This is a genomic window from Streptomyces sp. NPDC001100 (assembly GCF_053598575.1).
Genome location: NZ_JBSFKO010000032.1, coordinates 1 through 55,773, shown reverse-complemented (window position 1 = coordinate 55,773; position 55,773 = coordinate 1). Strand labels below are relative to the sequence as shown.

At 70.5% G+C, this 55,773-nt stretch carries 53 protein-coding genes (1 of these 53 only partly in view); 42 read left to right on the top strand and 11 right to left on the bottom strand.

The features are described 5' to 3' along the window. Both ACWDEW_RS35475 and ACWDEW_RS35470 read right to left on the bottom strand, forming a co-directional pair. Positions 1–2,103, bottom strand: partial view of a glycoside hydrolase domain-containing protein gene (locus tag ACWDEW_RS35475; RefSeq protein WP_450518453.1) — the 5' portion only. 132 nt of this gene lie to the left of the window's left edge; the window shows 2,103 of its 2,235 coding nt (coding positions 1–2,103); its start codon is at positions 2,101–2,103; its stop codon lies beyond the left edge, outside the window. 337 nt (positions 2,104–2,440) lie between these two features. After that, on the bottom strand, positions 2,441–2,860 hold the full coding sequence (locus ACWDEW_RS35470; protein WP_450518452.1) for a hypothetical protein: 420 nt from the start codon (positions 2,858–2,860) through the stop codon (positions 2,441–2,443). A gap of 1,174 nt (positions 2,861–4,034) precedes the next feature. Between ACWDEW_RS35470 and aroC the strand changes: the two genes are divergently transcribed. The 7 genes from aroC to nusB all read left to right on the top strand — a co-directional run bounded on the left by aroC (position 4,035) and on the right by nusB (position 10,114). After that, positions 4,035–5,219 carry a chorismate synthase gene (gene aroC / locus ACWDEW_RS35465; RefSeq protein WP_450518450.1) on the top strand — a complete coding sequence of 395 codons (1,185 nt, stop codon included), beginning with the start codon at positions 4,035–4,037 and terminating at the stop codon, positions 5,217–5,219. Further along, positions 5,216–5,734 (top strand): shikimate kinase, encoded by a 519-nt coding sequence (locus tag ACWDEW_RS35460; protein WP_450518449.1) that lies wholly within the window; start codon positions 5,216–5,218, stop codon positions 5,732–5,734. Before aroC ends, ACWDEW_RS35460 begins: the two co-directional genes overlap by 4 nt. Continuing rightward, positions 5,731–6,822 (top strand): 3-dehydroquinate synthase, encoded by a 1,092-nt coding sequence (aroB, locus tag ACWDEW_RS35455; RefSeq protein ID WP_450518447.1) that lies wholly within the window; start codon positions 5,731–5,733, stop codon positions 6,820–6,822. Before ACWDEW_RS35460 ends, aroB begins: the two co-directional genes overlap by 4 nt. 166 nt (positions 6,823–6,988) lie before the next feature. Then, positions 6,989–7,801 (top strand): Pro-rich N-terminal domain-containing protein, encoded by an 813-nt coding sequence (locus ACWDEW_RS35450; protein WP_450518445.1) that lies wholly within the window; start codon positions 6,989–6,991, stop codon positions 7,799–7,801. A 142-nt stretch (positions 7,802–7,943) separates the two neighbouring features. Next, positions 7,944–9,050 carry an aminopeptidase P family protein gene (locus ACWDEW_RS35445; protein WP_450518443.1) on the top strand — a complete coding sequence of 369 codons (1,107 nt, stop codon included), beginning with the start codon at positions 7,944–7,946 and terminating at the stop codon, positions 9,048–9,050. Positions 9,051–9,110: 60 nt separating this feature from the next. Further along, complete coding sequence (gene efp, locus ACWDEW_RS35440; RefSeq protein ID WP_019066394.1) at positions 9,111–9,677, top strand: elongation factor P; 567 nt, start codon at positions 9,111–9,113, stop codon at positions 9,675–9,677. A gap of 2 nt (positions 9,678–9,679) precedes the next feature. After that, a complete protein-coding gene (nusB, locus tag ACWDEW_RS35435; RefSeq protein WP_019066395.1) occupies positions 9,680–10,114 on the top strand; it encodes a transcription antitermination factor NusB in 435 nt (144 codons plus the stop codon). Between the two features lie 167 nt (positions 10,115–10,281). On the opposite strand, the gene bldD is transcribed toward nusB, so the two are convergent. After that, positions 10,282–10,782, bottom strand: coding sequence for a transcriptional regulator BldD (bldD, locus tag ACWDEW_RS35430; protein WP_019059743.1), 501 nt, complete (start codon positions 10,780–10,782; stop codon positions 10,282–10,284). A 253-nt stretch (positions 10,783–11,035) separates the two neighbouring features. Between bldD and pyrR the strand changes: the two genes are divergently transcribed. From pyrR to metK, 13 genes are all read left to right on the top strand, one after another. Then, the gene (pyrR, locus tag ACWDEW_RS35425; RefSeq protein WP_019066396.1) at positions 11,036–11,599 is read left to right on the top strand and encodes a bifunctional pyr operon transcriptional regulator/uracil phosphoribosyltransferase PyrR; all 564 of its coding nucleotides are present in this window, start codon (positions 11,036–11,038) and stop codon (positions 11,597–11,599) included. 117 nt (positions 11,600–11,716) lie between these two features. Next, positions 11,717–12,694, top strand: a complete 978-nt coding sequence (locus tag ACWDEW_RS35420) for an aspartate carbamoyltransferase catalytic subunit (protein ID WP_200685905.1) — start codon at positions 11,717–11,719, stop codon at positions 12,692–12,694. A 5-nt stretch (positions 12,695–12,699) separates the two neighbouring features. Beyond that, positions 12,700–13,986: a dihydroorotase gene (locus ACWDEW_RS35415; RefSeq protein WP_450518440.1), complete on the top strand. Its 1,287-nt coding sequence runs from the start codon at positions 12,700–12,702 to the stop codon at positions 13,984–13,986. Further along, positions 13,983–14,567, top strand: a complete 585-nt coding sequence (locus ACWDEW_RS35410) for a PH-like domain-containing protein (RefSeq protein WP_450518438.1) — start codon at positions 13,983–13,985, stop codon at positions 14,565–14,567. The genes ACWDEW_RS35415 and ACWDEW_RS35410 overlap by 4 nt, the downstream gene beginning before the upstream one ends. Continuing rightward, a complete protein-coding gene (gene carA / locus ACWDEW_RS35405; RefSeq protein WP_450518436.1) occupies positions 14,564–15,706 on the top strand; it encodes a glutamine-hydrolyzing carbamoyl-phosphate synthase small subunit in 1,143 nt (380 codons plus the stop codon). The genes ACWDEW_RS35410 and carA overlap by 4 nt, the downstream gene beginning before the upstream one ends. Further along, positions 15,699–19,007: a carbamoyl-phosphate synthase large subunit gene (gene carB, locus ACWDEW_RS35400; protein ID WP_450518434.1), complete on the top strand. Its 3,309-nt coding sequence runs from the start codon at positions 15,699–15,701 to the stop codon at positions 19,005–19,007. The genes carA and carB overlap by 8 nt, the downstream gene beginning before the upstream one ends. 52 nt (positions 19,008–19,059) lie before the next feature. Further along, complete coding sequence (locus ACWDEW_RS35395; protein WP_450518432.1) at positions 19,060–20,169, top strand: quinone-dependent dihydroorotate dehydrogenase; 1,110 nt, start codon at positions 19,060–19,062, stop codon at positions 20,167–20,169. Next, positions 20,166–21,011 carry an orotidine-5'-phosphate decarboxylase gene (gene pyrF / locus ACWDEW_RS35390; protein WP_450518430.1) on the top strand — a complete coding sequence of 282 codons (846 nt, stop codon included), beginning with the start codon at positions 20,166–20,168 and terminating at the stop codon, positions 21,009–21,011. Before ACWDEW_RS35395 ends, pyrF begins: the two co-directional genes overlap by 4 nt. A gap of 289 nt (positions 21,012–21,300) precedes the next feature. Continuing rightward, positions 21,301–21,624 (top strand): integration host factor, encoded by a 324-nt coding sequence (locus ACWDEW_RS35385; RefSeq protein ID WP_019059734.1) that lies wholly within the window; start codon positions 21,301–21,303, stop codon positions 21,622–21,624. 37 nt (positions 21,625–21,661) lie between these two features. After that, positions 21,662–22,219, top strand: a complete 558-nt coding sequence (gene gmk / locus ACWDEW_RS35380) for a guanylate kinase (RefSeq protein WP_450518427.1) — start codon at positions 21,662–21,664, stop codon at positions 22,217–22,219. Between the two features lie 40 nt (positions 22,220–22,259). Then, on the top strand, positions 22,260–22,532 hold the full coding sequence (gene rpoZ / locus ACWDEW_RS35375) for a DNA-directed RNA polymerase subunit omega (RefSeq protein WP_019059732.1): 273 nt from the start codon (positions 22,260–22,262) through the stop codon (positions 22,530–22,532). An 88-nt stretch (positions 22,533–22,620) separates the two neighbouring features. After that, positions 22,621–23,823 (top strand): bifunctional phosphopantothenoylcysteine decarboxylase/phosphopantothenate--cysteine ligase CoaBC, encoded by a 1,203-nt coding sequence (gene coaBC, locus ACWDEW_RS35370; protein WP_450518425.1) that lies wholly within the window; start codon positions 22,621–22,623, stop codon positions 23,821–23,823. Positions 23,824–24,062: 239 nt separating this feature from the next. Beyond that, entirely contained in the window at positions 24,063–25,271 is a 1,209-nt protein-coding gene (gene metK / locus ACWDEW_RS35365) for a methionine adenosyltransferase (RefSeq protein WP_019066406.1), read from the top strand. 70 nt (positions 25,272–25,341) lie between these two features. Here metK and ACWDEW_RS35360 read toward each other — a convergent pair whose 3' ends face one another. Beyond that, positions 25,342–26,094, bottom strand: a complete 753-nt coding sequence (locus ACWDEW_RS35360) for an ABC transporter permease (protein ID WP_450518423.1) — start codon at positions 26,092–26,094, stop codon at positions 25,342–25,344. After that, a complete protein-coding gene (locus ACWDEW_RS35355) occupies positions 26,084–26,998 on the bottom strand; it encodes an ABC transporter ATP-binding protein (protein WP_450518421.1) in 915 nt (304 codons plus the stop codon). Before ACWDEW_RS35355 ends, ACWDEW_RS35360 begins: the two co-directional genes overlap by 11 nt. Positions 26,999–27,105: 107 nt before the next feature. Here ACWDEW_RS35355 and ACWDEW_RS35350 point away from each other — a divergent pair, with 107 nt between their 5' ends. After that, a complete protein-coding gene (locus ACWDEW_RS35350) occupies positions 27,106–27,606 on the top strand; it encodes a TetR/AcrR family transcriptional regulator (RefSeq protein ID WP_450518419.1) in 501 nt (166 codons plus the stop codon). A gap of 31 nt (positions 27,607–27,637) precedes the next feature. Next, entirely contained in the window at positions 27,638–29,815 is a 2,178-nt protein-coding gene (locus tag ACWDEW_RS35345) for a primosomal protein N' (RefSeq protein ID WP_450518417.1), read from the top strand. Between the two features lie 448 nt (positions 29,816–30,263). Here ACWDEW_RS35345 and ACWDEW_RS35340 read toward each other — a convergent pair whose 3' ends face one another. Beyond that, positions 30,264–30,815: a hypothetical protein gene (locus ACWDEW_RS35340; RefSeq protein WP_450518415.1), complete on the bottom strand. Its 552-nt coding sequence runs from the start codon at positions 30,813–30,815 to the stop codon at positions 30,264–30,266. Between the two features lie 255 nt (positions 30,816–31,070). On the opposite strand from ACWDEW_RS35340, the gene fmt reads away from it, so the two are divergent. Together fmt and ACWDEW_RS35330 are read left to right on the top strand one after the other, a co-directional pair. Continuing rightward, a complete protein-coding gene (gene fmt, locus ACWDEW_RS35335) occupies positions 31,071–32,012 on the top strand; it encodes a methionyl-tRNA formyltransferase (RefSeq protein ID WP_450518413.1) in 942 nt (313 codons plus the stop codon). Positions 32,013–32,087: 75 nt separating this feature from the next. Further along, a complete protein-coding gene (locus tag ACWDEW_RS35330; RefSeq protein ID WP_450518411.1) occupies positions 32,088–33,506 on the top strand; it encodes an RsmB/NOP family class I SAM-dependent RNA methyltransferase in 1,419 nt (472 codons plus the stop codon). Positions 33,507–33,514: 8 nt separating this feature from the next. On the opposite strand, the gene ACWDEW_RS35325 is transcribed toward ACWDEW_RS35330, so the two are convergent. After that, the gene (locus ACWDEW_RS35325) at positions 33,515–34,681 is read right to left on the bottom strand and encodes an alpha-hydroxy-acid oxidizing protein (RefSeq protein ID WP_450518409.1); all 1,167 of its coding nucleotides are present in this window, start codon (positions 34,679–34,681) and stop codon (positions 33,515–33,517) included. Positions 34,682–34,805: 124 nt separating this feature from the next. Between ACWDEW_RS35325 and rpe the strand changes: the two genes are divergently transcribed. The 5 genes from rpe (at position 34,806) to ACWDEW_RS35300 (ending at position 38,294) form a co-directional block, all read left to right on the top strand. Continuing rightward, complete coding sequence (gene rpe, locus ACWDEW_RS35320) at positions 34,806–35,492, top strand: ribulose-phosphate 3-epimerase (protein WP_359614082.1); 687 nt, start codon at positions 34,806–34,808, stop codon at positions 35,490–35,492. A gap of 78 nt (positions 35,493–35,570) precedes the next feature. Continuing rightward, positions 35,571–36,617 carry a sugar-binding transcriptional regulator gene (locus tag ACWDEW_RS35315; protein ID WP_262062317.1) on the top strand — a complete coding sequence of 349 codons (1,047 nt, stop codon included), beginning with the start codon at positions 35,571–35,573 and terminating at the stop codon, positions 36,615–36,617. An 85-nt stretch (positions 36,618–36,702) separates the two neighbouring features. Continuing rightward, positions 36,703–37,086 carry a ribonuclease domain-containing protein gene (locus ACWDEW_RS35310; protein WP_450518408.1) on the top strand — a complete coding sequence of 128 codons (384 nt, stop codon included), beginning with the start codon at positions 36,703–36,705 and terminating at the stop codon, positions 37,084–37,086. Then, positions 37,083–37,400: a barstar family protein gene (locus ACWDEW_RS35305; protein ID WP_450518406.1), complete on the top strand. Its 318-nt coding sequence runs from the start codon at positions 37,083–37,085 to the stop codon at positions 37,398–37,400. Before ACWDEW_RS35310 ends, ACWDEW_RS35305 begins: the two co-directional genes overlap by 4 nt. A gap of 279 nt (positions 37,401–37,679) precedes the next feature. Then, positions 37,680–38,294: a hypothetical protein gene (locus ACWDEW_RS35300; protein WP_450518404.1), complete on the top strand. Its 615-nt coding sequence runs from the start codon at positions 37,680–37,682 to the stop codon at positions 38,292–38,294. 9 nt (positions 38,295–38,303) lie between these two features. Here the strand turns inward: ACWDEW_RS35300 and ACWDEW_RS35295 are convergent, their stop codons facing one another. Then, on the bottom strand, positions 38,304–39,806 hold the full coding sequence (locus ACWDEW_RS35295) for a hypothetical protein (protein WP_450518402.1): 1,503 nt from the start codon (positions 39,804–39,806) through the stop codon (positions 38,304–38,306). A gap of 202 nt (positions 39,807–40,008) precedes the next feature. Here ACWDEW_RS35295 and ACWDEW_RS35290 point away from each other — a divergent pair, with 202 nt between their 5' ends. The 5 genes from ACWDEW_RS35290 (at position 40,009) to ACWDEW_RS35270 (ending at position 43,509) form a co-directional block, all read left to right on the top strand. Next, positions 40,009–41,451 carry a GuaB1 family IMP dehydrogenase-related protein gene (locus tag ACWDEW_RS35290; protein ID WP_450518400.1) on the top strand — a complete coding sequence of 481 codons (1,443 nt, stop codon included), beginning with the start codon at positions 40,009–40,011 and terminating at the stop codon, positions 41,449–41,451. Between the two features lie 88 nt (positions 41,452–41,539). Next, on the top strand, positions 41,540–42,064 hold the full coding sequence (locus ACWDEW_RS35285) for a GNAT family N-acetyltransferase (protein WP_450518398.1): 525 nt from the start codon (positions 41,540–41,542) through the stop codon (positions 42,062–42,064). 15 nt (positions 42,065–42,079) lie between these two features. Continuing rightward, positions 42,080–42,475: a hypothetical protein gene (locus tag ACWDEW_RS35280; protein WP_450518396.1), complete on the top strand. Its 396-nt coding sequence runs from the start codon at positions 42,080–42,082 to the stop codon at positions 42,473–42,475. Between the two features lie 96 nt (positions 42,476–42,571). Further along, on the top strand, positions 42,572–43,024 hold the full coding sequence (locus tag ACWDEW_RS35275; protein WP_262062324.1) for an Lrp/AsnC family transcriptional regulator: 453 nt from the start codon (positions 42,572–42,574) through the stop codon (positions 43,022–43,024). A 56-nt stretch (positions 43,025–43,080) separates the two neighbouring features. Next, complete coding sequence (locus ACWDEW_RS35270; protein ID WP_450518394.1) at positions 43,081–43,509, top strand: VOC family protein; 429 nt, start codon at positions 43,081–43,083, stop codon at positions 43,507–43,509. Positions 43,510–43,534: 25 nt separating this feature from the next. Here ACWDEW_RS35270 and ACWDEW_RS35265 read toward each other — a convergent pair whose 3' ends face one another. Next, the gene (locus tag ACWDEW_RS35265) at positions 43,535–44,275 is read right to left on the bottom strand and encodes a GntR family transcriptional regulator (protein ID WP_450518392.1); all 741 of its coding nucleotides are present in this window, start codon (positions 44,273–44,275) and stop codon (positions 43,535–43,537) included. 212 nt (positions 44,276–44,487) lie between these two features. Between ACWDEW_RS35265 and ACWDEW_RS35260 the strand changes: the two genes are divergently transcribed. The 5 genes from ACWDEW_RS35260 to ACWDEW_RS35240 are packed head-to-tail and all read left to right on the top strand — an operon-like array spanning position 44,488 to position 49,961. Continuing rightward, positions 44,488–45,645 (top strand): ABC transporter substrate-binding protein, encoded by a 1,158-nt coding sequence (locus ACWDEW_RS35260; protein WP_450518390.1) that lies wholly within the window; start codon positions 44,488–44,490, stop codon positions 45,643–45,645. Beyond that, positions 45,642–46,541, top strand: coding sequence for an ABC transporter permease (locus ACWDEW_RS35255; protein ID WP_450518388.1), 900 nt, complete (start codon positions 45,642–45,644; stop codon positions 46,539–46,541). Before ACWDEW_RS35260 ends, ACWDEW_RS35255 begins: the two co-directional genes overlap by 4 nt. Then, positions 46,526–47,344 (top strand): ABC transporter permease, encoded by an 819-nt coding sequence (locus ACWDEW_RS35250; RefSeq protein WP_450518386.1) that lies wholly within the window; start codon positions 46,526–46,528, stop codon positions 47,342–47,344. The genes ACWDEW_RS35255 and ACWDEW_RS35250 overlap by 16 nt, the downstream gene beginning before the upstream one ends. 3 nt (positions 47,345–47,347) lie before the next feature. After that, the gene (locus ACWDEW_RS35245; RefSeq protein WP_450518384.1) at positions 47,348–48,430 is read left to right on the top strand and encodes an ABC transporter ATP-binding protein; all 1,083 of its coding nucleotides are present in this window, start codon (positions 47,348–47,350) and stop codon (positions 48,428–48,430) included. A 55-nt stretch (positions 48,431–48,485) separates the two neighbouring features. Beyond that, the gene (locus ACWDEW_RS35240; protein WP_450518382.1) at positions 48,486–49,961 is read left to right on the top strand and encodes an HAD-IA family hydrolase; all 1,476 of its coding nucleotides are present in this window, start codon (positions 48,486–48,488) and stop codon (positions 49,959–49,961) included. Positions 49,962–49,976: 15 nt separating this feature from the next. Here the strand turns inward: ACWDEW_RS35240 and ACWDEW_RS35235 are convergent, their stop codons facing one another. Beyond that, positions 49,977–50,873: a DUF1963 domain-containing protein gene (locus ACWDEW_RS35235; protein ID WP_450518381.1), complete on the bottom strand. Its 897-nt coding sequence runs from the start codon at positions 50,871–50,873 to the stop codon at positions 49,977–49,979. A 223-nt stretch (positions 50,874–51,096) separates the two neighbouring features. On the opposite strand from ACWDEW_RS35235, the gene ACWDEW_RS35230 reads away from it, so the two are divergent. Together ACWDEW_RS35230 and ACWDEW_RS35225 are read left to right on the top strand one after the other, a co-directional pair. Then, positions 51,097–51,885, top strand: coding sequence for a carbon-nitrogen hydrolase family protein (locus tag ACWDEW_RS35230; protein ID WP_450518379.1), 789 nt, complete (start codon positions 51,097–51,099; stop codon positions 51,883–51,885). Between the two features lie 71 nt (positions 51,886–51,956). Continuing rightward, positions 51,957–53,672 (top strand): flavin monoamine oxidase family protein, encoded by a 1,716-nt coding sequence (locus ACWDEW_RS35225; protein ID WP_450518377.1) that lies wholly within the window; start codon positions 51,957–51,959, stop codon positions 53,670–53,672. 25 nt (positions 53,673–53,697) lie between these two features. On the opposite strand, the gene ACWDEW_RS35220 is transcribed toward ACWDEW_RS35225, so the two are convergent. Continuing rightward, positions 53,698–54,384, bottom strand: coding sequence for a DUF5995 family protein (locus ACWDEW_RS35220; RefSeq protein WP_450518375.1), 687 nt, complete (start codon positions 54,382–54,384; stop codon positions 53,698–53,700). A gap of 150 nt (positions 54,385–54,534) precedes the next feature. Here ACWDEW_RS35220 and ACWDEW_RS35215 point away from each other — a divergent pair, with 150 nt between their 5' ends. Further along, positions 54,535–55,650: a glycoside hydrolase family 6 protein gene (locus ACWDEW_RS35215; protein ID WP_450518548.1), complete on the top strand. Its 1,116-nt coding sequence runs from the start codon at positions 54,535–54,537 to the stop codon at positions 55,648–55,650. Positions 55,651–55,773 lie beyond the last annotated feature (123 nt).

Here is a 55,773-nt window from a genome sequence, read left to right as displayed (position 1 = left end):
GTAGTCGAGGGTTAGGGGACGCATGAGGGTCTCGGCGTGGTCGTCGCCGGGCTTGCCGGCGGCGCCCCAGATGTGCATGTGCGGGACCGTGCTGATGTTGAAGACGTTGTCCTGATTCAGTCGCGTCCACATGGCGAAGCGCTGGGCCTCATCGGTGGCGTCCTGGGGGTAGTCGTCGAGGATCCCGGCGCTTATCGAGTTGTTGCGGGCCAGGATGCCGGTGCGTCCGGAGATTTTGCCGATGCCCGTGCTGCTGTCGACTAGTCGGTCGACTTTGGGGAGGTCCTTGCCCCATTCCGGCAGCGCGCCGGTGTGGTACAGAACCACTCCTGCGTCCTGCACCAGATCCTTGTAGGTGTAGTGGCAGAACTCCCAGTAGGCGGAGGTCTGGATTAGGGCCTTGCGCATGCGATAGCGGCGGGCCGAGGAGGTGATGACGGAGTCGAGCACGATGATCTGCTCCAGGCACTCCTCCCTGGTGTACATCGACGTCGCGGTGTTGCCGCGGCCGATGGAGTCCATGTAGGTCTCGGTCTCCTGGAGCAGGGCGCTCCAGAGGTCCAGGCTGAAACCAACGTCGAGAGTCTGGGCCGGGGTGGGGTGGAAGTCGCCTTGGCCTGTGTCCAGGCCGGAGGCGATGTTGTTGTCTATCTCGATCAGGCCGCTTCCCGATCCGACGGAGACGGTCGCGATTTGGTCGAACGCCCAGTTGGCGGGCATCGGATAGCCGAGGTTGCCGGAGAAGCCTGTCGACATGTCGGAGACGAAGGAGACCAGGGCGTAGCCGGCGGCACCGACGCGAGAGCAGATGTTGCGGGGGCCGTAGACCCCTATTTGGTAGGGGCTGCCCTGTGCGGTCATTCTGTTTCTGATGGCTTGGAAGTACGGCAGGACGCGTGAGGTCACTTCGTCGTCGACGGCGTCGTAGTCGACCGCGAAGTAGATACGGGTGCCGTCCTTGAAGCCGAAACCGTCGGCGGCGGCGATGGCCACGAGGCAGTCGATGCTGCCCTGCTCGGGGGTATAGTAGTCCGCCGACCGGGCGTAGGTCTGGTAAATAGGGAAACAGCGCAGCCCGTTCGCCTTGATTGTGGCGAGCTCGCCGGGCTGGATCGCCTTTTCCGGCAGGGAGGTGGTGCTCGGGTTGTACAGGTAACGGCCTACGTATTTGTAGCCCGCGTCCTTTAACGCCTGTGCACGAGCCGGGGTGATCATGGTGACGCCATCGCAGGCGGAGCCTTTGCGGCTGGGGTCGCCCGTCGACACAAGGAGCGACGCCCAGGTGGCGAAGTCGCCGACGCCGGTGACCGGGAGCTTCACGAAGTCCTGGAACCAGTTGACGGAGTCGGTCACCGTCGACGTGAAGTTGCCGAACGGCACGCTGTAATCGTTGAGGATCATGGCGGCGGTGAACAGTTGCGCCCAGGTGCCGGCCGTGCCGACGGCGACGGTGTGGCTCCTGAGGCCGGTCTGGGTGCCCGGGCCGAAGACACCGTTGGCGGTGCCGTCCGCCATCCCGAGTTCGTACTGGATGGCGTACAGCAGGGACTTGGCGACGTCCCGGGAGTTGTGGCCGTCGCAGGGGACGATGTAGAAGTCGGCCCGGTTGACGTAACGGCCGTTCAGCCACTGCTGGATTTCGCGGATGCTGGTACTGCCGTTATTGACGGTGACGTAGGCGTCCATGTTCAACAGACCCTTGAACACTTTGGGTTCCAGGCTGCTGCCGGGGTAGGCGCCTGAGACACCCATGTCGGCCTTGAGAGAGGCGACGGAGGCGGCGACACGGGAGCTGTAGAGGCCGTCGATGGAGCCGCCGTCGTAGCCCTTGCAGTAGAGGGCGGACTGAACGATCCGGCAGAAGTCGGCGGACGGCACGGTCGAAGCGTTGATGCTCGGATACTTCGACTTGAGCGTCGAGAGCGTGGTGGGACCGAAGCTGTTCGACAACGCGCTGATGCCCAGTTCGTACTGTAGGGCCCGGGTCAGGGCGTACATGGTGTTCCAGCCGGTCTTACCGTCCTCGGTGACGGTCATGCCGATCTTGCTGCCGTACGTCTGATTAACGAACTTCTGGGCGTTGAGTACCATCTCGTCAGCCATTAAGTTTTTTCGTGCTCCTCTAGTAGCCACGGAGTGCGGAAGCAAGGAGAGACTGCGGCGTGAGAGTGGGGAATTCAGGCGGCGCCTGAGATCCACCCCCGTTGGATCCGTCCTTGTTTGTGGAAGGGGGCAAATTTCGCCGGTTCAGCGATATCCGAGTCGGCGTTCACCGGCTGTGATGCGCGCTTGCTGTGGACCGGAGATGCGCCGTTTTTTCGGTCCGTTGATTCCGGTGCAGGATTCATCAAGGATGGAGTTGCAGAACCGTATAATAGGTGAGCGAACCTCTGGCCTCGATGTCAGGGGCTCGCCCACCTCGTCGATTCGGCTCGCGTAATTACCAGCAGGTCTCGCTGCTCAGCTGGGTATTTCCCTCAAAGTTCCCGACCTGGACTCCGATTGCATACATTCCATCAGGGTCTTTGGCGTAAGTGTTCCATGTGTAACCGGAGCCAGCCCCGTCGTAGTAGGCGTGCCACGGCCAGTAGTGCTTGTCTCCCGAGTAGTATTCAGTCACCAATCTGATCTGCGGATGGTGTCCGTCGGCCGATACATCGGAAAGTGCCAGGCTTATTTCTACTTCGCCAGTTGTGCCTACCTTGAAGCCGCTCCAATTCAATTGTCCGAAGGTTCCACTGGGATAGCATTCGATATAGCCGCTTGAGCTTGTTGCCGCTTGGGCCTGACCGCCGGCGCCAATAGAAAAGGCGATAGCAAGGCCCACGCTCAGTCCTATTCCCGAAATTTGCCTGCGCATTACTGATCTCCTCCTGTGATTGTAGAATGCACGAATGTCTTCGCTGGTGTTGATCAGAATAAGGGGATCCCTCGCGGTCAAGGCAAGGCTTCGTAATGATTTTGGCCGGATTGTGTGCCCATCCATGGTCAGTCTTGGCCATTCATCTGGGCGTCGGCGTGAGGTGATCGGTCGGGGTGATATAGAGATAGTAATTCGTCCCGGTTTCGCTCATCGAAGGGTGGTGGGCGGTGGGATGCAGTCAGTAGAGGGTGGGCGGAGCGTCGTTTCAGGCGTCGGGGAACTGCAGCTGTCCACCGATGGCAAGAGTCTATTAGTGCTATTTGGTCTTCTTCTCGTATATTTTGTGCCCGGGTTCGTACTTGGGGTGGATGGATTTGCGGCGCGCGATTATCCGCATTCCTTCCGACCGTTCACATTGAGCACGTTGGTGATCTCGACGATGTCGGGGTCCCGGCGAGGCCTGCCCCTACGATGCAGGGCCGAGGTCCAGGCGCAGGCCGGAACCTCGGCCGCGGCCTCCCGGGAGTCGTGTCGAAGACCGCCTACACGCCTTACCGAGTGCTGTACCGCGCCTCGTGTATCGAACTGGGCCTGCCGAGCCGGTCGTACGACCCGCTCGGCGTGGACGAGGCAGGGTTGCCCGGCTTAGTCGTCGGCTCAGGACCGAGTAGGCCGGGTTGGTGCAAACCGTCGAACGAGCGTGCGCCGCCGAGCTGAGCGCGTGGGACGAGTTCCTCGGCGCCTCCTTGCGAACCGCCGACTGGGCGCACGCGGCGGAGCGCTTGTGCCCTGCTTGCTTTCGCCGCCACCCCGGCGATATCACCGACGACCTCGCCGCCAAGAAGCCATAGCCCCGGCCACCCTCCTCGGTGTTCTGTACGAACCGTGCCTGACAGAGTTGGCTGCCCGTTGGGCGGTGTACGGCGGCGCGGTCGTCGGTGGCCCGGACCTTCTTGTCCACCAGGCCGTTCTCAAGGTCGAGCAGATGAGCGGACACCAAGCCCGCCGGTGTTTGCCACCGCGTCCGCCTGCTGGACCTGCGCAAGGATCACTGCCCGGACGTGGGAGGATCGAGGGCGGCGGGCCAGGGCCGCGCACCGGTTCCGCCGTGGCTGTACGTGAAGAGGCGTACGGGAGGCAGCACCAGAGCGCGAGCACTTGAGGAGCACCGTTGAGCAGGTTGCGCTGGCTGACCGCGGGGGAGTCCCACGGTCCCGCACTCGTGGCGACGTTGGAGGGCCTTCCCGCCGGCGTCCCGATCACCACGGAGATGGTCGCGGACCACCTGGCCCGGCGCCGGCTCGGCTATGGGCGCGGTGCGCGCATGAAGTTCGAGCGCGACGAGGTCACCTTCCTCGGCGGTGTCCGCCACGGCCTCACCCTCGGCTCCCCGGTCGCCATCATGGTCGGCAACACCGAGTGGCCCAAGTGGGAGCAGGTCATGGCGGCCGACCCGGTCGACCCGGAGATCCTTGCCGGGCTGGCCCGCAACGCCCCGCTGACCCGCCCGCGCCCCGGCCACGCCGACCTCGCCGGCATGCAGAAGTACGGCTTCGACGAGGCCCGCCCGATCCTGGAGCGCGCCTCCGCACGCGAGACCGCGGCGCGCGTCGCGCTGGGCGCGGTGGCCCGGTCGTACATCAAGGAGACGGCCGGCATCGAGATCGTCTCGCACGTCGTCGAGCTCGCCTCCGCGAAGGCCCCGCAGGGCGTCCTGCCCACCCCGGCCGACGTCGAGAAGCTGGACGCCGACCCCGTGCGGTGCCTGGACGCGGACGCGTCGAAGGCGATGGTCGCGGAGATCGACCAGGCCCACAAGGACGGCGACACCCTGGGCGGTGTGGTCGAGATCCTGGCCTACGGCGTCCCCGTCGGCCTCGGCTCGCACGTGCACTGGGACCGCAAGCTGGACGCCCGCCTGGCCGGCGCCCTCATGGGCATCCAGGCGATCAAGGGCGTCGAGATCGGCGACGGCTTCGAGCTGGCGCGCGTGCCGGGCTCCAAGGCCCACGACGAGATCGTCAACACGGACGAGGGCATCCGGCGTGTCTCCGGCCGCTCCGGCGGCACCGAGGGCGGCCTGTCCACCGGTGAACTGCTGCGGGTGCGCGCCGCGATGAAGCCCATCGCCACCGTGCCGCGCGCGCTGCAGACCGTCGACGTCGTCACCGGGGAGGCCACGCAGGCCCACCACCAGCGCTCCGACGTCTCCGCGGTTCCGGCCGCCGGCATCGTCGCCGAGGCGATGGTCGCGCTCGTCCTCGCGGACGCCGTGGCGGAGAAGTTCGGCGGCGACAGCGTGCCCGAGACCCGACGCAACGTCCGCTCGTACCTCGAAAACCTGGCCATCCGGTGACCGCGACCCCGCTGGTCGTCCTGGTCGGTCCCATGGGCGTCGGCAAGTCGACGGTCGGACAGCAGCTCGCCGAGCGGCTCGGTGTCGGCTACCGGGACACCGACGACGACATCGTGGCCGCCGAGGGCCGCTCCATCGCGGAGATCTTCGTCGACGAGGGCGAGCCCGTCTTCCGCGCGATCGAGAAGCGCGCCGTGCACCAGGCGCTCGCCGGGCACGACGGTGTCCTGGCGCTCGGCGGCGGCTCGATCCTCGACGAGGACACGCGCGCGCTGCTCGCCGCGCACCGGGTCGTCTACCTCTCGATGGACGTGGACGAAGCCGTCAAGCGCACCGGCCTCAACGCGGCCCGCCCGCTGCTCGCCATCAACCCGCGCAAGCAGTGGCGCGAACTGATGGAAGCCAGGCGCCACTTGTACGCCGAGGTCGCGCAGGCCGTCGTCCCCACGGACGGCCGCACCCCCGAGGACGTCACCCAAGCCGTCCTGGACGCACTGGAGTTGAAGGAAGCATGAGCGAGTCAGTGACGCGGATCCAGGTCGGCGGCACGGCGGGCAGCGACCCGTACGAGGTCCTGGTGGGCCGTCAACTCCTGGGCGAACTGGGTGGGTTGGTCGGTGACCGGGCCAAGCGGGTCGCCGTCGTCCACCCCGAGGCGCTTGCCGAGACGGGTGACGCGCTGCGCGCCGACCTGGCCGGGCAGGGCTTCGAGGCCGTCGCCATCCAGGTGCCGAACGCGGAGGAGGCCAAGACCGCCGAGGTCGCCGCCTACTGCTGGAAGGCGCTGGGCCAGTCCGGTTTCACGCGCTCCGACGTCATCGTGGGCGTCGGCGGCGGCTCCACCACCGACCTGGCCGGATTCGTCGCCGCGACCTGGCTGCGCGGGGTCCGCTGGATCGCCGTACCGACCACCGTGCTGGCCATGGTGGACGCGGCGGTCGGCGGCAAGACCGGCATCAACACCGCCGAGGGCAAGAACCTGGTGGGCTCCTTCCACCCGCCGGCCGGTGTGCTCTGCGACCTCGCCGCGCTGGACTCGCTCCCGGTCAACGACTACGTCTCCGGGCTCGCCGAGATCATCAAGGCCGGCTTCATCGCCGACCCGGTGATCCTCGAACTCATCGAGTCCGACCCGGAGGCCGCCCGTACCCCGGCCGGACCGCACACCGCCGAACTGATCGAGCGCTCCATCAAGGTCAAGGCCGAGGTCGTCTCCGCCGACCTCAAGGAGTCGGGCCTGCGCGAGATCCTCAACTACGGCCACACCCTCGCGCACGCCATCGAGAAGAACGAGCGCTACAAGTGGCGCCACGGCGCCGCAGTGGCCGTGGGCATGCACTTCGCGGCCGAACTGGGCCGCCTCGCGGGCCGGTTGGACGACGCGACGGCCGACCGCCACCGCACGGTCCTCGAATCCGTCGGCCTCCCGCTCAGCTACCGTTACGACCAGTGGCCCAAGCTCCTGGAGACCATGAAGGTCGACAAGAAGTCCCGCGGCGACCTGCTCCGCTTCATCGTCCTCGACGGCCTCGCCAAACCCACCGTCCTGGAGGGCCCCGACCCGGCCGTCCTCCTCGCCGCGTACGGCGAAGTGGGCGACTAGGTCCCGCCGGGCCCCATCCACCCGATTTGCCTTGCGGGGATGGGCACTTCGGCCCCTCCCCGGCCGTTCACCAAATGGCGGCCGGGGAAGGTACCGTTCGGTAGGGAGCGGGGGGTTCGGGCCCGCTGCCAGCGCCAATCGCCGTAAGAAATTGGAGTGGCACCGGATGCAGCACGCAGTGGGGTCTCCGCTGCCGCCGCCCCACCAGCCGGGGCAGGGACCGGCCGCCGGTTGGATGCCGACGGGACAGCACCCGGGCCCGCAGCATCCGGGTTCGGTGCCCCCACCGCCGGCGGCCCCACCGATGCCGTACACGATTCCGCGTCACGTGCCGGACACCACCGGCCATGTCCAGCTGCCGCCCGGCGGCCCCGTGGTCATGCCGAGCACACCTCCCGCCCAGGCCGTGCCCGACCCGACCTCCACCACCCTCGCGGTGCTGCTCATCGGCCCCGCCGGCGCGGGCAAGACGAGCGTCGCCCAGTACTGGGCCGACCACCGCCGGGTCCCCACGGCCCACATCAGCCTCGACGACGTCCGCGAATGGGTCCGCTCCGGTTTCGCCGACCCCCAGTCCGGCTGGAACGACCACTCCGAGGCGCAGTACCGCCTGGCCCGCCGCACCTGCGGCTTCGCCGCCCGGAACTTCCTCGCCAACGGCATCTCCTGCATCCTCGACGACGCGGTCTTCCCCGACCGCCCGGTCGTCGGCCTCGGCGGCTGGAAGCGCCACGTCGGCCCCGGCCTCCTCCCCGTCGTCCTCCTCCCGGGCCTCGAAATAGTCCTGGAGCGCAACGCGAAACGCTCCGGCAACCGCCGTCTCACCGACGAGGAGGTCGCCCGCATCCACGGCCGCATGGCCGGCTGGTACGGCTCCGGCCTCCCGATCATCGACAACTCCCAGATGGACGTACAGCAGACGGCCCAGGTACTCAACGACGTGCTCGCACGCTCGATAGCGAGCCCGCCGAGCTGGTAATCGCCGGGAAGGTGTCCCACTTAAGGGGCGCGGGGAACTGCGCGACCTGCCCCCACCGGCCGGTAGCCGAAACTCACGTGCCGTCCCCCGAACGGCACCCTCCCGACCGGCACAATCCGGCCACCGCTCCTACGCTCGTCTCATGTCAGAGGTCTACGCAGCCCGCAGAGCCAGGCTGAGGGAACGCGCCCAAGCCGGCGGCAGCCAATCCGCCCTGGTCACCCACCCGGCCAACGTGCGTTACCTGGCCGGCCCCGCCCCGCAGGGCACGGTCCTGCTCCTCGGCAGGCGCGAAGACGCACTGGTCTGCGCGAGCCCACTGGACGAGCGTCCCGCGGAGGGGCGCCCGGACGAGACCCTGCGCATCCACACGCTCCCCCGCCCCGGTGGCGACCCCGCCGTAGCCGCCGCGGACCTCGCGGGAGCGGACGGCGCCGAATCCATGGCCGTGGAAGAGCACCACCTCACCGTGACCCGCCACCGAGCCCTCCGCTCGGTCGCCCCCACGCTCCGCCTCACCGACATCGGCGGCGCGGCGGAACAGCTGCGGGTCATCAAGGACGAGGAGGAGATCTCCTGTCTGAGAATCGCCGCCGAGATCGCCGACCAGGCCCTCGGCGAGCTGCTGGAGTCGATCCTCGTCGGCCGTACCGAACGCCATCTCGCCCTCGAACTGGAGCGACGGCTCGTGGACCACGGCGCGGACGGCCCCGCCTTCGCCACGTCCGTCGCGACCGGCCCGCACTCCGGCCGGCGCGGTCACCGGCCGACCGACCGCCGGGTGGAGGAAGGAGATTTCCTCTCCGTCTGCCTCGGCGCCACCTATCGCGGCTACCGCTGCGAGATCGGCCGTACCTTCGTCATCGGCACCTCGCCCGCCGACTGGCAGATCGAGCTCTACGACCTCGTCTTCGCCGCCCAGCGCGCCGCACGGGAGTCCCTGAGCCCCGGCGCGGCCTACCGCGATGTGGACCGCGCGGCCCGCCAGGTGCTGGACTCCGCGGGGTACTCGGAGGGCCTCGCAGCCCTCACCGGCCACGGTGTCGGACTCGAAATCGACGAGGAGCCGCAGCTGGCCCCCGCGGCCATGGGTAAACTGGACGCTTGCGTGCCGGTCACCGTCGAACCGGGGGTCCACCTCCCGGGCCGGGGCGGTGTCCGGATCGATGACACGCTCGTCGTACGCCCTGAGGCGGACGGCGGACCCGAGCTACTCACCATCACGACCAAGGAACTGCTCGCGCTGTAGCTTTTCGAGCTGTGCGCGTGCCCCGGGGTCGTCCACGTCAGTCCAGGAGATTCCGCAACCGTGGCTTCCACGAACGACCTCAAGAACGGCCTGGTGCTCAAGCTCGAAGGCGGCCAGCTCTGGTCCGTCGTCGAGTTCCAGCACGTCAAGCCCGGCAAGGGCCCTGCCTTCGTGCGCACCAAGCTCAAGAACGTGCTCTCCGGCAAGGTCGTCGACAAGACGTTCAACGCCGGCGTCAAGGTCGAGACGGCCACTGTCGACAAGCGCGACATGCAGTTCTCGTACATGGACGGCGAGTACTTCGTCTTCATGGACATGGAGACCTACGACCAGCTCATGGTCGACCGCAAGGCCGTCGGCGACGCCGCCAACTTCCTGATCGAGGGCTTCACCGCCACGGTCGCCCAGCACGAGGGCGAGGTGCTCTTCGTCGAGCTGCCGGCCGCCGTCGAGCTGACCATCCAGGAGACCGAGCCCGGCGTCCAGGGCGACCGCTCGACCGGTGGCACCAAGCCCGCCACCCTGGAGACCGGCTACCAGATCCAGGTCCCGCTCTTCATCACCACCGGTGAGAAGATCAAGGTCGACACCCGTTCGAGCGACTACCTCGGCCGGGTGAACAGCTAACCGTGGCTGCCCGCAATACGGCCCGCAAGCGCGCCTTCCAGATCCTCTTCGAGGGCGACCAGCGCGGAGTCGGCGTCCAGACCGTTCTCGCGGACTGGATCCGGCTCTCCCGGGACGACACCCGGCAGCCGCCGGTCAGCGAGTACACGATGGAGCTGGTCGAGGGGTACGCGCAGCACGCGCGCCGCATCGACGAGCTCATCGCGCAGTACTCGGTCGGCTGGACGCTGGACCGCATGCCCGTGGTGGACCGCAACATCCTGCGCCTCGGCGCCTACGAGCTGATCTGGGCCGACGAGACCCCGGACGCCGTCGTCCTCGACGAGATGGTGCAACTGGCCAAGGAGTTCTCGACGGACGAGTCGCCCTCATTCGTGAACGGCCTGCTGGGCCGCTTCAAGGACCTGAAGCCCTCGCTGCGCCGGGACGAGGCGTAAGCAGTACGCGAGCGAAACGCCGGAGGGCCCGCAGCGACATCGCTGTGGGCCCTCCGGCGTTCCCGTACCCGTGGGGCCCCTGAGGCCCGCAGAAAGCCGCCGGGGTGGCCGGAACCGTGAAGTTCCGGCCACCCCGGCGGCACGTTTCTGCTGAGACGGGGAGCGGCTCAGTTCTCCTCGTGGGAAACCGCGCGACGCGCGTCCGCGTCCAGCACGCCCCAGCTGATCAGCTGCTCGGTGAGGACCGAGGGCGACTGGTCGTAGATGACGGCGAGTGTGCGCAGGTCGTCCTGGCGGATCGAGAGCACCTTGCCGTTGTAGTCACCGCGCTGGGACTGGATCGTCGCCGCGTACCGCTGCAGCGGGCCGGCCTTCTCGGCGGGCACGTGGGCCAGCCGCTCCAGGTCCAGCACCAGTTTCGGCGGCGGCTCGGCGGCCCCGCCCGGCGTGGTGCCCGGCAGCAGCTCCTGCACCGGAACCCCGTAGAAGTCCGCCAGCTCGGCAAGGCGTTGCACGGTGACGGCACGGTCGCCGCGCTCGTACGACCCGACCACGACCGCCTTCCAGCGTCCCTGGGACTTCTCCTCGACACCGTGGAGGGAAAGGCCCTGCTGGGTGCGGATGGCCCGGAGCTTGGCCCCGAGCTGTTTGGCGTATTCGCTGGACATATAGCTCCCCGGACACTGTGTCGACGCGGCAACAGTGTTTCCGCGCCGCGCGGCTGGTAACTCACTGTGAGGTTACGCAGCGTTACACTTCCGCGTCAAGCCGAATGGTCCGCACCGGCACTTCCGTGGTAGCGGTGGCCGATTACTCCATAGGGGTGATCAGGGACGTCGTCCCGGCCTGCTACCGTGGATGGCGCAAATCCGACGTCCTTTAAGGTCCGTCCCGTGAGGCGGAGAAGGAGGTCCGTTTCTTATGGACACTCAGCAGTACGAGTCCGATGCCCGGCCGGTTCTCGAAGCCCCCGACATCGCGCGGGTCCTGACCCGCATCGCCCACGAGATCGTCGAGCGCGCCAAGGGCGCGGACGACGTGGTGCTCCTCGGCATTCCGACCCGGGGCGTCTTCCTCGCCCAGCGGCTCGCCGTCAAGCTGGAGGAGATCACCGACCGCAAGATCCCGGTCGGCTCCCTCGACATCACGATGTACCGCGACGACCTGCGCATGCACCCGCCGCGCGCGCTGGCCCGCACCGACATCCCCGGTGACGGCATCGACGGCCGTCTCGTCGTCCTCGTCGACGACGTGCTCTTCTCCGGCCGCACCATCCGCGCCGCCCTGGACGCCCTGAACGACATCGGGCGCCCCCGCGCGGTGCAGCTCGCGGTCCTGGTCGACAGAGGCCACCGCGAACTGCCCATCCGCGCCGACTACGTCGGCAAGAACCTCCCCACGTCGCTGCGGGAGACGGTCAAGGTCCAGCTCGCCGAGGAGGACGGTCGCGACACCGTGCTGCTCGGCGCCAAGCAGACCCCGTAGCGGACGTACGCCGTGCCCCCGTGGCACGCCACGCCTCCGCATGCCCGGCTGTGCTTTCTGGGGGACGCCCCCAGACCCCCGGTCCGCAAACCTGAACTGCCTTACGGAGCCTGACAGATGCAGCGTCATCTCATCTCGGCCGCCGACCTCTCCCGCGACGACGCCGTCCTGATCCTCGACACCGCCGAGGAGATGGCCCGGGTCGCCGACCGGCCGATCAAGAAACTGCCGACCCTGCGCGGCCGTACCGTCGTCAACCTCTTCTTCGAGGACTCCACGCGCACGCGGATCTCCTTCGAAGCCGCCGAGAAGCGCCTCTCCGCCGACGTCATCAACTTCACCGCCAAGGGGTCGAGCGTCTCCAAGGGCGAGTCCCTGAAGGACACCGCGCAGACCCTGGAGGCCATGGGCGTCGACGCGGTCGTCATCCGGCACGGCGCCTCCGGAGCGCCCTACCGGCTCGCCACCTCCGGGTGGATCGACGCGGCCGTCATCAACGCCGGTGACGGCACCCACCAGCACCCGACGCAGGCCCTGCTCGACGCGTTCACCATGCGCCGCCGCCTCGTCGGCCGCGACGCAGGGCTCGGCCAGGACCTGGCCGGCAAGCGGATCACCCTGGTCGGCGACATCCTGCACAGCCGCGTCGCCCGCTCGAACGTCGACCTGCTGCACACCCTCGGCGCCGAGGTCACCCTCGTCGCCCCGCCCACCCTGGTGCCGGTCGGCGTCGAGGCGTGGCCCTGCGAGGTGTCGTACGACCTCGACAGCACGCTCTCCAAGTCCGACGCGGTGATGCTGCTGCGCGTGCAGCGCGAGCGCATGAACGCCGCGTTCTTCCCGACCGAGCGCGAGTACTCGCGGCGCTACGGCCTCGACGGCGACCGCATGGCGAAGATGCCCGAGCACGCGATCGTGATGCACCCGGGGCCGATGGTCCGGGGCATGGAGATCACGGCCGAGGTCGCCGACTCGGACCGCTGCACCGTCGTCGAGCAGGTCGCAAACGGAGTCTCCATCCGGATGGCCGTGCTCTATCTGCTTCTGGGCGGCAACGAACCCGCCGTCAGCCACGCCCGCATCGAGGAGAAGTAAGTCACATGAGCAAGATCCTGATCCGTGGTGCGAAGATCCTCGGCGGCGAGCCGCAGGACGTGCTGATCGACGGCGACACGATCTCCGAGGTGGGCGTCGGCCTGAGTGCCGAAGGCGCCGAGGTCGTCGAGGCCGGGGGAAAGATCCTCCTGCCCGGTCTCGTCGACCTGCACACCCACCTCCGCGAGCCCGGCCGCGAGGACTCCGAGACCGTCCTGACCGGCACGCGGGCCGCCGCCAGCGGTGGTTACACGGCCGTCTTCGCCATGGCCAACACCTTCCCCGTGGCCGACACCGCCGGTGTCGTCGAACAGGTCTACCGGCTCGGCCGGGAGCACGGCTACTGCGACGTGCAGCCCATCGGCGCCGTCACCGTCGGCCTGGAGGGCAAGAAGCTCGCCGAGCTCGGCGCGATGCACGAGTCGGCCGCCGGGGTCACCGTCTTCTCCGACGACGGCAAGTGCGTCGACGACGCGGTGATCATGCGCCGCGCGCTGGAGTACGTGAAGGCCTTCGGCGGAGTCGTGGCCCAGCACGCCCAGGAGCCGCGCCTCACCGAGGGCGCCCAGATGAACGAGGGCGTCGTCTCCGCCGAACTCGGGCTCGGGGGCTGGCCGGCGGTGGCCGAAGAATCGATCATCGCCCGGGATGTCCTGCTCGCCGAGCACGTCGGTTCCCGCGTCCACATCTGCCACCTCTCGACCGCCGGGTCCGTCGAGATCGTCCGCTGGGCCAAGTCCCGGGGCATCGACGTGACCGCCGAGGTCACCCCGCACCACCTCCTCCTCACGGATGAGCTGGTGCGCTCCTACAACCCGGTCTACAAGGTCAACCCGCCGCTGCGCACCGAGCGCGATGTCCTCGCCCTGCGCGAGGCGCTCGCCGACGGCACGATCGACATCGTCGCCACCGACCACGCCCCGCACCCGCACGAGGACAAGGACTGCGAGTGGGCCGCCGCCGCCATGGGGATGGTCGGCCTGGAGACCGCGTTGTCAGTGGTGCAGGAGACCATGGTGGACACCGGGCTCCTCACCTGGGCCGGGGTCGCCGAGCGCATGTCCGCCAAGCCCGCCGAGATCGGGCGGGCGGTGAGCCACGGCCGTCCCGTCTCGGCTGGTGAGCCCGCCAACCTCACGCTCGTCGACACGGAATACCGTGGGTCGGTGGACCCCGCGGGCTTCGCATCGCGCAGTCGCAACACCCCGTACGAGGGGCGTGAGCTGCCGGGCCGTGTGACGCACACCTGGCTCCGGGGCAAGGCCACCCTCGTCGACGGGAAGCTCACGTGACACCACTGCAACTGACCCACCTCGCGGCCGGGGAGAAGTCCGCCCCGGTGACCGACTGGGCCGCGCGTATCGGCTGGCTCGTGGGCCTCGCCCTGTTCATCGCGCTCGTCTACTGGCTGATGCGCGAGGGCTGGAAGTGGCGTGGCACGCTCCAGGGCGACCTGCCCGAGCTGCCCACGTCGCCGGAAGAGCCCGGCGAGGTGAAACTGACGATGAGCGGCCGCTACCACGGCTCCACCACCGCCGGGCAGTGGCTCGACCGCATCGTGGCGCACGGCCTGGGCACCCGCAGCCGGGTCGAGCTCACGCTGACGGACGCGGGACTGGACGTCGTACGGCCCGGAGCCACCGACTTCTTCATCCCGGCCGGGGCACTGCGCGAGGCCCTGCTCGGCAAGGGCATCGCCGGGAAGGTGCTCAGCGAGGGCGGTCTGCTGGTCGTGACGTGGGCGCACGGCGACCGGCTGATCGACTCCGGGTTCAGGTCCGACGTCGCGGCCGAGCACGGCGAGTGGGTCGACACCCTGAACAGCATGATCAACAAGAGTCTCGAAACGACCGACACGGAAGGCGCACGATGACCACCTCCACCAGGGGAGCCGACAAGGTTCCCGCCGTACTCGTCCTGGAGGACGGCCAGATCTTCCGCGGCCGTGCCTACGGGTCCGTGGGGGTGACCTTCGGCGAGGCCGTGTTCTCCACCGGCATGACCGGCTACCAGGAGACCCTGACCGACCCGTCGTACCACCGCCAGGTCGTCGTGATGACCGCCCCGCACGTCGGCAACACCGGCGTCAACGACGAGGACCCCGAGTCGGCCCGCATCTGGGTCGCCGGTTACGTCGTGCGCGACCCCGCGCGCGTGCCCTCCAACTGGCGCTCCCGCCGCTCCCTCGACGAGGAACTGCGCAACCAGGGCGTCGTCGGGATCTCCGGCATCGACACGCGCGCGTTGACCCGCCATCTGCGCGAGCGCGGCGCCATGCGCGTCGGCATCTTCTCCGGCAACGCGCTGCCCGACGACGGGACCATGCTGGCCGAGGTGCGCCAGGCCCCCGAGATGGCGGGCGCGGACCTCTCGGCGGAGGTCGCCACCAAGGAGACGTACGTCGTCCCCGCGATCGGTGAGAAGAAGTACACCGTCGCCGCCGTCGACCTCGGCATCAAGGGCATGACCCCGCACCGCATGGCCGAGCGCGGCATCGAGGTGCACGTACTCCCGGCCACCGCGACCGTCGAGGACGTCTACGCCGTCCAGCCCGACGGCGTGTTCTTCTCCAACGGCCCGGGCGACCCCGCCACCGCCGACCACCCGGTCGCCGTCATGCAGGCCGTCCTGGAGCGCGGCACCCCGCTCTTCGGCATCTGCTTCGGCAACCAGATCCTCGGCCGCGCGCTCGGCTTCGGCACGTACAAGCTGAAGTACGGCCACCGGGGCATCAACCAGCCCGTGCAGGACCGTACGACGGGCAAGGTCGAGGTCACCGCGCACAACCACGGCTTCGCCGTCGACGCGCCCCTCGACAAGGTCTCCGAGACCCCCTACGGCCGCGCCGAGGTCTCCCACGTCTGCCTGAACGACCAGGTCGTCGAGGGGCTGCGGCTGCTCGACCGGCCGGCCTTCAGCGTCCAGTACCACCCGGAAGCGGCAGCGGGCCCGCACGACGCCGCCTACCTGTTCGACCGCTTCGTATCCCTGATGGAGGGCCAGCGTGCCTAAGCGCTCCGATATCCAGTCCGTCCTGGTCATCGGCTCCGGCCCGATCGTCATCGGCCAGGCCGCCGAGTTCGACTACTCCGGCACCCAGGCCTGCCGCATCCTGCGCGCCGAGGGTCTCCGCGTCATCCTGGTCAACTCCAACCCGGCGACGATCATGACCGACCCGGAGATCGCCGACGCCACCTACGTCGAGCCGATCACCCCGGACTTCGTCGAGAAGATCATCGCCAAGGAGCGCCCGGACGCCCTGCTGCCCACCCTGGGCGGTCAGACGGCGCTCAACACCGCCATCTCGCTGCACGAGGCGGGCACCCTGGAGAAGTACGGCGTCGAGCTGATCGGCGCCAACGTCGAGGCCATCAACAAGGGCGAGGACCGCGACCTCTTCAAGGGCGTCGTCGAGGCCGTCCGCCAGAAGATCGGCTACGGCGAGTCCGCCCGCTCGGTGATCTGCCACTCCATGGACGACGTCATCCAGGGCGTCGAGACGCTCGGCGGCTACCCGGTCGTCGTCCGCCCCTCCTTCACCATGGGCGGCGCGGGCTCCGGCTTCGCGCACGACGAGGAGGAGCTGCGCCGCATCGCCGGCCAGGGCCTCACCCTGTCTCCCACCACCGAGGTCCTCCTGGAGGAGTCCATCCTCGGCTGGAAGGAGTACGAGCTGGAGCTGATGCGCGACAAGCACGACAACGTCGTGGTCGTCTGCTCCATCGAGAACTTCGACCCCATGGGCGTGCACACCGGCGACTCGATCACCGTCGCCCCGGCGATGACGCTGACCGACCGCGAGTACCAGGTGCTGCGTGACGTGGGCATCGCGATCATCCGCGAGGTCGGTGTCGACACCGGCGGCTGCAACATCCAGTTCGCGATCGACCCGGTCGACGGCCGCGTCATCGTCATCGAGATGAACCCGCGCGTGTCCCGCTCCTCGGCGCTGGCCTCCAAGGCGACCGGCTTCCCGATCGCCAAGATCGCGGCCAAGCTGGCCGTCGGCTACACGCTCGACGAGATCCCGAACGACATCACGCGTGAGACCCCGGCCTCCTTCGAGCCGACTCTCGACTACGTGGTCGTCAAGGCCCCGCGCTTCGCCTTCGAGAAGTTCCCGCAGGCCGACTCCACGCTGACCACGACGATGAAGTCGGTCGGCGAGGCCATGGCCATCGGCCGGAACTTCACCGAGGCCTTCCAGAAGGCGCTGCGCTCCCTGGAGAAGAAGGGCAGCCAGTTCACGTTCGTCGGCGAGCCCGGTGACAAGACCCAGCTCCTCGAAGAGGCCGTACGGCCCACCGACGGCCGGATCAACACCGTCATGCAGGCCATCCGCGCGGGCGCCACCCAGGAGGAGGTCTTCGCGTACACGAAGATCGACCCCTGGTTCGTCGACCAGCTCTTCCTGATCAAGGAGATCGCGGACGAGCTGGCCGCCGCCCCCAAGCTGGACCCGGACCTGCTCGCCGAGGCCAAGCGACACGGCTTCTCCGACCAGCAGATCGGTGAGATCCGCGGTCTGCGCGAGGACGTCGTCCGCGAGGTCCGGCACGCGCTCGGCATCCGCCCGGTCTACAAGACGGTCGACACCTGCGCCGCCGAGTTCGCCGCGAAGACCCCGTACTTCTACTCGTCCTACGACGAGGAGAACGAGGTCGCCCCGCGCGAGAAGCCCGCGGTCATCATCCTGGGGTCGGGCCCCAACCGCATCGGCCAGGGCATCGAGTTCGACTACTCCTGCGTCCACGCCTCCTTCGCGCTCAGCGACGCCGGCTACGAGACCGTGATGGTCAACTGCAACCCCGAGACCGTCTCCACGGACTACGACACCTCCGACCGCCTGTACTTCGAGCCGCTCACGCTCGAAGACGTGCTGGAGATCGTCCACGCGGAGTCCCTGGCCGGGCCGATCGCCGGTGTGATCGTGCAGCTCGGCGGTCAGACCCCGCTGGGCCTGGCGCAGGCCCTCAAGGACAACGGCGTCCCGGTCGTCGGCACGCCCCCGGAGGCGATCCACGCCGCCGAGGACCGCGGCGCCTTCGGCCAGGTCCTCGCGGAGGCGGGCCTCCCGGCCCCCAAGCACGGCACGGCGACCACCTTCGTCGGCGCCAAGGCCATCGCCGACGAGATCGGCTACCCGGTCCTCGTCCGCCCCTCGTACGTCCTCGGCGGACGCGGCATGGAGATCGTCTACGACGAGACCCGCCTGGAGTCCTACATCGCCGAGTCCACCGAGATCAGCCCCTCGCGGCCGGTCCTGGTCGACCGCTTCCTGGACGACGCGATCGAGATCGACGTCGACGCGCTCTACGACGGCCACGAGCTCTACCTCGGCGGCGTCATGGAGCACATCGAGGAGGCCGGCATCCACTCCGGCGACTCGGCCTGCGCCCTGCCGCCGATCACGCTGGGCGGCTTCGACATCAAGCGCCTGCGGGCGTCAACGGAGGCCATCGCCAAGGGGGTTGGCGTCCGCGGACTGATCAACATCCAGTTCGCGCTGGCCGGCGACATCCTCTACGTCCTGGAGGCCAACCCGCGCGCGTCCCGCACGGTCCCCTTCACCTCGAAGGCGACCGCCGTGCCGCTCGCGAAGGCCGCCGCCCGCATCTCGCTGGGTGCGACGGTCGCCGAGCTGCGGGCCGAGGGCCTGCTGCCGGCCAACGGCGACGGCGGCACGCTGCCGCTCGACGCGCCGATCTCCGTCAAGGAGGCCGTCATGCCGTGGTCGCGCTTCCGCGACATCCACGGCCGCGGCGTCGACACCGTCCTCGGCCCGGAGATGCGCTCCACCGGCGAGGTCATGGGCATCGACTCCGTCTTCGGTACGGCGTACGCCAAGTCCCAGGCCGGCGCCTACGGCCCGCTGCCCACCAAGGGCCGTGCCTTCATCTCGGTCGCCAACCGGGACAAGCGCTCGATGATCTTCCCGGCGCGTGAACTGGTCGCCCACGGCTTCGAGTTGCTCGCCACCTCCGGCACCGCCGAGGTCCTCAGGCGCAACGGCCTCAACGCGACGGTCGTCCGCAAGCAGTCCGAGGGCGTCGGCCCGAACGGCGAGAAGACCATCGTCCAGCTCATCCACGACGGCGAGGTCGACCTCATCGTCAACACCCCGTACGGCACCGGGGGCCGCCTCGACGGCTACGAGATCCGTACGGCGGCCGTGGCACGGTCGGTCCCGTGCCTCACGACGGTCCAGGCGCTCGCCGCCGCCGTCCAGGGCATCGATGCCCTCAACCACGGTGACGTGGGCGTGCGTTCACTCCAGGAACACGCCCAGCACCTGACCGCGGCCCGCGACTAGCAGCCGAAGAGGGGGACACCGGAAACGGTGTCCCCCTCTTCGTGAGGACACCATGTACAAGATCTTCTTCAACCTCGTCTTCAAACGGATGGACCCGGAGCAGGCGCACCACCTCGCCTTCCGCTGGATCCGGCTCGCCGTCCGCATCCCCGTACTGCGCACCTTCGTCGCCGCCGCCCTCGCGCCCCGGTTCGAGGAGCTGCGGACGGAGGCCTTCGGGCTGCGGATGCACGGCCCGTTCGGGCTCGCCGCCGGCTTCGACAAGAACGCGGTCGCCGTCGACGGGATGTCGATGCTCGGCTTCGACCACGTCGAGATCGGCACGGTCACGGGGGAGCCCCAGCCCGGCAACCCCAAGAAGCGGCTGTTCCGCCTTGTGCCGGACCGGGCGCTCATCAACCGCATGGGCTTCAACAACGAGGGCTCCGCGGCCGTGGCGGCCCGCCTTGCGGCTCGCGAGGCGGTCTTCAGGACCGTCGTGGGCGTCAACATCGGCAAGACCAAGGTCGTACCCGAGGAGGAGGCCGTCGGCGACTACGTGAAGTCGACCGAACGGCTCGCCCGGCACGCCGACTATCTCGTCGTCAACGTGTCGTCGCCCAACACGCCCGGGCTGCGCAACCTCCAGGCGACCGAGGCGCTGCGCCCGCTGCTGACCGCCGTCCGTGAGGCCGCCGACCGCGCGGTGACCGACCGCCATGTCCCGCTCCTGGTCAAGATCGCCCCGGACCTCGCGAACGAGGACGTGGACGCCGTCGCCGACCTCGCGGTGGAACTCGGCCTGGACGGGATCATCGCCACGAACACCACCATCGCGCGCGAGGGCCTCGGTTTGAAATCCGAACCCTCCCTCGTCAAGGAGACCGGCGGACTGTCCGGGGCCCCTCTGAAGGCCCGCTCCCTGGAGGTACTGCGCCGCCTCTACGCGCGCGTGGGCGACCGCATCACCCTCGTGGGCGTCGGCGGCATCGAGGACGCCGAGGACGCCTGGCAGCGCATCCTCGCGGGCGCCACGCTCGTGCAGGGCTACAGCGCCTTCGTCTACGAAGGGCCCTTCTGGGGCCGAGCCATCCACAAGGGCCTCGCCGCGCGCCTGCGCACGAGCCCCTACGCCACCCTCGCCGACGCGGTCGGCGCCGACGCAAGGAAGCAACCGGTATGAGCCCCCTCGAACCCTTCGGCGCACGTCTCCGCTCGGCCATGGACGAGCGCGGCCCGCTCTGCGTCGGCATCGACCCGCACGCCTCCCTGCTCACCGAGTGGGGCCTGAACGACGACATCGCCGGACTGGAGCGGTTCAGCCGCACGGTCGTCGAGGCGCTCGCCGACCGGGTCGCCGTCCTCAAGCCGCAGAGCGCCTTCTTCGAACGCTTCGGCTCGCGCGGGATCGCCGTCCTGGAGAAGTCCGTCGAGGAGGCCCGCGCGGCCGGCGCGCTGGTCGTGATGGACGCCAAGCGCGGCGACATCGGCTCGACCATGGCGGCGTACGCCGAGTCGTTCCTCCGGAAGGACTCCCCGCTGTTCTCCGACGCGCTGACCGTGTCGCCGTACCTCGGCTACGGCTCGCTCGCCCCGGCGGTCGCACTGGCCCGGGAGAGCGGCGCGGGCCTCTTCGTGCTCGCGCTGACCTCCAACCCGGAGGGCGGCGAGGTGCAGCACGCGGTCCGCGCGGACGGCCGGAACGTCGGAGCGACCATGCTGGCCCACCTGGCCGCAGAGAACGCGGGGGAGGAGCCGCTGGGGTCCTTCGGGGCCGTCGTCGGCGCCACCCTGGGCGACCTGTCGTCGTACGACCTAGCGGTCAACGGTCCGATTCTCGCGCCCGGCATCGGGGCCCAGGGAGCCACTCCGGCCGATCTTCCCGGGGTTTTCGGGTCGGTGCTGCGCAATGTCGTCCCGAACGTGAGCCGGGGTGTTCTACGTCACGGTCCCGACGTGGGAGCGCTTCAGGCGGCCTCGGATCGCTTCGCGGAGGAGATCCGCGTCGCCTTTGCGACCGTCTGAGGTGTTCGAACGGGTCGATCGAGTCCTCCGATGAGTGGCTCGACGACCTGCTCCGGAGCGACTTGAGTCTGAATACATCCTCAAATCCGGGGCATTATGTCGGAAATGTCCGGCCTGGCGCAGGCTGACCAGGACTTTTCCTCTGTTCTCGCTGACTCTGGCGTCCCTGGCCGCTAGTCTCCGAGCAGAGTCAACGGGCAAGCGTGTTGCTCGTAGCTCCCCAGGTGTGGGGCGACTAGGTTCCTCACCGGTCCGTATCCGACAGTTCGACATCCGAGGTGACGTAGGCGTGGCTCTTCCGCCCCTTACCCCTGAACAGCGCGCAGCCGCGCTCGAAAAGGCCGCCGCGGCTCGCCGGGAGCGGGCCGAGGTCAAGAATCGACTCAAGCACTCCGGCGCCTCCCTGCATGACGTCATCAAGCAGGGCCAGGAGAACGACGTCATCGGCAAGATGAAGGTCTCCGCCCTGCTTGAGTCCCTGCCCGGCGTGGGCAAGGTCCGCGCCAAGCAGATCATGGAGCGACTCGGCATCTCCGAGAGCCGCCGAGTACGTGGCCTCGGCTCCAACCAGATCGCCTCCCTGGAGCGTGAGTTCGGCAGCACCGGCTCGTGAGTCCCGGGCACCCCGGGATTGCTGGAATAATCGCTGCATGAGTGAACGTCCGCGGCTGACCGTGCTCTCCGGCCCCTCAGGGGTCGGCAAGAGCACGGTCGTCGCCCATATGCGCAAGGAACACCCCGAGGTCTGGCTCTCGGTGTCGGCGACGACCCGCAGGCCCCGCCCCGGTGAGAAGCACGGGGTCCACTACTTCTTCGTCACCGACGAGGAGATGGACAAGCTGATCGCCAACGGCGAGCTGCTGGAGTGGGCCGAGTTCGCCGGCAACCGCTACGGCACCCCGCGCACGGCCGTGCTGGAGCACTTGGAGTCCGGCGTGCCGGTGCTGCTGGAGATCGACCTCCAGGGTGCCCGGCAGGTCCGCGAGTCCATGTCGGAGGCCCACTCGGTGTTCCTGGCTCCCCCCTCCTGGGAGGAGCTCGTGCGCAGGCTCACCGGGCGGGGCACCGAGCCGCCCGAGGTGATCGAGCGCCGCCTGGACGCGGCGAAGGTCGAACTGGCGGCGGAGCCCGAGTTCGACGCGACCCTGGTCAACACCTCCGTCGAGGACGTGGCGCGCGAGCTGCTAGCCTTGATGGAAGTTGTGTGATCGTTTTTCCGATCTCATCCCATCTTTCGGAAGGCAGAGCGTGTCCTCTTCCATCACCGCTCCCGAGGGCATCATCAACCCTCCGATCGACGAGCTCCTCGAGGCCACCGACTCGAAGTACAGCCTCGTGATCTACGCCGCCAAGCGCGCCCGTCAGATCAACGCGTACTACTCGCAGCTCGGCGAGGGCCTGCTGGAGTACGTCGGTCCGCTCGTCGACACCCACGTCCACGAGAAGCCGCTCTCCATCGCCCTGCGCGAGATCAACGCGGGTCTGCTGACCTCCGAGGCCGTCGAGGGCCCCGCGACCTGAGCAACTGAGCTTTGTCCACAGGCCCGGCAGCGACTGTCGGGCCTGTGGTGTGTCATGGGTACGTACGTTTCCGAACCCGGGGAGAGACGTGGACAAGCCGAAGGTCGTTCTGGGAGTCAGTGGTGGCATCGCCGCGTACAAGGCGTGCGAGCTGCTGCGCAGACTGACGGAGTCGGGCCATGACGTCCGCGTCGTTCCCACCGCGTCCGCCCTGCACTTCGTCGGCGCCGCCACCTGGTCCGCGCTCTCCGGGCACCCCGTCTCGACCGAGGTGTGGGACGACGTCCACGAGGTCCCGCACGTGCGCATCGGCCAGAGCGCCGACCTGGTGGTCGTGGCCCCGGCCACGGCGGACATGCTCGCGAAGGCTGCCCACGGCCTGGCCGACGACCTCCTCACGAACACCCTCCTCACCGCCCGCTGTCCCGTCGTCTTCGCGCCCGCGATGCACACGGAGATGTGGGAACACCCGGCCACCCAGGAGAACGTGGCGACACTGCGCCGCCGCGGTGCCCTGGTGATCGAACCGGCGGTCGGCAGACTCACGGGTGTCGACACCGGCAAGGGCCGGCTGCCCGACCCCGCCGAGATCTTCGAGGTCTGCCGCCGGGTGCTCGCGCGGGGCGTCACCGAACCCGACCTCAAGGGCCGGCACGTGGTCGTCAGCGCCGGCGGCACCCGCGAGCCCCTCGACCCGGTCCGCTTCCTCGGCAACCGCTCCTCCGGCAAGCAGGGCTACGCCCTCGCGCGCACCGCCGCCGCCCGGGGCGCCCGGGTCACCCTGCTCGCGGCGAACACGGGACTGCCGGACCCGGCGGGCGTCGACGTCGTCCCGGTCGGGACCGCCGTACAGCTGCGGGAGGCGGTGCTGAAGGCCGCCGCGGACGCCGACGCGGTCGTCATGGCCGCCGCGGTCGCCGACTTCCGCCCGGCCGAGTACGCGACCGGGAAGATCAAGAAGAAGGACGACAAGGACCCGGAGCCCGTCGTCCTGGTGCGGAATCCGGACATCCTCGCGGAGATCTCCGCCGACCGGGCCCGCCCCGGACAGGTGGTCGTCGGATTCGCCGCCGAGACGGACGACGTCCTCGCCAACGGCCGCACCAAACTGGCACGCAAGGGGTGCGACTTGCTGGTGGTGAACGAGGTGGGCGAGCGCAAGACCTTCGGTTCCGAGGAGAACGAGGCGGTCGTGCTGGGTGCCGACGGCAGCGAGACCGCGGTGCCCCACGGCCCGAAGGAAGCCCTGGCCGAGACCGTGTGGGACCTGGTCGCACAGCGTCTTGCCTGATGTGTTTCAGCCATCTGACAGTTCGCTGAAACCTGACATTCGCGCGTGGCGGCTCTGGCCAACGGCACTCGGCATTCGGCAAAATGCGCGTGCCGCAGGTCACAGCACTTCCCGAGAGACGAGACGGGGGGACCGTCTGTCGACCGCGACCGATAAACTGTTCTCGGACGACGTCGGGCGCAGCTCCCGTCCCGTCCGCCAATGATCAGCCAGCAGCCGCTGCAACCTCAGGGAGCGTTGTGTCCCGTCGTCTTTTCACCTCGGAGTCCGTGACCGAAGGTCACCCCGACAAGATCGCTGACCAGATCAGCGACACCATTCTCGATGCGCTTCTGCGGGAGGACCCGACTTCCCGGGTCGCCGTCGAGACGCTGATCACGACCGGCCTGGTGCACGTGGCCGGTGAGGTCACCACCAAGACCTACGCGCCCATCGCGCAGCTCGTCCGCGACAAGATCCTGGAGATCGGCTACGACTCCTCCAAGAAGGGCTTCGACGGCGCCTCCTGCGGCGTCTCGGTGTCCATCGGCGCGCAGTCCCCGGACATCGCGCAGGGTGTCGACACGGCGTACGAGAACCGTGTCGAGGGCGACGACGACGAGCTCGACAAGCAGGGCGCGGGCGACCAGGGCCTGATGTTCGGCTACGCGACGGACGAGACGCCGACGCTGATGCCGCTCCCGATCTTCCTGGCGCACCGCCTCGCCAAGCGCCTCTCGGAGGTCCGCAAGAACGGGACCATCCCGTACCTGCGCCCCGACGGCAAGACCCAGGTCACCATCGAGTACGACGGCGACAAGGCCGTCCGCCTCGACACGGTCGTCGTCTCCTCGCAGCACGCGTCCGACATCGACCTGGAGTCGCTGCTCGCCCCCGACATCCGCGAGTTCGTGGTCGAGGCCGAGCTGAAGGCGCTCCTGGACGAGGGCATCAAGCTCGACACCGACGGCTACCGCCTGCTCGTGAACCCGACCGGCCGCTTCGAGATCGGCGGCCCGATGGGCGACGCCGGCCTCACCGGCCGTAAGATCATCATCGACACCTACGGCGGCATGGCCCGCCACGGCGGCGGCGCCTTCTCGGGCAAGGACCCGTCCAAGGTCGACCGCTCCGCCGCGTACGCGATGCGCTGGGTCGCGAAGAACGTCGTCGCCGCGGGCCTCGCCTCGCGCTGCGAGGTCCAGGTCGCGTACGCGATCGGCAAGGCCGAGCCGGTGGGCCTCTTCGTCGAGACCTTCGGCACCGCCAAGGTGGACACCGACCGCATCGAGAAGGCGATCGACGAGGTCTTCGACCTCCGCCCGGCCGCCATCATCCGCGACCTCGACCTGCTGCGCCCGATCTACGCCCAGACCGCCGCGTACGGCCACTTCGGCCGTGAGATCCCCGACTTCACGTGGGAGCGCACGGACCGCGTGGACGCGCTGCGGAAGGCTGCGGGGCTTTAAGCAGCGATTGCCGTTGCGAGGCCCGGTTTCCCTTGGGGGAGCCGGGCCTCGGCGTTTCCCGACGACGGGATCAGCGACGGGACCCGCGGGCCGTCACCAGAAGGGCCGCCGCCGTGATGGCCGCGATCACCGCTGTCGCGTGTGCGTAGGCGCGGGGGTCGCCGGTGACGGCTGCCTGGAAGCCGTGCAGGGCCCAGTAGCCCGGGGTCGCGGGGGCCACCGTGGAGACCCAGTGGGGGAGGACGGCGAGGGGGACCAGGCAGCCGCTGAGGCAGGTGATCGTGAGGGCGCCGATGTCGGAGGCGGCGGCCAACTGGCCCTGGCTGCGGGCGTGGACGCCGAGGGCGAGGCCGCAGGAGGTGACGCAGGCCGCCCAGAGGAGGGCCAGGAGCGGGAGGCGCCAGGTGCCGGCCGTGAGGGGGAAGCCGAAGGTCGCGGTCGCGAAGAGGAAGAGCGCCGCCTGCTGGAGCAGGAACAGCGCCATCAGTGGCAGGGCCTTGCCGGTCAGGATTGTCGTGGGACTCGCGGGGCTTGAGCGCAGGCGGTCCCAGGTGTGCCAGGTGCGTTCGGAGAGCAGGAGTTGGCCGGCCACGTCCAGGGCGAGCAGGGTGAACATCACCGCGATGCCGGGGGCGGCCTGGACGATGGCCGGTACGGCGGGGGTGGCCAGGCGGTCGTAGACCGGGTGGAGCACGCTCAGCAACACCAGGGACATGACCGTGTAGGCGAGCGGGGTTCCCGGGTCCCGGACCAGCAGGACGAGGGTGTGGCGGGTCACGGCCCAGGTGCGGCGGGCCGTGGTCGGGGCGGGTTCAGGCCGCATGGTGGGTCTCCGCGGGGAGTCGGTCGGCGGCCAGGCTTCGGTAGAGGTCGTCGAGGGAGGGCTCGCGGACGGCGGCCGAGCGGACCCGGGTGGTGTCGGGGCCAAGGTCGCGGAGGAGCCGGGCCAGGGCCTGCGCCGGGTCGGCGGTGGTGAAACGCAGTTCCCCGGGGGCAGCCGAGGTCTGGGCGAGGTGGTCGGGTACGGGGCCGGTGAACGTCACGGTGACCTCGCCGGGCAGGCCGTCCAGGAGGTCGGCGCGGTCGCCGCGGGCGATCACCCGGCCGGCCGCGGCCACCGCGAGGGTGGCGCCCAATTCCTCCAACTCCGGCAGGTAGTGCGTGGTGTAGCAGATCGCGGCGCCTTCGTCGGCGCGGGTCCTGACGAGTCGTAGCAGCGCTTCGCGGGTGGTGGGGTCGGCGCCGACGGTGGGCTCGTCGAGCAGCAGCACGCGGGGCCGGGGCAGCAGGACGGTGGCCGCCTGGGCGCGGCGCTGCTGGCCGCCGGAGAGTGCCGCGATCGGTCGGTCGAGAACGTCGGTGAGGGCCAACTCCTCGGCTACGGCGGCCAGTTCGCTGCGCAGTTCGGCACGGCGCAGGCCGGCCAGGCCACCGAAGAGGCGGAGGTTCTGGCGCAGGGTGGCGGTGGGGTAGAGGGCCAACTCCTGGGGCGCCAGGCCGATCAGGGTGCGTGCGGAACGCGGGGCCGTGGCGAGATCCGCTCCCGCGACGAGGACCGAGCCCGCGTCGGGCCGCTCCAGGCCGGCGACGATGCGGGCGAACGTCGTCTTGCCCGCGCCGTTGTGGCCGATCAGGCCGCAGATCTCGCCGGGCTCGATCCGCAGGTCGAAGCCGTCCAGGGCCTGGACGGGGCCCCACCGTTTGCGCAGGCCGCTGACGGTCAGCATGGCCACTCCCTCGGTCCAGTCGATATATACAACGTATACGTATACTGTGTATACGTAGCTTCGAGGGAGGATGTCAAGTGACGCCACGGCGGATCAGTCGTGATCAAGTGCTCGACGTGACATGGGAGTTGGCGACCCGGAAAGGGCTGTCGGCGGTCACCATGCGGGCCGTCGCGCAGGAACTCGACGTGAACCCGATGACCCTCTACCGGCACGTCGGAGACAAGCAGGGACTCCTCGACGGCCTGGTCGAGCGATTGCTGCTGGAGATCGAAGTGCCCGGTCCCGGACTCGACTGGCGCGAGCAACTGCGCCTGCTGGCACGCAACATGCGGGCCACCGCCCGACGCCACCCCGACCTGTTCCTGCTTCTCTTCCAACGGCCGGCCGTGACCCCGGAGGCAGTGGGGCCGCGCAACGCGGTCTACGGCGCCCTGCGCGCCGCCGGTCTCCAGGAGGACCGGATTCCGCGGGCCGAGCGGCTGCTGTCCACGTTCATGCTCGGGTTCGCCGCCTCGGAGGCGGGCGGACGCTTCCGGGACGGCGATCCGGACGCGGACATGGCCTACGCGGAGCGCCTCGTCGTACGGCTTCTCGCCGAGGCCTAGACGGCCGGGCGGGGACGGCGGTCGTCGGGCGATGTCAGTCGCGTTTGGTAAGAATGCAGGCGTGAGCAGCGCGGACGGGGAACGGGACGGCGGGGCGGAGGGTGCGCCGCCCGAGCAGCTTGCGCTGATTCGGGAGAGTGTGCGGCAGGCGAAGGGGCCGAGGGCGAAGCCGCGGACGTGGCGGGGGGCCGCGCTGGCCGGGGAGTTGCCCGTCGCGCGGGTGCTGGTCGACAAGGGGGTGCTGCATCTCGACCGGTACTTCGACTACGCCGTGCCCGCGGAGCTCGACGCCGACGCGCAGCCCGGGGTGCGGGTGCGGGTGCGGTTCGGGGCCGGGCGGCACCGGGTGCGGGACGGGCGGCGCGAGGGCGGCGGGCTGATCGACGGGTTCCTCGTCGAGCGGCTGGCCGAGTCCGACTACTCCGGGCCGCTTGCCGCGCTGGCTCAGGTGGTGTCGCCCGAGCCGGTGTTGAGTGAGGAGTTGCTCGGGCTCGCGAGGGCTGTTGCCGATCGGTACGCCGGGAGTCTCGCCGATGTGCTGCAGCTGGCCGTGCCGCCGCGCAGCGCGCGGGCCGAACAGAAGCCCTCGCCCGCGCCGTTGCCGCCGCCGGGGGTTCCGGACGCGGGGTCCTGGGGGCGGTACGAGCGGGGGGCCGGGTTTCTGGAGGCGCTGGCCTCGGGGGGTGCGCCGCGGGCCGTGTGGAACGCGTTGCCGGGGCCCGAGTGGAGCGAGGAGGTCGCGCGGGCCGTCGCCGCGACGCTCGCCTCCGGACGCGGGGCGCTCGTCGTCGTACCGGACGGGCGGGCCGCCGGGCGGGTCGACGCCGCGTTGACGGCACTGTTGGGTGAGGGGCGGCATGCGCTGCTCACCGCCGACGCCGGGCCCGAGAAGCGGTATCGGCAGTGGCTGGCCGTGCGGCGGGGGGCTGTACGGGCGGTCGTCGGGACGCGGGCGGCGATGTTCGCGCCGGTTCAGGACCTGGGACTTGTCGTGATCTGGGACGACGGGGACGACAGCCACAGCGAGCTGCACGCGCCGCAGCCGCATGCGCGGGAGGTGCTGCTGCTGCGCGCCGCGCTGGACAAGTGCGGGTTTCTGCTGGGGAGTTGGAGCTGCACGGTGGAGGCGGCGCAGCTGGTTGAGAGCGGGTGGGCGCGGCCGTTGGTCGCCTCGCGCGACCAGGTGCGGGTGGCCGCTCCGCTCGTACGGACCGTGGGGGACGGGGACCTCGCGCGGGACGAGGCCGCCCGCGCCGCCCGGCTGCCGACGCTCGCCTGGCAGGCGGTGCGGGAGGGGCTGAAGCACGGGCCCGTGCTGGTGCAGGTGCCCCGGCGGGGGTATGTGCCGCGGATGGCGTGCGCGCAGTGCCGGGCCGCCGCGCGGTGCCGGCACTGCGCCGGGCCGTTGGAGGCGCAGGACGCTGGGGTGCTGCGGTGCGGGTGGTGCGGGGTCGAGGAGAACTCCTGGCACTGTCCCGAGTGCGGGGGGTTCCGGTTGCGGGCCCAGGTCGTGGGGGCACGGCGGACCGCGGAGGAGTTGGGACGGGCGTTTCCCGCGGTGCCGGTGCGGACGTCCGGGCGGGAACAGGTGCTCGACACGGTGCCGGGGACTCCCGCGCTGGTCGTGAGTACGCCGGGGGCCGAGCCGGTTGCCGAGGGCGGGTATGCGGCGGCGCTGCTGCTGGACGGGTGGGCGATGCTCGGGCGGCCCGATCTGCGGGCCGGAGAGGATGCGTTGCGGCGGTGGATCGCGGCGAGTTCGCTGGTACGGCCGCAGGGGGTTGGGGGGACGGTCGTTGTCGTGGCCGAGCCCACCTTGCGGCCTGTGCAGGCGCTGGTGCGGTGGGATCCCGTGGGGCATGCGGTGCGGGAGCTGGCCGAGCGGGCGGAGTTGGGGTTTCCGCCGGTGTCCCGGATGGCTGCGGTGGCCGGGGCGGCGGAGGCTGTGGCGGAGTTTCTTGCGGCTGCTGAACTGCCGCCGGATGCCGAGGTGTTGGGGCCGGTGCCGGTGCCGGTCGTGTCGCCCGGGGGGCCTCGGCGGGTCGGGGGGCCGGCTGTGGGGGAGCGGTGGGAGCGGGCGTTGATTCGGGTGCGGCCGGGGAGTGGGGGGGCGTTGGCTGCGGCGTTGAAGGGGGCGCAGGCTGCTCGGATGGCTCGGGGTGGGGGGGATGTGGTGCGGGTGCGTGTTGATCCGCCGGATATCGGGTGAGGGGCCTCGGCCTTCGCCCTCGGATTCTTCTCCCACCCGCGCACCGCCCGTTTACGGTCGGTCGAGAGGCTGGGGTTTCCTGTGGGGGTTCTCGCCGTTGGCCTCCGGCGCTCCGGCGCTCCGGCGCTCCGGCGCTCCGGCGCTCCGGCGCTCCGGCGCTCCGGACTTTCCGGCCTTCCGAGCGTCCGCCCGGCCCTCCGCCGGCCGAACCTCCGCCCGGCCGTGGGCCTGGCCGTGCGTCCGGCGTCCGCCCGCCCCCTCCCTCCGCCCGCCCGTGCGTCTGGCGTCCGCCCGCCCCGCCCCGCCCCTCCGCCCACCCGTGCGCCCGGCCGTGCGTCCACCCGTCCCCCCGACCCTCCGTCCGCCCAACCCTCCGTCCACCCATGCCCCCGGCATGCAGCTGCCTCCCGGTTGTCGTCCGGGAGGCAGGCAAGGTTCGGTCGTCGGGTCAGCCGTTGCGCGGGCCCGGGAAGGCTGTGGGCCTGGCCTCGTCGCGGAGGGTGGGGCTGCCGGCTGTGGGCTGGGTCGGCATGGAGCGGGCGGCGGGGACAGTCGGCATGGTCGGCATCGGGGGGAGGCCCGTGTTCACCGTGACCGGGCGGGCGGTCGCCGCCTCCGTCGTGCGTTCGGCGTCGGCCGCAGCCTGGGTCGCGGCGCGGCGGGCGCCGTAGCGGCGGTGGACCGCCTGCTTGGTGACTCCGAGGGCCGAGCCGACCGCGTCCCACGAGAAACCGAGCGAGCGGTCGAAGTCCACGGCGGCCGTGACCAGGGTCTCGACACTGTCCCGCAACTCCTGCGCGAGACGGACCGTCGGGGCGGGAGCACGCCCGTAGACGACGAAGCCCGTGGACGGGCCGGAGCGGCGCGGACGGTAGACGTTGCCCAGCTGGGCGGTGAGCGTGCGCAGTGCGTCCACCTGCCGGCGGACCCGCTCGATGTCCCGCACCAGCAAGTGCAGGCTGGCCCGAGCCTGGGCGTCGTGGGTTGCGTGGTCGGCCATGAACAAGCCTCTCGAACCGGCGTTGAAAAGGATCGGGCCGCGTGAATGCGGCCCATAGTGGTCAACTCTTTCTTGACCAACGCGTGTGCGCTCCGCTGGTCACGCAACGGGGGCGTAAGGGCATATGCGTACGCCCCCGGTGGACCGGTGCGCGCTGCGGGCGTCCGAGCGTCCGCCGACGTGGGCCCCTGGGGCCGCGCGCCATAGACTGGTGCGCTGCCCGCACACTCCCGCCCGAGAGGCCCGAACGCACCCATGAAGCTCGTCTTCGCCGGTACCCCCGAGGTCGCCGTTCCCGCACTGGACGCCCTGATCGCCTCCGGGCGGCACGAGGTGGCCGCCGTCGTCACGCGGCCCGACGCGCCGGCCGGGCGTGGGCGCAGGCTGGTGGCGAGTCCCGTCGCCGAGCGGGCCGAGGAGGCGGGCATCGAGGTGCTGAAGCCCGTCAAGCCGCGCGACCCGGAGTTCCTGGAGCGGCTGCGCGAGATCGCGCCCGACTGCTGCCCCGTCGTCGCCTACGGCGCCCTGCTGCCCCGGGTCGCCCTCGACATCCCGGCCCACGGCTGGGTCAACCTGCACTTCTCGCTGCTCCCCGCCTGGCGCGGCGCCGCCCCCGTGCAGCACTCCATCATGTCCGGCGACGAGATCACCGGCGCCTCCACCTTCCTGATCGAGGAGGGACTCGACTCCGGGCCCGTCTACGGCACCGTCACCGAGGAGATCCGCCCCACCGACACCAGCGGCGACCTGCTGACCCGGCTCGCGTTCGCCGGCTCGGGCCTGCTCGCGGCGACCATGGACGGCATCGAGGACGGCACCCTGAAGGCCGTACCGCAGTCGGGTGAGGGCATCACCCTCGCTCCGAAGATCAACGTCGAGGACGCGCAGGTGGATTGGGCGGCTCCGGCGCTGCGGGTGGACCGGGTGGTGCGCGGGTGCACGCCCGCGCCCGGTGCCTGGACCGGGTTCCGGGGCGAGCGGCTGAAACTCATCCAGGCCGTGCCCGTGCCGGAGCGGACCGACCTCGCGCCCGGTGAGCTCTCCGTGGGCAAGAACAACGTGTACGTGGGCACCGGGTCGTACGCCGTCGAGCTGCTGTGGGTGCAGGCGCAGGGCAAGAAGCCGATGCGGGCGGCGGACTGGGCGCGCGGGGCGCGGATCGGGGCGGGGGAGACGGTCGGGACCCTCGCCGGGTGACGTTCCGCGCGCGGTCGGGCCGGTGCGACGTAGGCTGGAGGCACATCTCGGCCAGAAATCCGGAGCACCTTTTTCGTGAGCGAGCAGTCCCCGCGACCCCGTAAGCCCGGCAAGCCCTACCGCCGGCCGCAGAAGGACCCCGTCCGCATCCTCGCCTTCGAGGCGCTGAGGGCCGTCGACGAGCGGGACGCGTACGCCAACCTCGTGCTGCCGCCGCTGCTCCGGAAGGCGCGCGACAAGGGCGGCTTCGACGCCCGGGACGCGGCCCTCGCCACCGAGCTGGTCTACGGGACGCTGCGCCGGCAGGGGACGTACGACGCGATCATCGCCTCGTGCGTCGACCGGCCGCTGCGTGAGGTCGACCCGCCCGTGCTGGACGTGCTGAGCCTCGGGGTGCACCAGCTGCTCGGGACGCGGATCCCGACCCATGCCGCCGTGTCCGCCTCCGTCGAACTCGCCCGGGTCGTCCTCGGCGACGGGCGGGCCAAGTTCGTCAACGCCGTGCTGCGGAAGGTCGCGCAGGACGACTTCGACACGTGGGTCGAACGGGTCGCGCCGCCCTACGACGACGATCCCGAGGACAACCTCGCCATCGTGCACTCGCACCCGCGCTGGGTCGTCTCCGCGCTGTGGGACTCGCTCGGCGGCCCCCGTGCCGGGATCGAGGACCTGCTGGAGGCCGACAACGAACGGCCCGAGGTGACCCTCGTGGCCAGGCCCGGCCGGTCCACCACCGACGAGCTGCTGCGCGAGGAGGCCGCGCTGCCGGGGCGCTGGTCGCCGTATGCCGTGCGCCTCAGTGAGGGCGGCGAGCCCGGGGCCGTGGCGGCCGTGAAGGAGGGCCGGGCGGGGGTGCAGGACGAGGGCAGTCAGCTGGTCGCCCTCGCGCTGGCCAACGCGCCGCTCGACGGGCCGGACGAGAGGTGGCTCGACGGGTGTGCCGGCCCCGGCGGCAAGGCCGCGCTGCTCGCCGCCGTGGCCGCCGAGCGCGGGGCGACGCTCCTCGCCTCCGAGAAGCAGCCGCACCGCGCGGGCCTGGTGGCGAAGGCGCTCGCCGGGAACCCCGGGCCGTACCAGGTCATCGCCGCCGACGGGACCCGGCCGCCGTGGCGGCCCGACAGCTTCGACCGGGTCCTGATGGACGTGCCGTGCACCGGGCTCGGCGCGCTTCGCCGCCGCCCCGAGGCCCGCTGGCGGCGCCGGCCCGAGGACCTCGACGGCTTCGCGCCCCTGCAGCGCGGGCTGCTGCGCACCGCGCTGGAATCCGTGCGCGTCGGCGGTGTCGTCGGCTACGCGACCTGCTCACCGCACCTCGCCGAGACCCGGGCAGTCGTCGACGACCTCCTCAAGCAGTACCCGCACACCGAACTGATCGACGCCCGCCCACTCCTCCCCGGCGTCCCCGCCCTCGGCGACGGCCCCGACGTACAGCTGTGGCCGCATCTGCACGGGACCGACGCGATGTATCTGGCGCTGATTCGCAGGACCGGGTGACCTGAGGGTCACAGGACGCGCCGCAGTGCCTCCCGCGTGAGGTCCGCCGGTGTCGGATAGCCGTCGACCGCCATGATCAGGTCGGTCTCCGCGAGGAGTGAGCGCAGGACGTGGACGATGCCGTCCGTGCCGCCGAGGGCGAGGCCGTAGGCGTACGGGCGGCTGATGCCGACGGCGGTGGCGCCGAGGGCGATCGCCTTGACGATGTCGGCGCCGCTGCGGATGCCGGAGTCGAAGAGGACCGGGAGGCCGTCTGCGGCCTCGACCACGGCCGGGAGGGCGTCGAGGGCGGGGAGGCCGCCGTTGGCCTGGCGGCCGCCGTGGTTGGAGCAGTAGACGGCGTCCACGCCCCCGTCCCTGGCCCGGCGCACGTCCTCGGGGTGGCAGACGCCCTTGATGATCAGGGGGAGGTCCGTGAGAGAGCGCAGCCAGGGGAGGTCGTCCCAGGTGAGGGGGTTGCCGAAGAGCTGCGTCCAGAGGAGGACCGCGGACTGGGGGTCCTCCTCCGGGGTGCGGGTCAGGCGGGACCTGAAGACCGGGTCGCTCGTGTAGTTGGCCAGGCAATGGCCGCGTAGTTGGGGGAAGTTGGCCGTGGACAGGTCGCGGGGGCGCCAGCCGGTGATCCAGGTGTCCAGGGTGACCACGATGCCCTTGTAGCCGGCCTGTTCGGCGCGGTGGACGAGACTCGCGGCGAGGTCCTTGTCCGTGGGGGTGTAGAGCTGGAAGAAGCCCGGGGTCTCCCCGAACTCGCTCGCGACCTCCTCCAGCGAGTCGACCGTGAGCGTGGACGCGACCATCGGCACGCCGGTTCGGGCGGCGGCCCGCGCGGTCGCCAGGTCGCCGTGCCCGTCCTGGGCGCAGAGGCCGATGACACCGATGGGCGCCATGAAGACGGGGGAGGGCAGCTTCAGCCCGAACAGGTCGACGGACAGGTCGCGTTGGGCCGCGCCGACGAACATCCGGGGGACCAGGCCCCAGTGGTCGAAGGCGGTCACGTTGGCGCGCTGGGTGCGTTCGTCGCCGGCGCCGCCCGCGACGTAGGACCACACGGAGGGCGGGAGTGCCGCGCTCGCCCTCTCCTCCAGTTCCGCGAAAGCCATCGGGTAGGACGGCACGATGCCGCCGAGCCCGTTGAAGTAGATCTCGTTCTGATAGGAGCCGAACGGCTGTCCCATGCCATCTCCCTCTTCGCTCAGGGAGGGATTCTCGCAGCGGGTGCGGCGACCCCGTACCCGCACCCCGCCTCCTCCGCCACCGACCGATGCCGCTAACCCCCGCGGGACATGGCAGGCTTGGGGCATGGCCGTGCAGATCAACCCCAGCATCCTGTCCGCCGACTTCGCCCGCCTCGCCGAGGAGGCCAAGGCGGTCGAGGGCGCCGACTGGCTCCACGTCGACGTCATGGACAACCACTTCGTCCCGAACCTCACGCTCGGCGTGCCGGTCGTAGAGTCGCTGGCGCGGGCGACGGACACCCCGCTGGACTGCCATCTGATGATCGAGGACGCCGATCGCTGGGCCCCCCAGTACGTCGAGGCGGGTGCCTCCTCCGTCACCTTCCACGTCGAGGCCGCCGCCGCCCCCGTGCGGCTCGCCCGTGAGATTCGGGCCAAGGGCGCCCGCGCCTCCATGGCACTCAAGCCGGCGACGCCCATCGAGCCGTACGAGGACCTGCTTCCCGAGCTGGACATGCTGCTGATCATGACGGTGGAGCCGGGCTTCGGTGGCCAGTCGTTCCTCGACATCATGCTGCCGAAGATCCGCCGTACCCGTGAGCTGATCAGGAAGCACGGACTGGAGCTGTGGCTGCAGGTCGACGGCGGGGTTTCGGCCTCGACGATCGAGCGCTGCGCGGAGGCCGGCGCCGATGTGTTCGTCGCCGGTTCGGCGGTCTACGGGGCATCCGACCCGGCCGCGGCGGTACGTGCATTGCGCACGCAGGCGGAAGGGGTCGTGAGCAAGGCATCCTGGGCGTGCGACCACTGAGCGGCAGGTATGTGAACGGCGGCCATCGAGGCTGATCAACAGCGCCGGATCTGCAAGGATGAACGGCGAATCCAGAGTGTGAACAGCAGTGAGGAGATCGCCGTGTCGGGTATGTCGGCGGGCCGGTCAGCCATGCGGATGGGACCCGCAGAGCTGGTGCAGGCGGCGGCCATGGCCCGCCGCTTCTACCTTGAGGGCAAGTCCAAGATCCAGATCGCGGAGGAGTTCGGCGTCAGCCGCTTCAAGGTGGCCCGGGTCCTGGAGACCGCCCTCGAACGGGATCTCGTACGCATCGAGATCCGAGTACCGGCCGAGCTGGACGCGGAGCGCTCGGACGCGCTGCGCGCCCGGTACGGCCTGAGGCACGCCGTCGTGGTCGAGTCCCCGGCCGAGGTCAGCGAGGAGTCGCCCGACCCCGAGAACCTCGGTGAGGTCGCGGCCGACCTGCTCGGCGAGCTGGTCAACGAGGGCGATGTGCTCGGCCTCGCCTGGGGCCGGTCCACCATCCACATGGCGGCGGCCCTCGACCGGCTGCCGCCCTGCACGGTGGTCCAGCTGACGGGCGTGTACGACGCCGGGACCGCCGAGCGCGGCTCGGTCGAGGCGGTACGGCGGGCCGCGCAGGTGTCGGGCGGCGACGCCCACCCCATCTACGCGCCGATGCTGCTGCCGGACGCGGCCACCGCGGAGGCGCTGCGCCACCAGACGGGGATCGCCCGGGCCTTCGAGTACTTCGACAAGGTCACGGTCGCGTGTGTCTCCATCGGCTCCTGGGAGCCGGGCATCTCGACGGTGTACGACATGCTCAGCGACGAGGAGCGGGCCCACTACTCGTCCCTCGGTGTCGCCGCCGAGACTTCCGCGCACCTCTTCGACGCCGAGGGCCGCCGGGTCGGCCGGGACCTGGGCGAGCGGTGCATCACCGTCAAGGCGGACCAGTTGCGCCGTATCCCCGAGGTCGTCGCGATCGCGGGCGGGCAGCGGAAGGCGGCGGCGATCGACGCGGTGCTGCGGTCCGGTCTGGTCACCAGCCTGGTGACGGACACCGCTGCCGCGGACTATCTGATGACGGCCGGCACGCCACCCAAGTCGGCGCTCGGCCGGACGGACCCCGACGGGATCTGAGGGGATCCGAGGGTTCCGGCAGCGGGTCGTACGGGACGGCCCTGACAACGACTCCTACGGGGACGGCCGTGGCAGCATCGGGCGCATGCTGCTGCGGTTCGTCTCCCGAGTGCCTCTCGTCTTCCGGGTTCTTCTCCTCTGTCTGGCCGTACTGCTGCCGGTCGGCTGTTCGTCCACGACCACGAGTGGCGGCACGGGGACCGTCAAGGTGTCCCAACTCCCCGCCGAGGCACGGGAGACCATCACCCTTATCGACCGGGGCGGCCCCTTCCCGTACGCCAAGGACGGGGTCGTCTTCGGGAACTACGAGAAGCTGCTGCCGGAGCAGAAGCGCGGTTACTACCACGAGTACACCGTCCGGACGCCGGGCTCGCGCGATCGCGGGGCCCGGCGCATTGTCACCGGGCAGGGCGGCGAGATCTACTACACCGATGATCACTACAAGTCGTTCAGGACGGTACTGAGATGACGCAGCTCGCGGTCACCCTCGACCTCGAAGGGGTCACGGACAAGGCCGGCCTGATGGACGGTGTCGCTCGCGCCCTCCGGCTCCCCGACTGGTTCGGCCGCAACTGGGACGCCCTGGCCGACAGCCTCGGCGACCACACCGTGTGGCCCGAAGAGGCCGTGGAGCAGGGCCTGTTGGTCGTCGTACGGAACTGGCGGGCGTACGCGAAGGCACGGCCGGGGGAGTGGGAGACGGCGGTCGACGTCTTCGGTGACGCGGTCGACCGGACGCCGGACCTGTCCGTGGTGCTCGCCCTCGGCGGAGCCGGACGCTAGGGCCTGTCCGGCGGATCATGCCGCAGACGCGGGGCCTGGCACGCCCTCTCCCACTGCCTTTAAGGCGTGGGGGACCCCCAGCGGCGTTGTCGTCGGTCGCCGACGTCCCCCAGCCTTCGGCCGAGGTGCCCCCACCGCGTCGCCTCCCTCCTCCGCCTTGCAGTTGGACGCACCAGGCCCCACTCACCGGCGCTGAGCAAGCACTGTCAGTTTCCTGCGACCTGATCCGCCGGACAGGCCCTGGGCCCATTGTCCGAGGCGGCTGGCAGAGTGGTCGGTATGGAGCAACAGGAGCAGCGCACGTCGGTGCGTCTCGTGGTCGTGGATCCGGATCTCGACGCGCAGTGCGACCGGGTGGAGGAGCATTTGCTGGCGCCGCTGGCCGAGTCCGCGCGGGCAGCCGGTGGGCACGCGCTTTTCGCGGACGGGCTCGTGGTCTTCCGGCGGGTGCGGGAGACACTCGCCGAGGCGGTGGCGCGCGGCCCCAAGGTGTGGACGCCGAACGGGCGTTGGGAGCACGAGGGCCTGCGCATCGTCGAACTGCCCACCGACGACACGGACTTGCTCTACGCGCTGCTGCGCGAGCTGTCCGGGCTCCTGGTGGCGCCGCCGGACCTGCCCGACCCCTCGGGCGTCGTGGCCGCGGTCCGCGGCACCGTCCTGACGCCCGACAAGACCGCCGTGGGCCTGGTCGGCGCGCTGGCGCGGGTGCTGTCCCTGGTGGACCTCACGCCCGACGCCGACACGGCCACCCTCTTCGCGGCGATCGACGCGGCCGACGGCGACGAGGACGTGAGACTCACCTACGGGCAGGACGAGGCGTGGCAGCGGCTCGCCCACCGGCTCACCATGCTGCTCACCGAGTCGGCGCCGCTGCACCGGTTCCTGTACTGATCGCTTGTCCTAGAGGGAACGCCCGCGGCGGCGGAGGACGCGGCGGACGGCGAGGAACGTGCCGCCCAGCAGAGCGGCCCCTGCTGCCGCGCAGGCGACGAGTGCGGTGCGGTCCGCGCCGGTGTCGGCCGGTGCGCCGAAGGCGAAGGTGACGCTGTCGTTCGAGCCGTGCGGGTCGTGGAGGGGGATGCCGGCCGGGCCGGGGCGTACGGTCGCCGTGCCCTTGGCGCCGTCGTAGTTTTTGTCCGTCTTCACGGACAGTCCGAACTCCTGGCTCCCGCCGACGGCGATGCCGTACGGCACGGTGCACACGTAGCGACGGTGGCCCGCCTCGAAAGGTGCCGTCCCGGTGTCGCCGTCCCAGAGGAGACAGGGGCCGTGGACGCTGTCCTCCGACTCGGCGTGCCGGTAGTCGGTCGCGACGGTGTGCTCGGGCAGGACGACGTCGACCACGGCGACGGACTCGTCGTCGGTCCCGTACACGGAGGCCGGGCCGTGGTCCACGGCGTGGAGGTCCAGCGTCCATTCGTGCGCCCGCGGGCCGGGCTTCGCACGGGCCGCGACCGCCAGATCCGCGGAGTTGTCGGCGGAGACACCGACCCGGCCCTGGGTGCCGCGCTCGAAACCGGCGCCGGCCCCGGAGGCGGGCACCAGCGTGAGCGCCGGACCGGTGCCCGGCTCGGTGCCCATGACGGGTTGGTCGCCGGGCTTCAGGAACTCGGCCCAGTAGTCGGTCACGCTGATCATGACCTGCTCCCCGACCGTGGCGGTCAGCGGGCTGCTCAGCTCGACGGTGGCCCCCGCGGCCACGGGGGCCGTGAACACGCAGGTGACGGATGTCCCGCCGTCGGGTGCGACCAGGTCGGAGCCGACGCTGTAGCCGCAGTTGGAGAACCTCCGGTCGAAGTCCAGACCGCCCTTCGACTCCCAGCGCAGCACGATGTGCCGGTCGGTGGCCAGGTCGCCGGTGTTGCGCAGCCGGAGCGGCAGGCCGATCCGGGACCCGGTTCTGACGTGCGCCATGGCGGGGACCTTGCCGACGACCAGCTTCGGGACGCCGACGACCACCTTCGTCCGCGCGGTGGCGCCGGGGTCGTGGCCGTCGGAGACGCTGTACTTGATCGTGCCGGTGGCGCCGAGGGCGGCGCCCGTGTCCGCCTGCACGGTGAAGTCGAGGTTCATCGGCTGGGAAAGGTCCTTGTTGACGCACGTGAAGACCTGCCCGTTGGCCGTGCACCTCGGGTCGGCGACCGCGATCGTCGCGATGCCCGCCAGCCCCCGGCCATCGATGACGAACGTCTGGCGCGGGGGCACGGGAGCGTCCCCCGTGCTGTTGGAGAACGCCCAGACCACACGCACCGACTGCGCCGCCGACCCGACGTCGATCCGCTCGTCCGCCTCGATCGACGCGAAGATCTCGGTCGGCCGCGGAGACGGATCGGCGGCCACGGCCGCCGGTCCGGCTGCCAGGACGAGGGCCAGGGCGGCGAGGACCGTGCGGTGGAGAGCCATGCATGTTCGATGCGCGAACCGTCCCGAAGGTTGCCCGCACATGAATCACCCGCTCCTTGGACATTCCTCCAGAGACCCCGTGACCTGCCTGGATGATGATCCGAGGCATGGCATTCCGCCCGACATGGGACAATGAAGTACGTGCTCTTCCCCCTGGCTGACCTGTCCGGGGGTCACCTCGATCGACTGGGATGTGCAGCACGTGCGTTTCCTCAACGACATCCAGCCCCCGTACGACCTGACGTACGACGACGTCTTCATGGTGCCGAGCCGCAGCGCGGTCGGCTCCCGTCAGGGCGTGGACCTCAGCTCCCCGGACGGCACGGGCACCACGATCCCGCTGGTCGTCGCCAACATGACCGCCATCGCGGGCCGGCGCATGGCCGAGACCGTGGCCCGGCGCGGCGGGCTCGTCGTCATCCCGCAGGACATCCCGATCGAGGTCGTCACCGAGGTCGTGTCCTGGGTGAAGAGCCGCCACCTCGTCCTGGACACCCCGATCCGGCTGGCCCCGCACCAGACCGTCGCCGACGCCCTGGCCCTGCTCCCCAAGCGCGCGCACAACGCCGGTGTCGTCGTGGACGAGGCCCAGCGCCCGGTCGGTGTCGTCACCGACGCCGACCTGAACGGCGTGGACCGCTTCACGCAGCTCGCCGAGGTCATGTCCCGGGACCTGCTGCTGCTCGACGCGGACATCGACCCGCGCGAGGCCTTCAACAGACTGGACGGCGCCAACCGCCGCTACGCCCCCGCCGTCGACAAGGACGGCAGGCTCGCCGGCATCCTCACCCGCAAGGGCGCGCTGCGCGCCACGCTGTACTCGCCCGCCGTCGACGCGGAGGGCAGGCTGCGGATCGCCGCCGCCGTCGGCATCAACGGCGACTTCGTGCAGAAGGCCAAGCAGCTGCTGGACGCGGGCGTGGACACCCTCGTCATCGACACGGCGCACGGACACCAGGAGTCGATGATCAGCGCGATCCGGCAGGTGCGGGCCCTGGATCCGCAGGTGCCCATCGTGGCCGGCAACATCGTCGCCGCCGAGGGTGTCAAGGACCTGATCGAGGCGGGCGCCGACATCATCAAGGTCGGTGTGGGCCCCGGCGCGATGTGCACCACGCGCATGATGACCGGCGTCGGCAGGCCGCAGTTCTCGGCGGTCAAGGAGTGCGCCGCCGAGGCGAAGAAGTACGGCAAGCACGTGTGGGCCGACGGCGGTGTCCGCCACCCGCGCGATGTCGCCATGGCGCTCGCGGCCGGTGCGTCGAACGTGATGATCGGCTCGTGGTTCGCGGGCACGTACGAGTCCCCCGGCGACCTTCAGCAGGACGCCAACGGGCGCCTCTACAAGGAGTCGTTCGGCATGGCGTCCGCCCGCGCGGTCCGCAACCGCACCTCCGACGAGTCGGCTTACGACCGCGCCCGCAAGGCGCTGTTCGAGGAGGGCATCTCCACCTCCCGCATGTTCCTCGACCCGGCCCGCCCGGGCGTCGAGGACCTGATCGACTCGATCATCGCGGGCGTCCGCTCGTCCTGCACCTACGCCGGGGCCGCCTCCCTGGAGGAGTTCGCCGAGCGGGCCGTCGTCGGCATCCAGAGCGCGGCCGGCTACGCGGAGGGCAAGCCCCTGCACGCCAGCTGGAGCTGATCCAACTCCCTTTCCTACGGTCCCTGTTGTCCCGGCGCCCGGGAAAACCGGGGGCCGTGGGCGTACGGCGGCGGCTACCGTCGGACGTATGGAGATCGCCGTGTGCGGGGCGGCCGACGTGGCGCCGCTCGACGAGTTCATCGGCTCGCCGGGGGGCGCCTCGTCCCATGCCCGGCGGTTCGCACGGCAGCAGGCGGGCGGGGGCACCTATCTCGTCGCCTGGATCGACGGCCGGCCCGTCGGGCACGCGGAGGTGATCTGGGACGGCTGCGCGGCGCCCGAGGTGCGGGCGGCGCTGCCCGGCTGCCCGGAACTCAACGGTCTCGCCGTATGGCCCCCGCGACTGCGCTCGCGCGGCATCGGCGGCGCGCTGATCCGGCGCGCCGAGGAACTGGCCCGGCAGCGCGGCGGCACGGTCCTCGGTCTCGGGGTCGCGGCCGACAACCCCCGGGCCGCCGCCCTCTACGCGCGGCTCGGCTACCGGCCGCTGACGGACTACGTGGACCGCTGGTCCTACCTGGACCGCGAGGGGAACGTCCACGAGTGCGCGGACCCCTGCACCTTCCTCACCAAGAAGCTGCCGTCAGGCCCTCTTGACGTCAAGTGGCCTTGACGCAACGCTGAACCCATGACCACACCCCAGGGCATCGAACCCGAGCACACCCTGCTCACCGCCGTCGCCCGTCTCGACCATCTCCGCACCCGCGAGTCCCTCGCCGGCTTCGGCAGCGACGCCGAGGCGCTCGACAAGGCCGAGACGCTGGAACTGCTCGCCCTGAGCGAGGTCGTCGCCCGCAAGGCCGCCTACGGCCGTCAGCTCACCGTCCGCGCGGCCCGCGAGGCCGGTGCCTCCTGGACGCAGATCGGGGCCGCGCTCGGCATGAGCAAGCAGGCCGCCTGGGAGGCCCACACCCGCTGGATCGAGGCGCAGGCCGAGGTGCACGGACAGCCCGGACGGATCGGGTTCGACGAGGAGGACCTGGCGAAGGCGCGAGCCCTCGCGGGGGATCCGGACGAGGGCTGACCGAGGCGCTCGGCATCGCTGTCGGGCCCGTGTTCTACTTCGTATACGGCCATCGCCGCTCCCACCCGGCCAGCGCAGAGAAGTGAACCGCCCGCAGTGCTCAACGAACTCGACGAACGCATCGTGCACGCCCTCGCCGAGGACGCCCGCCGCTCCTTCGCGGACATCGGGCACCTGGTCGGCCTCTCCGCGCCCGCCGTGAAGCGGCGCGTGGACCGGCTACGGGCCACCGGCGCCATCACCGGTTTCACCGTACGGGTGGACCCGGCGGCGCTCGGCTGGCAGACCGAGGGGTTCGTCGAGATCTACTGCCGGCACAACACCTCCCCGGACACCATCCGCCGGGGCCTGGAGCGCTACCAGGAGGTGGTCGCCGCGTCCACCGTCACCGGCGACGCCGACGCCGTCGTCCAGGTCTTCGCCGCCGACATGCGCCACTTCGAGCGGGTGCTGGAGCGGATCGCGGGGGAGCCGTTCGTGGAACGGACGAAGTCCGTGCTGGTGCTGTCCCCGCTGCTGCGCCGCTTCTCGTCCGGCTCGCCCACGTAGGGCGCCGAGCGGGCGGGCAAGGGCGATTGTCAGTGCCGGGTCGTACGGTCGGGGGCATGGCAGCACGAATCGATCTCACCCTCGACTGCGACGACGCCCGGCTCCTCGCCGCGTTCTGGAAGACGGCCCTCGGCTACGTCGACGAGCCACTGCCCGCTCCCTTCGCCACGCGCGCCGAGTGGATCGCCCACTACGACCCGGAGGACGACGGGGGCGAGGACGACGGCGCCTGGCTGTGCGACCCCGATGGCGTCGGCCCGCGTCTGTGCATCCTCAAGGTCCCCGAGCCCAAGACCGCGAAGAACCGACTGCATCTGGACATCCGGGTGCCGGTGCGGGGCGGCGGGGAGGAGAGATGGGCGGCGATCAGAGCCGAGGCCGAGCGGCTGGTGGGGGTTGGCGGCCGGGTGCTCACGGAGTTCGACGGACACCATGTGGTGATGGCCGACCCGGAGGGCAACGAGTTCTGCGTGGCGGCCGGTTGAGCCCCCGAATCCGAACCCCTCGGGCTCACTCCGCCGTCTTGCGGGCCAGTGCGTTGTTCCCTATCGAGTTGTGCACGCTGAAGCTCACCGCGTCCGAGCGGTAGCGGTCGTCGGACCACTCGACAGGCCGTCCCTCGCGCGTGGTTGTGACCCGGCGGACCCGCAGCAGCGGGCTGGTCCGGCGGATGCCCAGCAGCTCCGCGTCCTGCGCGCCCGCCGCCACCGCGTCGATCACGTGCTCGCCGTAGGCGAAGACCAACCCCGTGTCGTCGTACAGGCGTTGGGTGACCGACGGGCAGTCGGGTTCGATGGCCTCGACGGCCGGGGAGATCCAGTCGGCGTATACGGTCCGCTCCAGCAGGACCGGCTCGCCGTCCAGGCCGCGCACCCGCAGGACGTGCAACACCGGTGTCTTCTCCGGGAGTTGGAGGCGTACGGCGTCCTCGGCGGTGGCCGGGCGGTACTCCTGCTCGACCACGTGTCCGGTCGCCTCGCGCTCCATGGCGCGGGCCCACTCGGCGAAGCTGCGCAGTTCCGCGAAGCTCTGGCTGCGGCGGCTGGCCAGCACCACCCGGCGGGCGCCCTGGCGGGAGCCGATCAGGCCTTCGGCGGTGAGGGCCGCGACGGCCTGGCGGACCGTGCCGCGCGAGACGCCGTACTGCGCCGCGAGCTCCGTCTCCGCGGGCAGCCGGCTGCCGACTGTGTACTCCTCGCGGTCGATGGCTCTGCGCAGCTCGTCGGCGATCTCCTCGTGTCGCGCCGTCATGCTTCCCCTCCGAATCGACCACTGTGCACAGCGTGAGCAGCGTAGTCGAGTTACCTCGGTGATCCGTGTCAGCCAGGAGTGTGCAGAGAAGAAGGGGTCACGGTTTCGCCAATGTTTACGAACAAGACACCATTGCCGGGCGTACTGAGGCCAACTTGTTCAGACAAGTTCTCCGCTCTGCTCTGACCCTCGTGCGCACCCCTGGAGAGACCGTGACCGTGTCCCCGCCGAGAAACGCCGTCCTGGGTGGTTCCCTCGCCGTCGTCGCCGCGCTCGCCCTGAGCGCCTGCGGCGCCGCTCCCACCAACTCGTCGACCACCGCCGACGGCAAGAACGCCGCCACCGCCACCTCCGCCGCCGACTTCGGTGGCATGGCCGCCCTGGTGAAGGCCGCCAAGAAGGAGGGCACGCTGCACATCATCGCGGTGCCCCGTGACTGGGCGAACTACGGCGCCATCATCGACGGCTTCACCAAGAAGTACGGCATCAAGATCACGGACGAGAACCCGGACGGCTCCAGCCAGGACGAGATCAACGCCGTGACCTCCCGCAAGGGCCAGAACCGTGCGCCCGACGTCCTCGACCTCGGCTCCTCCTTCGCGCTCAGCGCCGCCCAGCAGGGCCTGCTCGCGCCGTACAAGGTCGCCGCCTTCGACCAGATCCCCGAGGGGCAGAAGGACCCGAAGGGGCAGTGGTTCAACGACTACGGCGGCTACATCTCCATCGGCTGCGACGCCAAGCGCGTCAAGACCTGTCCGACCACCTTCGCGGACCTGCTCAAGCCGCAGTACAAGGGTCAGGTCGCCCTCAACGGCAACCCCACCAAGTCGGGTTCGGCCTTCGGCGGCGTCTACGCGGCGGCGCTCGCCAACAAGGGCTCCTTCGACGACATCCAGCCCGGCCTGGACTTCTTCGCCAAGCTGAAGAAGAACGGCAACTACACGCCCGTCGAGTCCACCCCGGCCACCGTCGAGAAGGGCGAGACGCCCATCTCCATCGACTGGGACTACCTCAACGCGGGTTACGCCGACGAGTTCAAGTCCAAGGGCGTCGACTGGAAGGTCTCCATCCCGACCGACGGCCAGTACGCGCAGTACTACTCGCAGGCCATCAACAAGGACGCCCCGCACCCGGCGGCGGCGCGCCTGTGGCAGGAGTACCTCTACAGCGCCGAGGGCCAGAACCTGTGGCTCAAGGGGTACGCGCGCCCGGTGCTGATGAGCTCCATGGAGTCGGCCGGCACGCTCGACAAGACCGCCGCCGCCAAGCTCCCCAAGGTCTCCGGCACGCCGTCCTTCCCGACCGAGGCCCAGCAGGCCAAGGCCAAGACGGTCATCGCGTCCGGTTGGGCGAAGGCCGTCTCCGGATGACGGCCACGCTCACGCGGGCCGATGTGGTCGCCGCCGCTTCCTCGAAGCGGCGGCGCCGCGTCCCAGGCTGGATCGCCGTGGTCCCGCTGCTCGTGTTCGTCGCGGTCGCCTTCGGGGTGCCCGCCATCGCGATGCTGAACGGCGCCTTCACCGTCAAGAACCAGACGACGGGCGCCACTTCGTACAGCACCGCCAACCTCACCGACTCGCTCCAGGGCGCCTACTTCACCGCGCTGGTCGGCAGCGTCAAGCTGTCCGCCCTCTCGGGCGCCCTCGGCACCCTGCTCGGACTGCCGCTCGCGCAGGTCGTCGTCACCTCCCGCTTCCGCGCGCTGCGCGAGGCCGTCCTCACCGCCTCCGGCGTCCTCGCCAACTTCGGCGGTGTCCCCCTCGCCTTCGCCTTCGTCGCCACCCTCGGCAACGCCGGTGTGCTGACGACCCACTTGGGCCTCAAGGACAAGGGCTGGGACCTCTACAGCTTCTCCGGCCTGGTCCTCGTCTACCTGTACTTCCTCATCCCGCTGATGGTCCTCACCATCACCCCCGCCCTGGAGGGCCTGCGCACCCAGTGGCGCGAGGCCGCCGCGAACAACGGCGCCACCGGCGTGCAGTACTGGCGGCACGTGGCCCTGCCGGTGCTGCTGCCCTCGCTGCTCGGCGGGTTCGTCCTCCTCTTCGGCAGCGCCTTCGCCGCGTACGCCACCGCCGCGGCCATGGTGGGCAGTTCGATCCCGCTGGTCACCCTGCAGATCGCCGACGCCATCTCCGGCAACGTGCTGGTCGGCCAGGAGAACGTGGCCCTCGCCCTCAGCCTCGACATGGTCCTGGTCGCGGGCCTGGTCATGGCCGTGTACCTGCCCCTGCAACGACGGAGCGCGCGATGGCTGGACGCCTGAACATCTGGCGGTGGGTCGTCCTCGGCCTCGCCGCCCTGTACTTCCTGGTGCCGCTCGCCGCGTCCGTGATCTTCACGGTCGACGTGCCCGGCGAGGGCATCACCTTCGACGCCTACACCCAGATCGTCTCGGCCGACGGCTTCACCTCCAGCCTGCTGCTCTCGCTCGAACTGGCAGCCGCCACCATCGCCGTCGTCCTGCTCCTGATGGTGCCCGCCATGGTCGCGCTACGGCTCGGCGCGCCCCGGCTGCGCCCGGTCGTCGAGGTGATCTGCTCGCTCCCGCTGGTGGTGCCGCCGATCGCGTTCGTCGCCGGTATCGCCACCGTCCTCAAGTGGGGCCCCGACTACCTGTCCCGCACCCCGCTCTTCGAGACCTTCGTCGCCATCCAGAACCCGAGCTTCCCGTTCGTCCTCGTCCTCGCCTACGTCGTGATGGCGCTGCCGTTCGTGTACCGGGCGCTGGACTCCGGGCTGCGGGCCATCGACGTGAAGACCCTGGTCGAGGCCGCCCGCAGCTGCGGCGCGAACTGGCCGCAGGCTCTCGTGCGGACCGTACTGCCCAATCTGCGCGGCGCGTTGCTCAACGCCTCCTTCCTCACGCTGGCGCTGGTGCTCGGCGAGTTCACCGTGGCCCAGCTGCTCGGCTTCCAGCCGTTCGCCGTGTGGATCTACAGCGTCGGCGGGTCCAACGCCCAGCTCTCCGTCGCCGTCTCCGTGCTCAGCCTGGTCGTCACCTGGGCACTCCTCCTCACGCTCGCCGGTGTCGGCGGGCGCGACAAAACCGCTTCGTCCCGGGGATGAACCATGACCGCCACCACGCTTGAGAAGACCGCCACGGAGAACGCCGCCACGGTCGAATTCCGGGGCCTGCGCCGGGAGTTCGGCCCGACGGTCGCCCTCGACGGACTCGACCTGACCGTCCGGCCCGGCGAGTTCCTGGCCCTGCTCGGCCCCTCCGGCTGCGGCAAGACCACCGCGCTGCGCATGCTCGCCGGGTTCGAACACCCCACCTCCGGCGAGGTGTTGGTGGACGGCCAGGACGTCACCCACGTCCCCGCCCATCGCCGCGACGCCGGGATGGTCTTCCAGTCCTACAGCCTCTTCCCGCACCTCAACGCCCTCGACAACGTCGCCTTCGGGCTGCGCATGCGCAAGGTGAACAAGGCCGAACGGCGGCTCCGTGCCAACGAGTTGCTCCACCTTGTCGGGCTCGGCGACAAGGGTGAGCGCTTCCCGCACCAGCTCTCCGGCGGCCAGCAGCAGCGCATCGCCCTGGCCCGCGCGCTCGCCCTGCGTCCGCGCGTGCTGCTCCTGGACGAGCCGCTGTCGGCCCTCGACGCCAAGGTGCGGCTGTCCCTGCGGGAGGAGATCCGCCGCCTCCAGCAGGAACTCGGCATCACCACACTCTTCGTGACGCACGATCAGGAAGAGGCGCTGTCCATCGCCGACCGGGTCGCCGTGATGCACGCCGGAAAGCTCGAACAGTGCGCCGCGCCCGCCGAGTTGTACGGGCGGCCCGCCACCCCCTTCGTCGCCGAGTTCGTCGGCACGATGAGCCGGCTCCCGGGACGGCTCGCGGACGGAGTCGTCGAAGTGCTCGGCGGACAGCGGCTGCCCGTCGACGGCGAGGCGCCGGCCGGACCCGACGTGGACGTGCTGGTCCGGCCCGAGGCGATCCACGTGCACGCCGACGACGCCGGAGACGCCCGGGTCGTCGCCACCGCCTTCCACGGCGCGGTCGTCCGCGTCAGCGTTCTGCTCGCCGACGGTACCGAGGTCAAGGCCGACCTGCCCACACACGAGGCCACCACCCTGGGCGCCGGAGTCGCCGTCCGCGTGTCGTTGCCGGAACGGCCGGTACTCGTGGCGGAGCGCATCAACCCGTAAGGCCCTCCGAGGCCCGTAGTGCACCCGCAGTGCACCCGTAGTGAAAGAGAGAAACGTGACCCCCCACACCCAACTCCCGCTCCAGGCCGTCCTGTTCGACATGGACGGAACGCTCGTCGACACCGAGCGGCTGTGGTGGGAGGCGGTGGAGCAGGTCGCGGGCAGAACCCTCACCGACGCGGACCAGCCGGAGGTGCTCGGCCGCCCGGTCGAGCACACCGCCGACTGGCTCGCCACCACCACGGGCGCGTCGGCGGCGGACCTCGCGGCCGAACTGCACCAGGAGTTCGCCGCCCGTGTCCGCACCGGCATCGTGCCCCGCCCCGGCGCGCTCGACCTCCTCGACGCCCTCGCCCGCGACGGCGTCTCCACGGCCCTGGTCACCGCGTCCCCCCGCGCGGTCGCCGACACCGTCCTCGACGCCCTCGGCGCGAGCCGCTTCGCGGTCTCCGTCACCGCCGACGACACCGGGGCCACCAAGCCCGCCCCCGACCCCTACCTCGCCGCCTGCCGCGCCCTCGGCGTCGACCCGGCCGCCTGCGTGGCCGTCGAGGACACCCAGACCGGCGTCAGCTCCGCCGAGGCGGCCGGCTGCGCGGTCCTCGCCGTGCCGTCGCTGGCCCCGATCGACGCGGCCCCCGGCCGCACGGTCCGGGCGAGCCTCGTCGGGATCACCCCGGCGGACCTGCGCGCGATGGTGGCGTCCGGCACCGCACCTGAACTACGCGTGTTGACCTGGAACCTCTGGCTCGGCGGCAGCAAGGTCGACGACCACCGGACCAAGCAGCTGAAGGTCATCGCGGAGACCGGCGCGGACGTGGTCGGCCTCCAGGAGACCGGCGGCACCGCGGCCGGGGAACTGGCCGAGGCGCTCGGCTGGCACCACCACCGGGCCGGCGAGAACCTCGGGATCATCAGCCGCCACCCGATCACCGCCCGCTTCGGCGACCCCGACGTCGGCTTCTACGGAGCCGCCGGGGTCCGGATCGCCGTAGCGGAGGGCCGCGAGGTCGACCTGTGGACCTGCCACCTCGACTACACGCCCTACGGTCCCTACGAGTCAGCATTCGACGGACTCCCGGCCACCGACCTGATCGCCCACGAGGACGTACGGCTCGCCCAGATGCGGGACACCCTGGACCGGATCGCGGAGACGGCCGACGACGCCGTACCCGTCGTCCTGGTCGGCGACTTCAACGGCCCCTCGCACCTGGACTGGCCCGACGTGGAATGGCCGGTCACCAAGGCGGCGGCGGACGCGGGCCTGCGCGACAGCTACCGCGAGGCGAACCCCGACCCGGCCGCCGACCCCGGCCATACCTGGTCGCCGATCCACCCCCTGCACGAGGACGGCAGCGGGCGCCCCGAGCCGCAGGACCGCATCGACTACGTCCTGCACCGGGGCCTGACCGTCCTCGACTCCCGGACCTTCGTCACCGGCACCCCGAGCCCCTGGCCGGACGTCTCCGCCAACTGCTGGCCCTCGGACCACGCGGCCGTCCTCACCGTCTTCGCCCTGCCGCGCCGGTAGGGCCGGTAGGACCGGTCAGGGATTCCAGAAGAACGACACGTGCGCCCGGTCGAAGCGGCGCCCGGCCAGATCCTGGCGCGGGATCACCCAGTGCAGGGTGGAACCCTCTCGCTCGTCGAGACCGATGTCCCACTGGGCGAGCAGCGTCCACTCCTTGGGTGCGGGCAGTGGCGTGGCGTCGGCGGACCCGGGCGCGGCCTCGGTCCGGTGCTGTCGCGCCCGTTCCGCGTCCTCCGCGGCGTCCGCGACGGGATCCGTCTCCGGGCACTCGTGGGAGGCGTACCCCCCGATGTGCAGCGGGCCGTCGACGACGATGTCGCCGTACGTCTCCTCCCACACCTCGGCCAGCTCCCGGGCGCTGGGATGGCCGGGGAGTGGGACGGTCCCCTCGCCGGACTCGGGCGACGTGGCCAGGAAGTGGGAGGGCAGGGAGACATCGGGCTCCAGCCGCAGCTCCTCCTGGGGGAACTGCTCGTAGACGCCGAGCGCGTCGACGTCGTGGAACTCGGCCCCCTTCTCGCCGTGGACGCAGGGGTACTTCGGGGTCCGCTCCTCGACAGGGGTCCCCTCGGGGATGTACACGACCTCACCGGCGCTACCGCCGTAGGACGTCATCTCGGGGAAGCCGAAGAGCAACAGCCGGCCGTCGGCCGGGAGGGGAAGGCCCGTCACCTCCTCCGGCAGGGCCGCGCAGTCGAGGGTGGCGAGTAACGGGAACCAGGGGTCGGGGGCGTCGGCCGGCAGCAGCAGCGGCCCGCCGAACCTGCCGACGACCGGCCCGTCCCCACGGGTGACGAGGGTCGCGCAGGGACGAGCGGCGGCGATCCACCCCTCGACGCCCCGGGGCGGTATCCCGCGCCCCAGCGCCTCCGCACGGAACGGCGCGAGCCGGTTGACCAGTTCAGGATTCATGGGCGGAAACCTATGGCCTACGACCGACAACGGGTCGGCCGCACCGGAGCGACCTGCTCCCATCAGGCACGCAACGAATCGCCGCCCCACCGCACCCGCACGCAACAAAACACTCACCGGCGCGCAACGGCTCCTTCTTGTCCGGCCCAGCCCCCCGGCCGTACCGTCTAGGGGGCCCCAATAAGGGGACTCTTCAGTCTTTTCGTACCGGTGAGGACCACACATGCGCACCGCCCTCCTCCAGAGCTCCGGTCGCCCCGGCTCGCTCGTCGAGAACCTCAAGGTCCTCGACGAGGCCGCCGGCCGGGCCGCGGCCGGCGGTGCCGCGCTGCTCGCCGCGCCGGAGATGTTCCTCACCGGCTACGCGATCGGTGACGACATCGGGCGCCTCGCCGAACCCGCCGACGGCGACTCCGCCGACACGATCGCCGAGATCGCCGGCCGGCACGGGATCGCCATCACCTACGGCTACCCGGAGCGCGACGGCGACGCCGTCCACAACTCCGCCCAGCTGATCTCCGCCGACGGCGACCGCCTCGCGAACTACCGCAAGACCCACCTCTTCGGCGACTTCGAGCGCGCCCACTTCACCCCCGGCGAACAGCCCGTCGTCCAGGCCGAGTTGAACGGCCTGACCGTCGGTCTGATGATCTGCTACGACGTCGAGTTCCCGGAGCCCGTCCGCGCCCACGCCCTCGCCGGCACCGACCTGCTGCTCGTCCCGACGGCGAACATGGTCCCGTTCCAGCTGGTCGCCGAGTCCGTGGTCCCGGTGCGGGCCTGGGAGAACCAGATGTATGTGGCGTACATCAACCGCATCGGCCGGGAGGGGGAGTTCGACTTCTTCGGCCTCTCCACGCTCGCCGGTCCGGACGGAGTCGCCCGCAGCAGGGCCGGCCGCGGCGAGGAACTGCTCCTCGGCGACGTCGACCCCGCGCTCCTCGCCGAATCCCGCGCGGCCAACCCGTATCTGCAGGACCGCCGCCCCGGCCTCTACGGGTCCCTGGCCTGAATCCCCCCTGCTCTTCCCGCACTTGTACCTGCACCTGTACCTGTTCTTGTTCCGCTAGGAGTCCGTACCCCATGACGTCCACGGTGCCCAACGCCGTCCAGCACGCCGACGAGCGACAGCCGCCGATCACCATGTTCGGGCCGGACTTCCCCTACGCCTACGACGACTTCCTCGCCCACCCGGCGGGCCTCGGCCAGATACCCGCGACCGAGCACGGCACCGAAGTCGCCGTCATCGGGGGCGGGTTGTCCGGCATCGTGGCGGCGTACGAGCTGATGAAGATGGGTCTCAAGCCCGTCGTCTACGAGGCCGACCAGATCGGCGGCCGGCTGCGCACGGTCGGCTTCGAGGGCTCCGGCACCGAGGGACTGACCGCCGAGATGGGCGCGATGCGCTTCCCGCCCTCCTCCACGGCTCTCCAGCACTACATCGATCTGGTGGGACTTGAGACCCGCCCGTTCCCCAACCCCCTTGCCGAGGCGACCCCTTCGACCGTCGTCGACCTCAAGGGCGAGTCCCACTACGCGACGACGGTCGACGACCTCCCGCAGGTCTACCGCGACGTCATGCACGCCTGGAACGCCTGCCTCGAAGAGGGCGCCGACTTCTCCGACATGAACCGCGCCCTGCGCGAACGCGACGTCCCGCGCATCCGCGAGATCTGGTCGAGGCTCGTCGAGAAGCTCGACAACCAGACCTTCTACGGCTTCCTCTGCGAATCCGAGTCCTTCAAGTCCTTCCGGCACCGCGAGATCTTCGGCCAGGTCGGCTTCGGCACCGGCGGCTGGGACACCGACTTCCCCAACTCGATCCTGGAGATCCTGCGGGTCGTCTACACCGAGGCCGACGACCACCACTGCGGCATCGTCGGAGGGTCCCAGCAACTCCCGCTCCGCCTCTGGGACCGCGAACCGCAGAAGATCGTCCACTGGCCCTACGGAACCTCGCTGGCGTCCCTGCACGTGAACGGCGAACCCCGCCCCGCCGTGACCCGGCTGCACCGCACGGCCGGCAACCGGATCACCGTGACGGACGCGAACGGCGACATCCGCACCTACCGGGCGGCGATCTTCACCGCCCAGTCCTGGATGCTGCTCTCCAAGATCGCCTGCGACGACTCGCTCTTCCCGATCGACCACTGGACGGCGATCGAGCGCACCCACTACATGGAGAGCTCCAAGCTCTTCGTCCCGGTCGACCGGCCGTTCTGGCTCGACAAGGCCGTCGACGACAGGGGAAACCCGACCGGCCGGGACGTCATGTCGATGACCCTCACCGACCGTATGACGCGCGGCACTTACCTCCTCGACGACGGCCCGGACAAGCCCGCTGTCATCTGCCTCTCGTACACCTGGTGCGACGACAGCCTCAAGTGGCTGCCGCTGTCCGCCAACGAGCGGATGGAGGTCATGCTGAAGTCGCTCGGCGAGATCTATCCGAAGGTCGACATCAGGAAGCACGTCATCGGCAACCCGGTGACCGTCTCCTGGGAGAACGAGCCCTACTTCATGGGCGCGTTCAAGGCCAACCTGCCCGGCCACTACCGCTACCAGCGGCGCCTGTTCACCCACTTCATGCAGGACCGGCTGCCCGAGGACAAGCGGGGCGTCTTCCTCGCCGGCGACGACATCTCCTGGACGGCCGGCTGGGCCGAGGGCGCCGTCCAGACCGCGTTGAACGCCGTCTGGGGCGTCATGCACCAGTTCGGCGGCACGACCGACCCGACCAACCCCGGTCCGGGGGACGTCTACGACGACATCGCACCGGTCGAACTCCCGGAGGACTGAGGGGAGTTGGCGCCCGCCGACCCGGTCAGTCGGGCAACGGGGTGAGCATCATGCGGCCCGCGAGCCCCACCGCCGCGTCCAGCCGTTCGGTGAACTCCTCGGCGACATCGGGCAGTCCGCGCAGCGCCCACAGAGCCCGGGCCGCCGTCCAGGTGGCGTCCCGAGCGCGCTCCAGGCTCCACGAGCCGAGCAGATGGGTGAGTGGATCGGCGATCTGGAACAGGTCGGGACCCGGCATCAGCTCTTCGCGGATGCGCTCCTCCAGCGACACGAGGAGATCGCCCACACGGTCGAACTCGTCCTCCAGATCGGCCGGTTCGCAGTCGAGCGTACGACAGGCGTCCACCACGGCGAGCGCGAGGTCGTGGCCGATGTGCGCATTGATGCCCGAGAGGGCGAACTGCAGCGGACGTACGCCCGGATGCCGGCGCAGCTGGAACAGCGGTCGCCAACAGGCGGGCGTGCGCCGTCCGTCGGCGACCGCGTCGACAGCCGCCAGATAGCGTTCCGCGAACCGTACGTCCAGCGTGATCGCGGCCCGTGGGTCCGTGAACCGCCCGGCGTCGACGCTCCGGTCGACCGCCTCCGTGACGGCGAGGTAGACGCGGTTGAACACCGCGATCCCGTCCCGGACGGGCAACTCCTCGTCGAGCGCGCGCAGCCGGGAGACGACCTTGTCCACGGGTGTGGTGAAGTGTGCCAATTGCCCCATGGGGGCAGCGTCCCAGTCCTAGGCTGGCCGAGGTGCCGGCGGGCCCGACACTTCCCCAGAACGGGGGAACGGGCGTGCCGCACGGGAGGGGGCGGCAGCGTGTCGGGTTCACGTGGCCGGCGGCGCGGGCGGGGCGCCCGGCGGAGCGTGCTGGTCGTGGCCGCGTCGGCCGTGGTCGCGGTCGGCACGGTGACCGGGATGATCAGAGCGCTGGACGACGACAGCGGTGCGAACACGGCGCGGCCCGACGCGAGCGGGGCGACGCTGCTGGTGCCACTGCCCGGCACCCCGTCGGTGTCGAACTCTCCGTCCACCAGAGCGAGTTCGTCCGCCCGCCCGAAGAAGACCGGCACGACCGCCACGACCGGCACCGCGCGGAAGCCGCACCGGACCGCGACCGCCTCCCCACGCCTCTACCGCCACCCCGAGTCCCAGGTCCTCGACTGGGTCCGCGACCACCCCGACGACCCCCGCACCGAGGTCATCGAGTCCCGGATCGCCGACCAGCCCGCGGCCGTGTGGTTCGCCGACTTCACACCGTCGACCATCACCTCCCGCGTCCGCGCGGTCACTTCGGGCGCCGCCGCGCAGGGCAGGGTGCCGGTCGTCGTGCCGTACGCGATCCCGGACCGCGACTGCGGCGGAGCCTCCGAGGGCGGCGCGTCCGACTTCGCCGCCTACGACGACTGGATCGACAACTTCGCGGCGGGCCTGGGCTCCCGGGAGGTCGTCGTGATATTGGAACCCGACTCCATAGCCCAGGCCGACTGCCTCGACGACACCCAACGCGCCGAACGCTTCGAGGCGTTGGCCCGCGCGGGCCGCGTCATGAAGGCCGCCGACCCGCAGGCCCGCGTGTACTACGACGCCGGCCACTCCGACTGGAACCCGGCCGGGCAGCAGGCGGCCCTGCTCAAGCAGGCGGGCGCGGCCTCCGCCGAGTCCTCCGACGGGATCTTCAGCAACGTCTCGAATTTCCACACCACTTCGGCCGAGATCGCCTACGACCGCCAGGTCCTCGACGCCCTGGGCGGCCCCCCGGGTCTCGGCGCCGTCATCGACACCAGCCGCAACGGCAACGGCGCCCCGGCCGACGGTCAGTGGTGCGACCCGGCAGGCCGGAAGATCGGCCGGGCACCGACGCTGAACACCGGAGAGGCCCTGATCGACGGCTATCTGTGGGTGAAACTCCCGGGGGAGTCGGACGGCTGCAAGGGCGCGGCCGGCACGTTCACGGCGTCGTACGCCTACGACTTGGCCCGCTGATCCGCTGATCCGCTGATCCGCTGATCCGCTGATCCGCGGGTTCACTGATCCGCTCGTCCCCGGGAAAGGACCGCCTGGACGCAGTACGACCCGCTCGGCGTCGTCCTCGTGATCGCCCCCTGG

What these genes read in the sequence shown, in the direction of transcription:
- ACWDEW_RS35220 (WP_450518375.1), bottom strand. Translation starts at nt 54,384, where the DNA reads ATGGGGCAATTGGCACACTTCACCACACCCGTGGACAAGGTCGTCTCC.
- ACWDEW_RS35415 (WP_450518440.1), top strand. Translation starts at nt 12,700, where the DNA reads ATGAGCAAGATCCTGATCCGTGGTGCGAAGATCCTCGGCGGCGAGCCG.
- ACWDEW_RS35345 (WP_450518417.1), top strand. Translation starts at nt 27,638, where the DNA reads ATGTCAGTCGCGTTTGGTAAGAATGCAGGCGTGAGCAGCGCGGACGGG.
- ACWDEW_RS35285 (WP_450518398.1), top strand. Translation starts at nt 41,540, where the DNA reads ATGGAGATCGCCGTGTGCGGGGCGGCCGACGTGGCGCCGCTCGACGAG.
- ACWDEW_RS35300 (WP_450518404.1), top strand. Translation starts at nt 37,680, where the DNA reads ATGGAGCAACAGGAGCAGCGCACGTCGGTGCGTCTCGTGGTCGTGGAT.
- ACWDEW_RS35340 (WP_450518415.1), bottom strand. Translation starts at nt 30,815, where the DNA reads ATGGCCGACCACGCAACCCACGACGCCCAGGCTCGGGCCAGCCTGCAC.
- ACWDEW_RS35255 (WP_450518388.1), top strand. Translation starts at nt 45,642, where the DNA reads ATGACGGCCACGCTCACGCGGGCCGATGTGGTCGCCGCCGCTTCCTCG.
- pyrF (WP_450518430.1), top strand. Translation starts at nt 20,166, where the DNA reads ATGAGCCCCCTCGAACCCTTCGGCGCACGTCTCCGCTCGGCCATGGAC.
- gmk (WP_450518427.1), top strand. Translation starts at nt 21,662, where the DNA reads ATGAGTGAACGTCCGCGGCTGACCGTGCTCTCCGGCCCCTCAGGGGTC.
- pyrR (WP_019066396.1), top strand. Translation starts at nt 11,036, where the DNA reads ATGGACACTCAGCAGTACGAGTCCGATGCCCGGCCGGTTCTCGAAGCC.
- ACWDEW_RS35230 (WP_450518379.1), top strand. Translation starts at nt 51,097, where the DNA reads ATGCGCACCGCCCTCCTCCAGAGCTCCGGTCGCCCCGGCTCGCTCGTC.
- ACWDEW_RS35470 (WP_450518452.1), bottom strand. Translation starts at nt 2,860, where the DNA reads ATGCGCAGGCAAATTTCGGGAATAGGACTGAGCGTGGGCCTTGCTATC.
- ACWDEW_RS35450 (WP_450518445.1), top strand. Translation starts at nt 6,989, where the DNA reads ATGCAGCACGCAGTGGGGTCTCCGCTGCCGCCGCCCCACCAGCCGGGG.
- ACWDEW_RS35325 (WP_450518409.1), bottom strand. Translation starts at nt 34,681, where the DNA reads ATGGGACAGCCGTTCGGCTCCTATCAGAACGAGATCTACTTCAACGGG.
- ACWDEW_RS35265 (WP_450518392.1), bottom strand. Translation starts at nt 44,275, where the DNA reads ATGACGGCGCGACACGAGGAGATCGCCGACGAGCTGCGCAGAGCCATC.
- ACWDEW_RS35445 (WP_450518443.1), top strand. Translation starts at nt 7,944, where the DNA reads ATGTCAGAGGTCTACGCAGCCCGCAGAGCCAGGCTGAGGGAACGCGCC.
- ACWDEW_RS35270 (WP_450518394.1), top strand. Translation starts at nt 43,081, where the DNA reads ATGGCAGCACGAATCGATCTCACCCTCGACTGCGACGACGCCCGGCTC.
- rpe (WP_359614082.1), top strand. Translation starts at nt 34,806, where the DNA reads ATGGCCGTGCAGATCAACCCCAGCATCCTGTCCGCCGACTTCGCCCGC.
- ACWDEW_RS35355 (WP_450518421.1), bottom strand. Translation starts at nt 26,998, where the DNA reads ATGCTGACCGTCAGCGGCCTGCGCAAACGGTGGGGCCCCGTCCAGGCC.
- ACWDEW_RS35395 (WP_450518432.1), top strand. Translation starts at nt 19,060, where the DNA reads ATGTACAAGATCTTCTTCAACCTCGTCTTCAAACGGATGGACCCGGAG.
- ACWDEW_RS35295 (WP_450518402.1), bottom strand. Translation starts at nt 39,806, where the DNA reads ATGGCTCTCCACCGCACGGTCCTCGCCGCCCTGGCCCTCGTCCTGGCA.
- aroB (WP_450518447.1), top strand. Translation starts at nt 5,731, where the DNA reads ATGAGCGAGTCAGTGACGCGGATCCAGGTCGGCGGCACGGCGGGCAGC.
- ACWDEW_RS35245 (WP_450518384.1), top strand. Translation starts at nt 47,348, where the DNA reads ATGACCGCCACCACGCTTGAGAAGACCGCCACGGAGAACGCCGCCACG.
- ACWDEW_RS35280 (WP_450518396.1), top strand. Translation starts at nt 42,080, where the DNA reads ATGACCACACCCCAGGGCATCGAACCCGAGCACACCCTGCTCACCGCC.
- ACWDEW_RS35310 (WP_450518408.1), top strand. Translation starts at nt 36,703, where the DNA reads ATGCTGCTGCGGTTCGTCTCCCGAGTGCCTCTCGTCTTCCGGGTTCTT.
- bldD (WP_019059743.1), bottom strand. Translation starts at nt 10,782, where the DNA reads ATGTCCAGCGAATACGCCAAACAGCTCGGGGCCAAGCTCCGGGCCATC.
- ACWDEW_RS35420 (WP_200685905.1), top strand. Translation starts at nt 11,717, where the DNA reads ATGCAGCGTCATCTCATCTCGGCCGCCGACCTCTCCCGCGACGACGCC.
- ACWDEW_RS35225 (WP_450518377.1), top strand. Translation starts at nt 51,957, where the DNA reads ATGACGTCCACGGTGCCCAACGCCGTCCAGCACGCCGACGAGCGACAG.
- carA (WP_450518436.1), top strand. Translation starts at nt 14,564, where the DNA reads ATGACCACCTCCACCAGGGGAGCCGACAAGGTTCCCGCCGTACTCGTC.
- ACWDEW_RS35305 (WP_450518406.1), top strand. Translation starts at nt 37,083, where the DNA reads ATGACGCAGCTCGCGGTCACCCTCGACCTCGAAGGGGTCACGGACAAG.
- ACWDEW_RS35235 (WP_450518381.1), bottom strand. Translation starts at nt 50,873, where the DNA reads ATGAATCCTGAACTGGTCAACCGGCTCGCGCCGTTCCGTGCGGAGGCG.
- fmt (WP_450518413.1), top strand. Translation starts at nt 31,071, where the DNA reads ATGAAGCTCGTCTTCGCCGGTACCCCCGAGGTCGCCGTTCCCGCACTG.
- ACWDEW_RS35360 (WP_450518423.1), bottom strand. Translation starts at nt 26,094, where the DNA reads ATGCGGCCTGAACCCGCCCCGACCACGGCCCGCCGCACCTGGGCCGTG.
- ACWDEW_RS35250 (WP_450518386.1), top strand. Translation starts at nt 46,526, where the DNA reads ATGGCTGGACGCCTGAACATCTGGCGGTGGGTCGTCCTCGGCCTCGCC.